At 66.3% G+C, this 53,513-nt stretch carries 69 protein-coding genes (1 of these 69 running past the window's edge); 36 read left to right on the forward strand and 33 right to left on the reverse strand.

Features of this window, described 5'->3' with window-relative positions:
• A partial coding sequence (locus tag MAY35_RS20010) for a hypothetical protein (RefSeq protein WP_238423041.1) occupies positions 1 to 306 on the reverse strand: 306 nt, incomplete at its 3' end.
• A gap of 316 nt (positions 307 to 622) precedes the next feature.
• On the opposite strand from MAY35_RS20010, the gene MAY35_RS20015 reads away from it, so the two are divergent.
• Together MAY35_RS20015 and MAY35_RS20020 are read left to right on the forward strand one after the other, a co-directional pair.
• The gene (locus MAY35_RS20015) at positions 623 to 946 is read left to right on the forward strand and encodes a hypothetical protein (protein WP_238423042.1); all 324 of its coding nucleotides are present in this window, start codon (positions 623 to 625) and stop codon (positions 944 to 946) included.
• Entirely contained in the window at positions 943 to 1,140 is a 198-nt protein-coding gene (locus tag MAY35_RS20020) for a hypothetical protein (RefSeq protein ID WP_238423043.1), read from the forward strand. Before MAY35_RS20015 ends, MAY35_RS20020 begins: the two co-directional genes overlap by 4 nt.
• Positions 1,141 to 1,253: 113 nt before the next feature.
• On the opposite strand, the gene ligD is transcribed toward MAY35_RS20020, so the two are convergent.
• The gene (gene ligD / locus MAY35_RS20025) at positions 1,254 to 2,207 is read right to left on the reverse strand and encodes a non-homologous end-joining DNA ligase (protein ID WP_238423044.1); all 954 of its coding nucleotides are present in this window, start codon (positions 2,205 to 2,207) and stop codon (positions 1,254 to 1,256) included.
• Positions 2,208 to 2,246: 39 nt separating this feature from the next.
• Here ligD and MAY35_RS20030 point away from each other — a divergent pair, with 39 nt between their 5' ends.
• A complete protein-coding gene (locus MAY35_RS20030; RefSeq protein ID WP_238423045.1) occupies positions 2,247 to 2,579 on the forward strand; it encodes a hypothetical protein in 333 nt (110 codons plus the stop codon).
• Between the two features lie 171 nt (positions 2,580 to 2,750).
• On the opposite strand, the gene MAY35_RS20035 is transcribed toward MAY35_RS20030, so the two are convergent.
• The 5 genes from MAY35_RS20035 to MAY35_RS20055 form a co-directional block, all read right to left on the reverse strand.
• Complete coding sequence (locus MAY35_RS20035; protein WP_238423046.1) at positions 2,751 to 3,158, reverse strand: hypothetical protein; 408 nt, start codon at positions 3,156 to 3,158, stop codon at positions 2,751 to 2,753.
• Positions 3,159 to 3,199: 41 nt separating this feature from the next.
• Complete coding sequence (locus MAY35_RS20040; RefSeq protein WP_374237987.1) at positions 3,200 to 4,270, reverse strand: DUF1524 domain-containing protein; 1,071 nt, start codon at positions 4,268 to 4,270, stop codon at positions 3,200 to 3,202.
• Positions 4,271 to 4,684: 414 nt separating this feature from the next.
• The gene (locus MAY35_RS20045) at positions 4,685 to 5,209 is read right to left on the reverse strand and encodes a hypothetical protein (protein ID WP_238423048.1); all 525 of its coding nucleotides are present in this window, start codon (positions 5,207 to 5,209) and stop codon (positions 4,685 to 4,687) included.
• 156 nt (positions 5,210 to 5,365) lie between these two features.
• Positions 5,366 to 5,710 (reverse strand): DUF4352 domain-containing protein, encoded by a 345-nt coding sequence (locus MAY35_RS20050; protein ID WP_238423049.1) that lies wholly within the window; start codon positions 5,708 to 5,710, stop codon positions 5,366 to 5,368.
• A gap of 518 nt (positions 5,711 to 6,228) precedes the next feature.
• Positions 6,229 to 6,858, reverse strand: a complete 630-nt coding sequence (locus tag MAY35_RS20055; RefSeq protein WP_238423050.1) for a DUF6308 family protein — start codon at positions 6,856 to 6,858, stop codon at positions 6,229 to 6,231.
• Positions 6,859 to 7,046: 188 nt separating this feature from the next.
• Between MAY35_RS20055 and MAY35_RS20060 the strand changes: the two genes are divergently transcribed.
• On the forward strand, positions 7,047 to 8,222 hold the full coding sequence (locus MAY35_RS20060) for a protein NO VEIN domain-containing protein (RefSeq protein WP_238423051.1): 1,176 nt from the start codon (positions 7,047 to 7,049) through the stop codon (positions 8,220 to 8,222).
• 180 nt (positions 8,223 to 8,402) lie between these two features.
• Here MAY35_RS20060 and MAY35_RS20065 read toward each other — a convergent pair whose 3' ends face one another.
• From MAY35_RS20065 to MAY35_RS20085, 5 genes are all read right to left on the reverse strand, one after another.
• Positions 8,403 to 9,071, reverse strand: a complete 669-nt coding sequence (locus tag MAY35_RS20065) for a helicase associated domain-containing protein (protein WP_238423052.1) — start codon at positions 9,069 to 9,071, stop codon at positions 8,403 to 8,405.
• A gap of 6 nt (positions 9,072 to 9,077) precedes the next feature.
• Positions 9,078 to 9,761, reverse strand: coding sequence for a helicase associated domain-containing protein (locus MAY35_RS20070; RefSeq protein WP_238423053.1), 684 nt, complete (start codon positions 9,759 to 9,761; stop codon positions 9,078 to 9,080).
• A 41-nt stretch (positions 9,762 to 9,802) separates the two neighbouring features.
• On the reverse strand, positions 9,803 to 10,948 hold the full coding sequence (locus MAY35_RS20075) for an SMP-30/gluconolactonase/LRE family protein (protein ID WP_308192477.1): 1,146 nt from the start codon (positions 10,946 to 10,948) through the stop codon (positions 9,803 to 9,805).
• An 81-nt stretch (positions 10,949 to 11,029) separates the two neighbouring features.
• Positions 11,030 to 11,389, reverse strand: a complete 360-nt coding sequence (locus tag MAY35_RS20080) for a hypothetical protein (RefSeq protein WP_238423054.1) — start codon at positions 11,387 to 11,389, stop codon at positions 11,030 to 11,032.
• Between the two features lie 730 nt (positions 11,390 to 12,119).
• Complete coding sequence (locus MAY35_RS20085; RefSeq protein ID WP_238423055.1) at positions 12,120 to 13,151, reverse strand: hypothetical protein; 1,032 nt, start codon at positions 13,149 to 13,151, stop codon at positions 12,120 to 12,122.
• Between the two features lie 292 nt (positions 13,152 to 13,443).
• On the opposite strand from MAY35_RS20085, the gene MAY35_RS20090 reads away from it, so the two are divergent.
• The 6 genes from MAY35_RS20090 to MAY35_RS20115 all read left to right on the forward strand — a co-directional run bounded on the left by MAY35_RS20090 (position 13,444) and on the right by MAY35_RS20115 (position 15,877).
• Positions 13,444 to 14,106 (forward strand): RusA family crossover junction endodeoxyribonuclease, encoded by a 663-nt coding sequence (locus MAY35_RS20090; RefSeq protein ID WP_238423056.1) that lies wholly within the window; start codon positions 13,444 to 13,446, stop codon positions 14,104 to 14,106.
• A 107-nt stretch (positions 14,107 to 14,213) separates the two neighbouring features.
• Entirely contained in the window at positions 14,214 to 14,489 is a 276-nt protein-coding gene (locus MAY35_RS20095; RefSeq protein WP_238423057.1) for a type II toxin-antitoxin system Phd/YefM family antitoxin, read from the forward strand.
• Entirely contained in the window at positions 14,486 to 14,776 is a 291-nt protein-coding gene (locus MAY35_RS20100; RefSeq protein WP_308192478.1) for a type II toxin-antitoxin system RelE/ParE family toxin, read from the forward strand. The genes MAY35_RS20095 and MAY35_RS20100 overlap by 4 nt, the downstream gene beginning before the upstream one ends.
• A 43-nt stretch (positions 14,777 to 14,819) precedes the next feature.
• Entirely contained in the window at positions 14,820 to 15,098 is a 279-nt protein-coding gene (locus MAY35_RS20105) for a hypothetical protein (RefSeq protein ID WP_238423058.1), read from the forward strand.
• Between the two features lie 130 nt (positions 15,099 to 15,228).
• The gene (locus tag MAY35_RS20110; RefSeq protein WP_238423059.1) at positions 15,229 to 15,375 is read left to right on the forward strand and encodes a hypothetical protein; all 147 of its coding nucleotides are present in this window, start codon (positions 15,229 to 15,231) and stop codon (positions 15,373 to 15,375) included.
• A 163-nt stretch (positions 15,376 to 15,538) separates the two neighbouring features.
• Positions 15,539 to 15,877 (forward strand): hypothetical protein, encoded by a 339-nt coding sequence (locus MAY35_RS20115; RefSeq protein ID WP_238423060.1) that lies wholly within the window; start codon positions 15,539 to 15,541, stop codon positions 15,875 to 15,877.
• 86 nt (positions 15,878 to 15,963) lie between these two features.
• On the opposite strand, the gene MAY35_RS20120 is transcribed toward MAY35_RS20115, so the two are convergent.
• Positions 15,964 to 16,716, reverse strand: a complete 753-nt coding sequence (locus tag MAY35_RS20120) for a hypothetical protein (protein ID WP_238423061.1) — start codon at positions 16,714 to 16,716, stop codon at positions 15,964 to 15,966.
• A gap of 421 nt (positions 16,717 to 17,137) precedes the next feature.
• Between MAY35_RS20120 and MAY35_RS20125 the strand changes: the two genes are divergently transcribed.
• The 5 genes from MAY35_RS20125 (at position 17,138) to MAY35_RS20145 (ending at position 20,565) form a co-directional block, all read left to right on the forward strand.
• On the forward strand, positions 17,138 to 17,368 hold the full coding sequence (locus MAY35_RS20125) for a hypothetical protein (RefSeq protein WP_238423062.1): 231 nt from the start codon (positions 17,138 to 17,140) through the stop codon (positions 17,366 to 17,368).
• 29 nt (positions 17,369 to 17,397) lie between these two features.
• A complete protein-coding gene (locus MAY35_RS20130; protein ID WP_238423063.1) occupies positions 17,398 to 17,676 on the forward strand; it encodes a hypothetical protein in 279 nt (92 codons plus the stop codon).
• A gap of 98 nt (positions 17,677 to 17,774) precedes the next feature.
• Positions 17,775 to 19,370: a ParB/Srx family N-terminal domain-containing protein gene (locus MAY35_RS20135; RefSeq protein WP_238423064.1), complete on the forward strand. Its 1,596-nt coding sequence runs from the start codon at positions 17,775 to 17,777 to the stop codon at positions 19,368 to 19,370.
• Between the two features lie 85 nt (positions 19,371 to 19,455).
• Positions 19,456 to 19,812, forward strand: coding sequence for a hypothetical protein (locus MAY35_RS20140; RefSeq protein WP_238423065.1), 357 nt, complete (start codon positions 19,456 to 19,458; stop codon positions 19,810 to 19,812).
• A gap of 381 nt (positions 19,813 to 20,193) precedes the next feature.
• Positions 20,194 to 20,565 (forward strand): hypothetical protein, encoded by a 372-nt coding sequence (locus MAY35_RS20145; RefSeq protein ID WP_238423066.1) that lies wholly within the window; start codon positions 20,194 to 20,196, stop codon positions 20,563 to 20,565.
• A 57-nt stretch (positions 20,566 to 20,622) separates the two neighbouring features.
• On the opposite strand, the gene MAY35_RS20150 is transcribed toward MAY35_RS20145, so the two are convergent.
• Positions 20,623 to 21,009, reverse strand: a complete 387-nt coding sequence (locus MAY35_RS20150; protein WP_238423067.1) for a hypothetical protein — start codon at positions 21,007 to 21,009, stop codon at positions 20,623 to 20,625.
• A gap of 312 nt (positions 21,010 to 21,321) precedes the next feature.
• On the opposite strand from MAY35_RS20150, the gene MAY35_RS20155 reads away from it, so the two are divergent.
• From MAY35_RS20155 to MAY35_RS20170, 4 genes are all read left to right on the forward strand, one after another.
• A complete protein-coding gene (locus MAY35_RS20155; RefSeq protein WP_238423068.1) occupies positions 21,322 to 22,263 on the forward strand; it encodes an ArdC-like ssDNA-binding domain-containing protein in 942 nt (313 codons plus the stop codon).
• Positions 22,264 to 22,666: 403 nt separating this feature from the next.
• Positions 22,667 to 22,924 carry a hypothetical protein gene (locus MAY35_RS20160; protein WP_238423069.1) on the forward strand — a complete coding sequence of 86 codons (258 nt, stop codon included), beginning with the start codon at positions 22,667 to 22,669 and terminating at the stop codon, positions 22,922 to 22,924.
• 76 nt (positions 22,925 to 23,000) lie between these two features.
• Entirely contained in the window at positions 23,001 to 24,116 is a 1,116-nt protein-coding gene (locus MAY35_RS20165; RefSeq protein WP_238423126.1) for a pentapeptide repeat-containing protein, read from the forward strand.
• 277 nt (positions 24,117 to 24,393) lie between these two features.
• Entirely contained in the window at positions 24,394 to 25,617 is a 1,224-nt protein-coding gene (locus MAY35_RS20170; protein ID WP_006896189.1) for an IS110 family transposase, read from the forward strand.
• Positions 25,618 to 25,655: 38 nt separating this feature from the next.
• Here the strand turns inward: MAY35_RS20170 and MAY35_RS20175 are convergent, their stop codons facing one another.
• Positions 25,656 to 28,697 (reverse strand): RND family transporter, encoded by a 3,042-nt coding sequence (locus tag MAY35_RS20175; protein ID WP_238423070.1) that lies wholly within the window; start codon positions 28,695 to 28,697, stop codon positions 25,656 to 25,658.
• Positions 28,698 to 28,783: 86 nt separating this feature from the next.
• Positions 28,784 to 29,410 carry a TetR/AcrR family transcriptional regulator gene (locus MAY35_RS20180; RefSeq protein ID WP_006896187.1) on the reverse strand — a complete coding sequence of 209 codons (627 nt, stop codon included), beginning with the start codon at positions 29,408 to 29,410 and terminating at the stop codon, positions 28,784 to 28,786.
• A 114-nt stretch (positions 29,411 to 29,524) separates the two neighbouring features.
• Between MAY35_RS20180 and MAY35_RS20185 the strand changes: the two genes are divergently transcribed.
• On the forward strand, positions 29,525 to 30,001 hold the full coding sequence (locus tag MAY35_RS20185; protein ID WP_006896186.1) for a PaaI family thioesterase: 477 nt from the start codon (positions 29,525 to 29,527) through the stop codon (positions 29,999 to 30,001).
• A gap of 402 nt (positions 30,002 to 30,403) precedes the next feature.
• Complete coding sequence (locus MAY35_RS20190; RefSeq protein ID WP_238423071.1) at positions 30,404 to 31,330, forward strand: DUF4192 family protein; 927 nt, start codon at positions 30,404 to 30,406, stop codon at positions 31,328 to 31,330.
• A gap of 22 nt (positions 31,331 to 31,352) precedes the next feature.
• On the opposite strand, the gene MAY35_RS20195 is transcribed toward MAY35_RS20190, so the two are convergent.
• Positions 31,353 to 31,514, reverse strand: a complete 162-nt coding sequence (locus MAY35_RS20195; RefSeq protein ID WP_238423072.1) for a hypothetical protein — start codon at positions 31,512 to 31,514, stop codon at positions 31,353 to 31,355.
• Between the two features lie 334 nt (positions 31,515 to 31,848).
• Here MAY35_RS20195 and MAY35_RS20200 point away from each other — a divergent pair, with 334 nt between their 5' ends.
• The 11 genes from MAY35_RS20200 (at position 31,849) to MAY35_RS20250 (ending at position 36,905) form a co-directional block, all read left to right on the forward strand.
• A complete protein-coding gene (locus MAY35_RS20200) occupies positions 31,849 to 31,998 on the forward strand; it encodes a hypothetical protein (RefSeq protein WP_238423073.1) in 150 nt (49 codons plus the stop codon).
• A gap of 27 nt (positions 31,999 to 32,025) precedes the next feature.
• The gene (locus MAY35_RS20205; RefSeq protein ID WP_238423074.1) at positions 32,026 to 32,460 is read left to right on the forward strand and encodes a hypothetical protein; all 435 of its coding nucleotides are present in this window, start codon (positions 32,026 to 32,028) and stop codon (positions 32,458 to 32,460) included.
• 51 nt (positions 32,461 to 32,511) lie between these two features.
• The gene (locus MAY35_RS20210) at positions 32,512 to 33,003 is read left to right on the forward strand and encodes a hypothetical protein (protein ID WP_238423075.1); all 492 of its coding nucleotides are present in this window, start codon (positions 32,512 to 32,514) and stop codon (positions 33,001 to 33,003) included.
• Between the two features lie 45 nt (positions 33,004 to 33,048).
• Complete coding sequence (locus MAY35_RS20215; protein WP_238423076.1) at positions 33,049 to 34,050, forward strand: DUF3560 domain-containing protein; 1,002 nt, start codon at positions 33,049 to 33,051, stop codon at positions 34,048 to 34,050.
• Between the two features lie 662 nt (positions 34,051 to 34,712).
• Positions 34,713 to 34,958: a glutaredoxin-like protein NrdH gene (nrdH, locus tag MAY35_RS20220; protein WP_238423077.1), complete on the forward strand. Its 246-nt coding sequence runs from the start codon at positions 34,713 to 34,715 to the stop codon at positions 34,956 to 34,958.
• A 19-nt stretch (positions 34,959 to 34,977) separates the two neighbouring features.
• A complete protein-coding gene (locus MAY35_RS20225; RefSeq protein ID WP_238423078.1) occupies positions 34,978 to 35,193 on the forward strand; it encodes a hypothetical protein in 216 nt (71 codons plus the stop codon).
• Between the two features lie 2 nt (positions 35,194 to 35,195).
• Positions 35,196 to 35,363 carry a hypothetical protein gene (locus tag MAY35_RS20230; RefSeq protein WP_197505617.1) on the forward strand — a complete coding sequence of 56 codons (168 nt, stop codon included), beginning with the start codon at positions 35,196 to 35,198 and terminating at the stop codon, positions 35,361 to 35,363.
• A 31-nt stretch (positions 35,364 to 35,394) separates the two neighbouring features.
• A complete protein-coding gene (locus tag MAY35_RS20235; RefSeq protein ID WP_238423079.1) occupies positions 35,395 to 36,081 on the forward strand; it encodes a hypothetical protein in 687 nt (228 codons plus the stop codon).
• 19 nt (positions 36,082 to 36,100) lie between these two features.
• On the forward strand, positions 36,101 to 36,295 hold the full coding sequence (locus MAY35_RS20240; RefSeq protein WP_238423080.1) for a hypothetical protein: 195 nt from the start codon (positions 36,101 to 36,103) through the stop codon (positions 36,293 to 36,295).
• A 52-nt stretch (positions 36,296 to 36,347) separates the two neighbouring features.
• On the forward strand, positions 36,348 to 36,653 hold the full coding sequence (locus MAY35_RS20245) for a hypothetical protein (RefSeq protein WP_238423081.1): 306 nt from the start codon (positions 36,348 to 36,350) through the stop codon (positions 36,651 to 36,653).
• An 18-nt stretch (positions 36,654 to 36,671) separates the two neighbouring features.
• Positions 36,672 to 36,905: a hypothetical protein gene (locus tag MAY35_RS20250; protein WP_238423082.1), complete on the forward strand. Its 234-nt coding sequence runs from the start codon at positions 36,672 to 36,674 to the stop codon at positions 36,903 to 36,905.
• On the opposite strand, the gene MAY35_RS20255 is transcribed toward MAY35_RS20250, so the two are convergent.
• From MAY35_RS20255 to MAY35_RS20290, 8 genes are all read right to left on the reverse strand, one after another.
• Positions 36,897 to 37,103, reverse strand: coding sequence for a hypothetical protein (locus MAY35_RS20255; protein WP_238423083.1), 207 nt, complete (start codon positions 37,101 to 37,103; stop codon positions 36,897 to 36,899). The two genes, MAY35_RS20250 and MAY35_RS20255, sit on opposite strands and share 9 nt — an antisense overlap.
• An 8-nt stretch (positions 37,104 to 37,111) precedes the next feature.
• Positions 37,112 to 37,423: a hypothetical protein gene (locus MAY35_RS20260; protein ID WP_238423084.1), complete on the reverse strand. Its 312-nt coding sequence runs from the start codon at positions 37,421 to 37,423 to the stop codon at positions 37,112 to 37,114.
• Between the two features lie 140 nt (positions 37,424 to 37,563).
• Positions 37,564 to 38,853, reverse strand: a complete 1,290-nt coding sequence (locus MAY35_RS20265) for a hypothetical protein (RefSeq protein WP_238423085.1) — start codon at positions 38,851 to 38,853, stop codon at positions 37,564 to 37,566.
• A gap of 66 nt (positions 38,854 to 38,919) precedes the next feature.
• On the reverse strand, positions 38,920 to 39,759 hold the full coding sequence (locus MAY35_RS20270; protein ID WP_238423086.1) for a hypothetical protein: 840 nt from the start codon (positions 39,757 to 39,759) through the stop codon (positions 38,920 to 38,922).
• Positions 39,746 to 40,174, reverse strand: a complete 429-nt coding sequence (locus MAY35_RS20275; protein ID WP_238423087.1) for a hypothetical protein — start codon at positions 40,172 to 40,174, stop codon at positions 39,746 to 39,748. Before MAY35_RS20275 ends, MAY35_RS20270 begins: the two co-directional genes overlap by 14 nt.
• The gene (locus MAY35_RS20280; protein ID WP_238423088.1) at positions 40,171 to 40,827 is read right to left on the reverse strand and encodes a hypothetical protein; all 657 of its coding nucleotides are present in this window, start codon (positions 40,825 to 40,827) and stop codon (positions 40,171 to 40,173) included. The genes MAY35_RS20275 and MAY35_RS20280 overlap by 4 nt, the downstream gene beginning before the upstream one ends.
• A complete protein-coding gene (locus tag MAY35_RS20285) occupies positions 40,824 to 41,693 on the reverse strand; it encodes a hypothetical protein (RefSeq protein WP_238423089.1) in 870 nt (289 codons plus the stop codon). Before MAY35_RS20285 ends, MAY35_RS20280 begins: the two co-directional genes overlap by 4 nt.
• Complete coding sequence (locus MAY35_RS20290) at positions 41,690 to 42,169, reverse strand: hypothetical protein (protein ID WP_238423090.1); 480 nt, start codon at positions 42,167 to 42,169, stop codon at positions 41,690 to 41,692. The genes MAY35_RS20285 and MAY35_RS20290 overlap by 4 nt, the downstream gene beginning before the upstream one ends.
• A 392-nt stretch (positions 42,170 to 42,561) precedes the next feature.
• Here MAY35_RS20290 and MAY35_RS20295 point away from each other — a divergent pair, with 392 nt between their 5' ends.
• Genes MAY35_RS20295 through MAY35_RS23390 form a run of 4 tightly spaced genes read left to right on the forward strand, consistent with a single transcriptional unit; the run spans position 42,562 to position 46,764 of the window.
• Positions 42,562 to 42,978: a hypothetical protein gene (locus MAY35_RS20295; protein ID WP_238423091.1), complete on the forward strand. Its 417-nt coding sequence runs from the start codon at positions 42,562 to 42,564 to the stop codon at positions 42,976 to 42,978.
• Positions 42,975 to 44,597, forward strand: a complete 1,623-nt coding sequence (locus MAY35_RS20300; RefSeq protein WP_238423092.1) for a relaxase/mobilization nuclease domain-containing protein — start codon at positions 42,975 to 42,977, stop codon at positions 44,595 to 44,597. Before MAY35_RS20295 ends, MAY35_RS20300 begins: the two co-directional genes overlap by 4 nt.
• Positions 44,594 to 45,994 (forward strand): hypothetical protein, encoded by a 1,401-nt coding sequence (locus MAY35_RS20305; protein ID WP_238423093.1) that lies wholly within the window; start codon positions 44,594 to 44,596, stop codon positions 45,992 to 45,994. Before MAY35_RS20300 ends, MAY35_RS20305 begins: the two co-directional genes overlap by 4 nt.
• A complete protein-coding gene (locus MAY35_RS23390; RefSeq protein ID WP_238423094.1) occupies positions 45,991 to 46,764 on the forward strand; it encodes a CPBP family intramembrane glutamic endopeptidase in 774 nt (257 codons plus the stop codon). Before MAY35_RS20305 ends, MAY35_RS23390 begins: the two co-directional genes overlap by 4 nt.
• A gap of 132 nt (positions 46,765 to 46,896) precedes the next feature.
• Here MAY35_RS23390 and MAY35_RS20315 read toward each other — a convergent pair whose 3' ends face one another.
• The 8 genes from MAY35_RS20315 to MAY35_RS20350 form a co-directional block, all read right to left on the reverse strand.
• Positions 46,897 to 47,190, reverse strand: coding sequence for a hypothetical protein (locus MAY35_RS20315; protein ID WP_238423095.1), 294 nt, complete (start codon positions 47,188 to 47,190; stop codon positions 46,897 to 46,899).
• Between the two features lie 70 nt (positions 47,191 to 47,260).
• Positions 47,261 to 47,563, reverse strand: coding sequence for a hypothetical protein (locus MAY35_RS20320; RefSeq protein WP_238423096.1), 303 nt, complete (start codon positions 47,561 to 47,563; stop codon positions 47,261 to 47,263).
• Positions 47,544 to 47,987, reverse strand: coding sequence for a transglycosylase SLT domain-containing protein (locus tag MAY35_RS20325; protein WP_238423097.1), 444 nt, complete (start codon positions 47,985 to 47,987; stop codon positions 47,544 to 47,546). The genes MAY35_RS20320 and MAY35_RS20325 overlap by 20 nt, the downstream gene beginning before the upstream one ends.
• Before the next feature lie 215 nt (positions 47,988 to 48,202).
• Positions 48,203 to 48,793: a DUF4913 domain-containing protein gene (locus tag MAY35_RS23395; protein WP_238423098.1), complete on the reverse strand. Its 591-nt coding sequence runs from the start codon at positions 48,791 to 48,793 to the stop codon at positions 48,203 to 48,205.
• Positions 48,790 to 50,568 carry a type IV secretory system conjugative DNA transfer family protein gene (locus MAY35_RS20335; RefSeq protein ID WP_238423099.1) on the reverse strand — a complete coding sequence of 593 codons (1,779 nt, stop codon included), beginning with the start codon at positions 50,566 to 50,568 and terminating at the stop codon, positions 48,790 to 48,792. Before MAY35_RS20335 ends, MAY35_RS23395 begins: the two co-directional genes overlap by 4 nt.
• Positions 50,565 to 51,260: a hypothetical protein gene (locus tag MAY35_RS20340; protein ID WP_238423100.1), complete on the reverse strand. Its 696-nt coding sequence runs from the start codon at positions 51,258 to 51,260 to the stop codon at positions 50,565 to 50,567. Before MAY35_RS20340 ends, MAY35_RS20335 begins: the two co-directional genes overlap by 4 nt.
• Before the next feature lie 2 nt (positions 51,261 to 51,262).
• Positions 51,263 to 52,918 (reverse strand): hypothetical protein, encoded by a 1,656-nt coding sequence (locus MAY35_RS20345; RefSeq protein WP_238423101.1) that lies wholly within the window; start codon positions 52,916 to 52,918, stop codon positions 51,263 to 51,265.
• Positions 52,919 to 52,924: 6 nt separating this feature from the next.
• Positions 52,925 to 53,513: the 3' portion of an SCO6880 family protein gene (locus MAY35_RS20350; RefSeq protein ID WP_238423102.1), read on the reverse strand. The gene runs 944 nt beyond the window's last position; 589 of the gene's 1,533 nt are visible here — the last part of the coding sequence; its start codon lies beyond the right edge, outside the window — the gene reads right to left on this strand; its stop codon occupies positions 52,925 to 52,927.

Below are 53,513 nucleotides of genomic sequence, written 5' to 3' on the forward strand. Positions count from 1 at the left end.
GTTCTGGCAGGGACCCACGCTGACGACCCGGGCCTGTTCGAACGACACGACAAACGACTGATAGCCCGTCGCGTACCCCAACTGGTGGGCGCTGGCCTTGACCCACGGCGACGGACTCGTGGTGTGGTTGCCGCTGTCGGTGATCGGAACAATCGACCCCACAGCAACATTCGCCGAACAGGACGCCCAATCGCTCCATCCCTTCGGATACGCCGCCGAGGCCTCTGCCGTCACCAGCCCCGATACCATCACCGCCCCGGCCAATGTCCCGAGCACTGCTCCAATACGACGATGTGCAAGCTTCATAGATAATCTCCCCGATCAGCGTTCGCGCAGTTGCGAACCCACTCACCCTACATCGCATAAGAATGTCAAACACTCTGCGCGATAGCGATTCTCGGAGATTCAGATAGTGGAACGACGCCGTTAGATGTGGGTGATGCACACCGCTGCGTACCGTCATTCAGTCGAATCGCCGGGGTCGGTGACCTGCCGGGCGACCGCTGAAGGAGGCGGGGGTGCGTACGGTCCCGAGCTTCCCGACTCGGTCACACCCCCGCCTGCGAAAACAGACTACACGCCCATCGAACATGCATTCGATCTGGCGGGTTAGACTGTGAGTATGTTCGATCGCTGGCCCGACACCCGAACACTGCGTGTGTTCGATCCGCCGCGGCCTGTGCTGATCGACATGGCGATCGCTGACCCGTCTTGCGGCAGGTCTTACGCGGCCGGTGAGGGAGTGTCGCTGCGAGTGCGCGCCTCCGGTGCGCGTATCGAACCGACCATGCCGGGGTTGCTCCTGGCTTGGTTGCAGATCTCAAATGGATTGTGGCGCGGCGTATGTCAGATGCCGGTCGAAAGCGCCAACCATGTCTCGTCGGCGACCATCACGATGTGGGTACCGCCCGAGGCCCTGCAACCGCGAGAGGACGCCGAGCAATGACTGAGAATAACGACGGGGTGGGACCCACCAATCGGGTCGCGCCGAAACGGAGCCGCGCCACCATGGGCGAGCTGACGTTGATCGTGCGGCCACCCGGTCGGCCGGCCGACGTTCGGGTCTACACCGACGACGAAGCGACCGAGGCCCAGACGTATGCCACCGAGGTCGGCGGCCAGGTCGAGCGCCTCCCGTAGCCCAACGACACGAGCTGCCTCCGCTGCGCTGCGCTGCCGCCCTCCCCGGTCGGGTCGGTTGCCACAGAATCTGGCGTGGTTGCGTTCCGTTTGGTGACAGTCGAGGTCGGGGGTCAGGCCGGTTCATCGCGTTCGGGCCAGATCACTTCATCGGGGGTCTTGTCGGTACGGAAGCCTTTCCATGAGGCATGTCGCAAACGGCGGGTGATCTCGCGGTACTCGATGGTGCCGACCAGGACCGGCAGCACCCACCGCACGTTGCTGATCCGCGTGGGGGAGTGTTCTGCGGTGAACGGATGATCCGGGTGGGTCGCCTCGGTGAGCTGGTCGGCGATGTCGCGGCGTTGCTGCTGGGTGAATCCGGTCCCCACCTCGCCGAGGTAGACCAACTCACCCGACGGCCGGTAGCCGCCCACCAGCAACGATCGCACCGACGTCGGGTCGCCGGTCCACCCGCAGACGATGACTTCCGCACTCAACCGCAGCGGGACCTTCACCCACGACGGCGACCGTTGGCCGCGAAGGTACTTCGACGCCGCCCGCTTGGCGACCACGCCCTCCAGGCCGAAGTTCCTCGCGAGCTCCAGCATCGGTTCAGCGGAGCTGTCAGGCCAGTACGGGGTGACCTGCACCGCCCCCGAACTGGTGACCGCGGTGTCGAGGAGCGACCGGCGTTCGAGGTAGGGCAGCGGTGCGACGTCGGTGCCGTCGAGCTCCAGGACGTCGAACAGGTAGAACGCCGCCGTCACATCGGTGAGCAGCCGGCGTCCCGGCCGCGGCGTGTGCATCCGGCGTTGCAGAAGCGAGAACGACGGCCGCCCAGCGGCGTCGAGGGCCACAATCTCCCCGTCAACCACTACGTCGCGGCCACCGGTCGCCGTGCGCAGAGCAGCTGTGATCTCGGGATACGTGGAGGTGATCGGGCTGAGGTTACGGCTCAACAGCAACACCTCGCCCCCGGATACTCGGGCGGTGCAGCGCTGACCGTCATATTTCATCTCCCACGACCAGCCCGAACCTGACGGAGCCCGACCCGGGGTCGCGAGCATCGGCGCCATCGAAGCCATGCATCCACTGTCCTCGGAGGTGGTCTCTATCGTGAGTTGATGACCGAACGCGTTCGCGTGGCCGCGGAACTATCCGCGTTCAACTACGCCGCACGATTCGGATACCCGGGCCGCACCCTCGGCGACTACCTCGCCGACTTCGGCGGCTGGGACGGCTACGTCGAGGACCCATTCGGCACCCGCCCGTGGATCTCGCTACGCGCGTTCGATGGTGCCGACCTGAGCCTGTTCCTCAAACTCATGTTCATCGTTCCCGAGGTCGCCGGCGTCGACTTCCGACCGCTCTCCGGTGACGCGATCATCCTCGCCGAATACACGCTCCCGGCGGGAACCGTGATCGCCCGCGACCATCCAGACCCCTACGACGACTGACGCCGTCAACCCGGGATCGGGTCGACGGCGTCAGTGTGAGAGGGGACGGTGCCGGTCAGTGCGCCTCTCGGCGAACGGCCGCACGCAGCGGCGGAAAGGGGTGAGGCCCGGGGCATTGAGCCCGCCACCGTCACACGAGTCAACGGCGACGATCCCTGCGCTATTCCGCAGTCAGCCTTTCGCTTCGTAACCTTCTACGCAACCGGTAACCCACAGGGTGATGTCGTCGTAGTCGTACAACTCAACTCTGACGTGCGACCGTGCTCCCATGTGCGGTATTTGCACTTCCTGCGTCATCCCGTTACAACGAGACGTTGTGTCAGGCATGCCCGGTGAGCCGGCGGGTATGTGGCGGTCGTTCTCTGCAGCCAGAGTGCCCGCGCGGTACCCGTCGTCATAGATCGACTGATCGCGGGGGTCGAGTTCGGAGGCTCCACCTTCGCCACCAGAGGCGTTTCCGGAACTCGTGCCATCGGTGCTGATTGCCAGCACTACCACCACGAGCAGCACGGCTGAGATGGCTCCGATGATTCCGAGGACTACGGCATTCTGCCGGCCGGGTGATCGATGTTCGTTCACGTCATATCTTCCTGGGAGCGTTGCGGGTCGGTGTGCCTACGTTATTCGCAGGCGACGCCGTCGCCGTCGCGGTCGAGTTTGCTGCTGTAGCCGGGCTGGCCGGCGTAGATCGGATCAGCGCCCGCAGCGCGGACTGCGGAGCAGTTGGCGTAGTACACCGAGGACGGGGCCGGGTCTTCGGCCGGCGGCGGGGTGTAGGTGGTGGTCGGCGGGGTGTAGGCCGGCTCGGGGATCGGTGTCGCGGTCGAGGTGCGGGTGTTCGGTACCTGTCGGGTCGATGTCGATGCGACGTCGGCGCCGCAATCGCCCAGAATTCGGGTGATGGCGTCCTTCTCGGCCTGGGTGACCCACAGCTTGTAGGCGGCTTTCACCTCGACCTGACGGGCGACGTAGGTGCAGCGGTAGGAGCGGTTCGGCGGCAGCCAGGTCGCGGCGTCACCGTCGCCCTTGGCCTGGTTGGTCGGGCCGTCGACTGCTTGCAGGTTGCGCGGATCGTTGGCGAAGTCAGCACGCTGTGCGGGGGAGAGCTGTTGTGCGCCTTTCTGCCACGCATCGGACAGGGCCACGACGTGGTCGATCTGCACCGCAGACGAGGTCTGCTGCCCACGCACGAACGAAATAGACCTGCCGGTGTACGGGTCGGCCAACGTCCCGGACTGCACGGAGCACCCGTTCGAGCCCGGCTTGACCACGATGCCGGTGAGGTCGCGGCGCAGGATGTCGTTGCGGGTGTCGCAGCCGTTGCGGCCGCCGTCGACGTTGACGTCATCGGTCCAGGCTTGCCCGAACAGCGCTCGGTCATAGCCGGTCTTGGGTGCCCGGCCCTTGACCGCGAGGGTGTTCAGTGTCGCCAGCGCCTCGTTCGCCGCGGGTCCGGAGGACACCGTGACCACCGGTGTTGCGGTCGGCAGCGTGATCTCGGCCTGAGCCGTCGAGGTGGTCGTCGGCAGCGTCGAGGTGTCGGCCGCCTTCTCCGCAGTGGTGTCGGTGGTCCCGCACGCACCCAGCGCCAGGACCAGCGCCACGGTGCTGCCACCCAGCAGCAGTCGCGTCGACATCGGGCGGCGCGAAGCGGGCTGCGCGGGGGAGAGGGAACGAGGGGAGCGGGGCATAGCCACGGGCGGTAGAGCCTTTCGAGAAGAGGCGACACGTCCAGGCGGTGAAGCGCCGAACTGTCAATGAGCGTCAGCTACCTATAGCAACCCACTCAGACAGAGTTTCCGCGTTACGCGGTCCTGTCCAGTTTTGCTTATGGTGCCGTCGGTCTGAGTCGAACTGACACTGCGCGGGTTTTGAATCCGTTGCCTCCGACGCCGTCGATCACATGCGTTCTCGGATGGTTCACTATCGGTCGGAACTCGGTTTCGATGCAGCAATTGGTCCGGCACCCGGGTTCACACGACGATTTGGGCCACCAGCGTAGTCGTCTCGGACCGAGATGAGTGTTCTTTGTCGGCGACGGCCCGGCCCCGAAGACAGTTCGTCTGATGAGGCCGGGCCGAAGCTACAACCGGTGCAGTGCAGTCTTACTCGGCGTTGCCAGAGCAGTTCGCGGAGGCGCCGGGACCCGAGGCGGTGCCCTCAGACAGGACCTTGTCGCCCTGGCGGATGATGCACTTGATGGTGCCGGTGCTGTCGAAACTGTTGCTCGCGGTCAGCGACACGACCTTGACGAACCCGGTGATCTCGACGTCCTTCTTCCACGGAATGGGGATGTCGTTGTCGGTGGAGGTGTTGAGGTCGCCGTTGGTGTAGATCGCCGAGCCTGTCGGGCCGTCGCCGGTGATCTCGTAGGTCACGTTGACGACGCGCTCGGACTCTTCTTCGATCGACTCCGCGGCGCCGCCGATGAGTGCGACGCAACCGCCTGCGAACACGAGGAATACGACTACGAGTGCAAGGAGCACCCACGGCCACTTCTTGCGCTTCTTCGGAGGCTGGGCCGGCGGGTAACCGGGGTACTGGCCCGGGTAGGGCTGGCCGGGCTGGCCCTGGAACGGCTGCTGGCCGTAGTTGGGCTGCTGGTCACCCGGGTTGTTGGGGTCGGTCACTCTTCACATTCCTTCGCTCACACAGGAAGGGGCGTGTCCGTGAACCAGCCGGAGCCGGGCATCTTCCCCCTAGACACGTTGCGTGTCACCGAAGGATTCATAGCAAAATCTCAGGCTGGTGTTACTAACCCTTGAACTTCGTTATCTGCCGGTGACCTAGCGCAGCGCCACCAGGGCTGGGCGACCCCCTGATGCTCGCAACGAAATGGTTGCGGGCACCGCACCTGTAGGCATGTCGTAAACGAGTCGCACGGTCACCGAGTTGCCGGGATTGATGTCGTTAAACCACCCGGCGTCGCCATCGCTGGCCATCGAGGTGGCGGACCCGTCGACGCGGAACACGCGGTTGTTGGCGTCACGAACATGCTGTTCAGACGCGTTGAAGTCGATGGAGTGGTTGGAGGTGTTGGTCACTGTGACCGTGATGATGGCGAAGGCACCCTGCGCTGTGTCGGTGAGGTATTCCCCGACCGACGGAACACCTGTTTCCACCGAACTCACGACGAAACGGCCGGCGGCGCCGTCGGAGATCGGCGTGTTCATCCGTCCTGGTGTGGGCGTGGTCGGTGTGGCCTGCGGCGGTGGTGATGACCGCGGGGTCGTTTCGGCTGAGTCGGCGCGAGCCGCGGGTGTACGGGAGGTCGTGGTCGAGTTGTTGTCTGAGGAGGACCCGGCCGTAATGAGAGCGACGCACCCGCCGAGCATGACCAGACCGATGACGAGTACGGCAAAACCAACGAGGAGCCATACCCACACAGGGGGGCCGGATCGTTGCGGTGGTCGGGGTGGTAGCGGCGGGTACGAAGGATGGGCCACGAGGTCACTTTCTCAGTCGATGCCTGCCGGGGAACGAATGAGCAGGCGATGCGGCCACAAGGTACCGCACGGCGCGACAGCAGCTAAACCGAATGCTGGCTTACGACACCGAAACTCACGTGCCCCGATACCTCCGCGTCGCAGAAGACGTGCCGACCCGGGGCCCGCAGAAGAGTTGGCCGGCTGCACACGGTCCAGTCCAGCTACGGTCTGCTGCTTCCTTGCATCCACGCGAGGGTGTCGAGTATGCGCAGCTCACTGATGTGATCAGGGAGGCCCGCGGCGTCTCTGGCAGCTCGGAGACGTTGCCGAAGCGGGGGACTTCCCTTCAGCGCCTGGTGGATGGGCACCAGATGCGCGCCGCCTCGGGTGCCGAGGACGTCGACCACGACGGTGTCCCAGATGGGGTAGAGACGAGGCCGTTTGCGGGCGATCAGTTTGGAGGCGATGGTGGCGCCGATGCCAGCGACTGTGCGCAACTGGGTGTCGAGGACCCACGCGGGCCAGGTGGGATCGAGAGGGTCTGGTTCATCGGCGAGGTCGCGATCGGGCCCCACCTCGGCGAGGTAGGTGGAAAATTCGTCACGGCGCTCGAGGAGGAGTGCTCGAGCGGCGGCGGGGCCGGCATCGACAGAAAGAAAGCCGATGGCCACGAGGTCATCGGCAGTGAAGACGCCGGAGTCAGACTCCCTAGTGCCGGTGGAGTCCCAGCTGTCGAAGACGGCGCCGGTATAAGCGGTGCCAGGGTAGGGGTCGCCAAAGTAGGTGCGCAGCACCGCTGCGGCCGGTTGCGGGTCGTCGATTGTGAGCGTCGTCGGGACAATGATCGTCATGATCCAAACCCTGCCACGTAGCACCCGATAGAACGGCGAGCCGAAGCGGTTGCGGGTCTGGGAGACTCGGCGGCATGGTGATCCAAATCCGACTGAGCGACCGAATCGATCACACACCCGAGCAGATCGCATCTGACTCATTGGGTCGATCATGGTGCGGTTTTGACCCGTCAGTCGGCGACCGGGAATTGTGGCAGCACAACCGCGGGCGGTGGGACCTCAACGAGGCGAGGATTGCCGAGGAGACGTACGCGACGTTCGTTCACGATGACCGGACGGTTGCGGCATACAAAATCAACGGCTACGAACGGGTCTCCGACCCCGGCCCCAAAGCCACCAAGATCGCGTTGATCGGTGAACCGCTCACCTCAGCTGACCCCCTCTACGACCTCCTCGTCGATCAACACGCGATCCACCGCGGCCGAAACGCCATCAACTACGTCGCGGATCCTGAAACCGAGGTGAGTTCGGAATCCGTTGCGGGGCATCGCGCATTCCTGCTCACCTGGAATCCCGATAACTGGGATTGGGCCGACTACCGCGATTGTGTTCTGACCACCCAGGAAGGACACACAGTCGATGGGCGGTGGTCGACCGGCGGCAGAAGGACCGGAATCCGGCGCGGGGACCGGGTGTTTCTGCTGCGTCAGGGGACGAGAGGGCGAGGTCTCATCGGAAGTGGCGAGGCGGTCGACTTCGCCGATCCTTCGGGAGTTGACGAGATCATTTACCCCGACGCGCACTGGGATAACACCGGCGCGACGGCCAACTACGTCGATGTCCTGTGGGACCGACTCGTCGAACCCGACGACATGTTGCCGACTGACCAACTCCAGGAGGAGTTTCCCGCACAGAACTGGACCCCGATGGCCAGCGGGACGGAGATCCAACCCGATGTGGTCGTTGACCTGCAGGCGAGCTGGTCAGAGCACGTCGGTCGCACCCGCCCAGCAGGCGGGGGACAGGGGAGGCTCGTCGACGCCGCCAGACGCAAAGCCATCGAGGACGCAGCCCAGGACTGGCTCATGGAGCACTACCGAGACGAGGGATGGGTGGTGCGCGACACCCGCTACGACGGGCCTTACGACGCTGTCGCCACCAAAGGCAGGCAAACGCTCTATCTCGAAGCGAAGGGCACGCAGAGCAACGGAGACGCGGTGTTCGTGACCCGTGGCGAGGTCGAGCACGCCCGACGACACCGCGGAAGCTGTGTCATCGGTATCTGGTCAGGAATGCGATTCACCAGCGACGGGATCGTAGACCAAGAGGCCGGCGAGGTGCTCATCCTGCCGTTCGACCCGGACACCGGCACTCTGACTGCGCTGCAATACCGTTGGGACCTGGGCGACAGTGATGTCGTCTGACTGACCGACCCAACTGTTCACGATCACGCAGAACGTCGATGACAGCGGACCTTGCGGCCGGCTGGTGTAGAGGATCTTCACCTCAGTGGACCGATTGCCCGGCCCGTAGGGGCAGGAGAGTAGTGCGCCGGCTCCCTCGGCAGCGTCTTGTGCTTCTCGCCCGGTCGTCCCGTGTCCCGGTCAGGAGCGGTGTTGCGTGTTCCATCGCCAGTCGGGGAACTCGGTTTCGATGCGGCGGATCCGCTCGGCCGGCAGGCGGCCTGTGCGGTAGTCGGCGCGACGGTTGGCGACCCATTGACCGATTGCGTATCCGTCGATCACATCGCGTCGACGGGCGTTGCTGGTGCCGTTCACCGCGACGTAGCGGTGCAGGTGGACGACACCGGTTTCGAATGCGGCGGCCGATGCCGCGGCCTGCGGCGACCACTGCCAGTCAGGGAACTCGCGCTCGAACACCTCGATCCGCTCAGCCGACAGCCGGCCTTTGCGATAATCGGCGCGACGATTCGTCACCCACTGTCCGAGGGAGAATTCGTCGATGACCTCGTGCTGACCCACGAGGCTCGTCCCACGGGTGGCGACGTAGCGGCGAAGATGCGCCAGCCCGACGCCGAACTGCGCGTCACGCACACTCCAGCGCCAGTCCGGGAACTCGGTCTCGAGCCGTTCGATCCGCTCGGCCGACAACCGGCCCAAGCGGTGGTCGGTGCGCCTGCTGGCCACCCAAACGTCGATCGGGAACCCGTCGATCCTCGCGCCGCGCGGGGGAGAGCTCGAACCGTGTGCGGCGACGTAACGGTGCAGATGCGCGACTCCGACCTCGAACCGTCGGTCCTCAACACCACCCATCACAGCTCACCGCCCGGGTCCAGGAGTCGAGCTGGTTCGGATGGTCCACTGCCAGTCCGGGAACTCGGTCTCGATTCGGCGGATCCGCTCGGCCAACAACCGGCCTGTGCGGTAGTCAGCGCGGCGGCTCTGCACCCAGGTGCCGATCGCGAATCCGTCAATCACATCGCGTCGACGGGCGTTGCTGGTGCCGTTCACCGCGACGTAGCGGTGCAGGTGCGCGATCCCGGTCTCGAACGCGACCGCGGATGCCGCGGCCTGCGGCGACCACTGCCAGTCAGGAAACTCGCGCTCGAACAACGCGACCCGCTCGCCCGACAGCCGGCCGGTGCGGTAGTCGGCACGACGGCTCTGCACCCAGGTACCGATCGCGAACCCGTCGACCACCTCGTCGTAGACCACGCGGCTGGTCCCATGGGTGGCGACGTAACGGCGAAGATGCGCCAACCCGACGTCGAACTGCGCGTCATGCACACTCCACCGCCAAGCCGGGAACTCGATCTCGATGCGGCGGATCCGCTCGGCCGACAGTCGACCCCGGCGGTACTCGGTGCGCCGGCTGTCGACCCAACTCCCGATCAGAAATCCGTCGATCGTCGCGCCCTGCGGTGGCGAGCTGGAACCCTGCGCCGCGACGTAGCGGCGCAGGTACGCGATCCCGGTCTCGAACCGTTCCTCATAGTTAGTCATCGCGGCTCACAAGCTTGCTCGATCAGCGCTCCGAATCAGCGTCACCGATCATCGGCCTCGTTGCGCCACAGTGTGTTTGCACGGGCGGTGCAGCTCACCAGATCATTCGAGTCTCTGTCGCTGAGGTCGATCGACAACAGCGAGTCCTGCCAGACGCTCGCCAGGTAGAGCGCGCCGTCGTGTTCGACTGCGCCGGTCGCGGTGTCGAACGACGGATGCACGCCGCGGACCTCATCAACCACACGGCCTTCGGGATCGACACATATCGCCCACACGATGGTCTCCGGATTGGGACGCAGGACGTCGGGCAGTCGCCAGATCGCCGAGCGGATGAATCCGGGCCAGTTCGCTGACCGGTCGAGTGCGGTGTTGCGGGGGTTGGTCATCGCGATCCACGATCGGCCGCCGACGAATCGGGACATGTTGTCGGGGAACCCGTGCATGTTCGACAGCAGCACCTCGACCTCGCCCTGCCGGGGCCCGGTCAGCCACAATCGCGACAGGCTGTAGTTGCCCGTTTCGGTGAACAGCAGCGATCGCCGATCTGGTGCGAGGGCAACCCCGTTAGGGAAGTAGAGGCCATCGAGGACCGTCGTCACGGTTCCGTCCGGATCGCGGCGAAAGAGCCGTCCCGACGGCCGGTGCTCCAGGAGCGCACCCATGTAGTGCTCGAAGTCGAACCGGTCAGTCGACTCGGTGAACCACACCGTGCCGTCCGGGCCGGCGGCGGCGTTCGAGCAGAACCGCAGCGTAACGCCGTCGACCTGGTCGACCAGTGTTTCGACCGCGCCCGTGGACTGATCCACCCGCAACAATCCCTTGTGCGCATCACACACCAGTAAGCGACCGTCGTCGCATACCTCCAGGCCTAGTGGCCGGCCACCGGTGTCTGCGATGGTGCTCCGTTCCCCGGTGGAGGGGGCGACTCGAACGATCGCACCACCGGTGACGCCGCAGACCAGCGACCCATCTAGGCTCACCACCACGTCTTCGGCGGTTCCCGCGCTGAGCGTGTGGAGTTCCGCCGTCCGAGGTAGCTCGGACAGGTGCAGATCACCGTTCGGCGGTGACAGATCACGCCTGGCGGGGGAGAGTCCCGGTTTCCGCTGGGGCACGACCACGAAGTGTAAACGGGAGCTCGTCCCGCCCATGTCCTGCCCGCGGTCGGCGTCGCAGCGGGCGATCATCTTGCAGAATCCGACACAGCGGAAAGCCGTCGACCCGCAAACGGGTCGACGGCTCTCCAGATCACGGTGGAGCCTCGCGGCTCAGAACTCGAAGTCGGATGTGTCCCAGCAGTAGTCAGAGTGGGTGGTGTAGTCCCACTGAGGCGTGCCGAGTCCGTCCTTCCTGTATGCGTACTGAAGGCACGCCCCTCGGTCCGCGGCGACGGCAGCGGTGGCTTTGAGAGTGTCGAATGCCTCGACGCCGCTGTTGTCGACGAACGGCAGCAGCTCGCCGGCCACGTAGTTCGCATCACGCCCGGCGACTGCGGCCGGGTCCTGAGTGTTGGCGTACATTTCGGCGGTCTTCGACTTGCTCCAGTAGACGGTGCAGATCGTCTCGCCGCAGTCCTCCCAGCGGTCCTCGGTGACGTACGGAACAGCAGACGCGGTCGGGCCGACCAAGACTCCGGCAGATACCGCAAGAGCGGCGCCCGCGGTAATGAACCCAATGCGAAGGCTCGCACGGGAATTTCGACGTGTAGACATGGCTATCTATCCTTCTTGTGGGAGTGTCGCCACGCCGAAGTAGCCGTAGAGAGGGCTACTTCGGCGGGCAGTTACCAGCGCCTCGGTGTGGCCGACTTCCGTGTAGTTCTGGCGGTGTTGGTGGCACCACCAGAACCGGAAGTGTGGTCGTTCCGGGACAGTTCGATCATGTCATCTGCCCGGATGAACGCGCCACATGTAGCTCGTTACATTGATGTAACCCGCTGCCACTTTTGTCCCACTGGCCCCAACGAGTCGGATTGTTAGGAACGCGAAAATGTCTGTCGCAGCGCCACAATCGATACAAACAGTGCCGTGGAGGAACGCCGGTAGATGGGGCGACCGGGCCGGAGGGCCGATAGCGGTCGCACGAAGTTGCCCGGGTATCTGCCGTTGCAAGATCTTGCTTGGTTTCGGGAAAATATGTGTGCCTGGTGTGGCTCTGAGGGCGAGGAGAGAGTAGCGTCCGTGATGTTCGACGGGTATCCGTCGGACGGCAAGTCCGCCTTGGCGGGATTGTTACCAGCACTCTGGTGGCTGCGCTTCGCACCCCAGACCCCCGAGAACCCCCGGTTGGTGGCCGGGGGTTTTCTTCTCTGCCGGACTGCCCTAGCTGCCGCTGGTTGGCAGTCGTTGAGCCCCGTCCTTACCACCCGCCTCGGTCTCCTCGCTTCGTTGAAGCTGCCCTGAGCTGGCGCATGAGAAGTGCACGTTGAGGCGAAGATTGCTTCCCCTTTAGCGCGGCGAAGTAATGTCCCAGGCCCGCGGAAGTTCCTCGCCAGGTCTCCGCAATTTCGGCGCAGTTCTGGGAGATCGGCCCTTGGAGTCGTTCTTGGACTCGAAGACTGGGCCCTGTCCCGCGGTGGAGGTCGTTGAAGTCGAGTCCGTTCCGAACTTCGATGACCTCTTCATCCGTCATCGCGGTTCCCGCGTACTGCCGTTCCATCGCGATCACGATGAAACCGAGCTGTTTGGCCATCCAGAAGGTGGTTTCGTGCGCCCGTCGGCAAACGAGAATCGGCACGATAGGCAGGTTCGGGTGGGCAGCCTGTAACTCGACGGCTTTGCTGAGCACTTGGAACAGTTCGGGCGATTGGGGGTAGATCCAGCCGCGGATGTTTTTGACCTCGAAGATCGCAGTGACAGGAGCCTGGGGAATGCCGGCTATCTGGGGGACGAGGAAGCCGGCGCTGTCGACGGGGCCGCTGAGCTGTACTCCGAGAACGGTGCTGACTTCGCCGAAGCCAGGAGCCAAAGGTTGCAGGGCCGAAGCAGCGAGGATGGCGGACCGAACTGCTTGCTCGCCGGCAGGTCCGATCAGTCCTTGAGGGTGGCGCACCGTGCCCTGCGCCCATCCTGTGTACTTCGCATATAAGGCTCTCTTGCGAGCAGCTGCACGGTCGATAGCGGTGGAGCGGTTCGTCCTGTTTGCGGGTTGAATTGTCTCAATCTGATGTCCGCCACGCGAAGGTGCTGTCACTCGTTGAATGAGGTTGTCTGATTTGAGTTCTCGTAGAGCCGTCGTGACGTGGTGGGGGTCGATGTTGCTGGCGTGGCCCACGTAGAAGTGTTCCGAGACCCGCGCCTCCAACTCGAGACGAACCACTGCGAGTTCCTGGTTCAGGGTGTCCATGATGAGAGTCCGGGCACGATCGACGTACTCGGGCTGTTCGGACACTGGTCGATCCTACATGGACAGGGTCCTACCTGCGGATATTACGTTTGGCCGCATCCCAGCCGCCATATATAGAAGTTGTTGTGGGTACGCGGTTCGATTGAGTGCCGGGGAGGGGGGGTAGTGGCCGCGCCGATGTCGGCCCACGAGCTGCCCCGCCGGCGGCGGGGGTTTCGCCGCGAGGTCACTGAGGGTGTAGGCCTGGCGGTAAGCGGGACTTGAGTCGTGAGGACAGGCAGACGTCGGGCGCTTAGGGTGCGACCCTGTACCGGACGTTGACGAAGAGGGGCGAGTGATGGCGGGGAAGTCGGTGTCGTACTCGCCGGACCAATTCCTAGTGGAGGAGTTCGTCGGGTCTGCCCAGATGCGGGTTTCAACGCAGGTGGATCCGCCCTCTTTGCAGGCTTCCGGAGCGGTCAAGAATGCGTATAAGGCCGCGTTGTCTAAAGCTGTTGCTGCGAACACCACACGGTTCTTCGATCACGACGTGAGCGTGACCATTACGTGGTTTGTTTCGGAGCGGCGTCGCTACCGAACGAGCTCGATTGCGGATCTCGACAACGTGCTGAAGCCGACGATAGATGCTTTGGTGGGGCCGGCGGGTGTGCTGTTCGACGATAATCAGGTGCAGTCGATTCAGGCGTCATGGCGTGTTGGGATGCGTCTGGGCGAGAGAGGATTTGACCTAAAATTAGAGGCGCTTCGGTTAGAGGATTTTGTTCCTCGTGGTGGCCGTTTTGTCGAGATCAGGCACGATCTGTGTTACTACGTTCCGGCTATGCCGGCTGAACACGCGCGCAGGCTTGTCGATGTGCTGGTGATGATGAATCGTGAGCGGGAGCGCTTCGAGGCCGAGGGGTGGGCAGAGGACGTTCTGTGGGGGCTGACGCCGTTGGCTCGACCGTTCCCAAGAGCGCGGCTGTCCAGATTTGAGCTGCTTCGTCCGGATCAGTTCTGATGTGGTCGCAACGATCTGGAGGCCCTTAGCTGCCAAGATGTCATAATATAGGTTATCGGCTAAATTTGTGGCTAGTTTCTGGCCACTCTAGCGGCTAGACTGGATGCATGACGACAGTGCCTCTCGGTGAAGCCAAGGACAAGCTCTCCGCGCTCGTCGACAGCGCCGAGAGCACGCACGACATCATCACGATCACCAAGCACGGCAAACCTGCCGCGGTGCTCATGTCGGCTGACGACCTCGAATCGCTGCACGAAACGATCTACTGGCTCTCACGTGCCGGTATCCGCGACGCCGTGGCGGTCGCCGACGCCGAGTACGCCGACGGCCAGACCATTTCGCTCGAGGATCTGCGCGCCGAACACGGCATGCCGCCCCGGTGAGCGGCAAACCCACGGACTTGGCCGACTCGTACCGAGTCGAGGTCGCATCCCCTGCACGTCGCGACCTACAACGCCTTCCGTCCCGGATCGTCCACGCCGTCATCGAGTTCATCTCCGGACCCCTCGCCGGCAACCCCCACCGCCTCAGCAAACCGCTGCGCGACGACCTCGAAGGCCTCCACAGCGCCCGCCGCGGCGACTACCGCATCCTGCTGCGCATCGACGACCCCAACCACACCATCGTCATCGTCAAGATCGACCACCGCGCCCACGCCTACCGCACCTAACCGGTTGCCCCGCAACTCATCCCTGACAACCATGAGGAGCATCGTGAACGACTCCGGCCGCACACTCGACCACTCCATCGACGCGCTCTACGACCCCATCAACGCCTTGCAACGCCAGGTCCTCGACATCGAACGCAGCTACCGCGACCTCGCACAACGCGACGACCTTGCCGTCGACACCCTCGGCGCGCCCACCACCCCCGCCGAAGCTATCGCCGGTATCACCGAAGCCCTGGGATCTCTCCGCCATGCGCTCCGCGCCGCCGAAGAACACCGCGACACCGCCAAACAGCATGCAGCACGCCTCTACATCGACCGCTGACGCCTGTCAGAGGCAACCGGCACAATCAGCGCAGATCCCCGCCCGCGAGCCGACAAACATCCAACGAGCACGATGAACCAGGTCGTAGACCTCGATGACATCGTGGCCATCGCAACGATCACCGCCCGGCGTGATCGGCCGACCCCTCTCGCCCGGCGAATCATCCCGCCTCAAAGCCGCATGGAATCAGGCCACTCCCCGCACCCTGGCCGCGATCGCCAACCAGCTCGATGCACAACTCGCAGCGGCTGACGCCGCACAGAACCAACCCCTCTGACCAAGATGCGGTGAAAGTAGTTCTGTCACAAGGCGTTTCATTGGGACACGCCGGGGGCCCGACCCCTCAACCCACGCTGCGCTCTACGGGGTTGACCGCCCACCCTCACCGTGTCCCCAGGGTGGGACGCGACAACCGGTCGCGCAATCGGAAGGAGTCACCAATGACCACTCGCACCACCGCCCGCACCCAGTTCCTCACCGACATCTACGTCTGCGCCCTCGAAGGCGGCATCGGCTACTGGTCGACCTGCATCGAATACCGCTGGAGCACAACCCAACGCGCCGTCATCGAAGACCTCGAAGACGCAGTACACGAGATCACCCTCGACACAATCGCCCGCGGAATCAACGCCGTCGCCGACGGCTCGGTAGCGGTCTCCGACTACCTACGGAACCTCATCCGAACGGCCAACCGCAGCAACGACGCCGGCGACGTCGACGCCATCGCCGCCGACGTCATCGCCCAAGCCGGCATCTACGGCGAGGTGATCTACGGATAACCCCGAGAGGGTCGGGCGACCACTTACGAGCTGGCGCCCGACCCTCGACTCGATAACGGGGGCAAAAGCCGTACGCAGCAGGCGAATCACGGTGTTGCAGTCGGCGACGGACTCGTCGTAGCAGAGGACGGACTGGGAGTCCCCGGGGTCGCGGCCGACGTGACCGTCACTGTCGTTGTTGTCTGCGGAGCTGGATCTGGGTCTTTCTCCGGCAGCTGTGAAAAATAGAGAGGGGCGATGAGGAGGACTACGGGCACAACGAGGAGCGCCAGGACAGTTTGCCCGGGTGCGGCCTGGACCAACTCGCGCAATTCTCGAAGCCGAGACACGGTCGCGTCCCCCGTGATCGACACGTCTGTTCCCCAAATGCGGTCTCTCGTCAGCTGCGGACTCGGTAACCCGTTGCAAAGCAGACTGATTGTGTACGCGCGGTTCGTGGTGAGCAGAATCGGCTTGATGTCGAGGCGAGTGTTGACCAACTCGAAATCGAGCTCACGACCGTCAGCCTCATCCGTAATGTTGATCGGCGGCACGCCCAGCTCCAACTGGATCGCAGCGCCAGCGTCAAAGTCGTCACTACGGATGTCCTTGGGCCCGGCATTCATGATCCGAATCGTCACCACGTAAGGGTCCAAAAGCCGCGCTCCAGCATAGTTGACCGTGATCTCTTTCGGAGAATGCGAACTGATGATCGCACGGGAGGTTAGGGAAATTCGTAACTGGTTGCGCCGCTTCTGATAACGAAAGTAGTACACACCAGCACCAAGACCTAGAACTGCAACGACCGTTCCTGCGATGGCGAAGAACGTCCTAAGGGCATCCATGTGACGGTTGTACACCGTTGACCACCGTCCAGCAGCCGAAGTCAGCGCTGCCGCGACACCAAGCCCTCCCGCGGCCGGCGTCGCTCCCGCACAGTCACCCCGACTGCCCCGTGCGTCCGGTGTGCCTGCGTCCGGTCGGCCAGCTCGCCTGGCCGCGATCGGTTGCGGTCTTGTCTGCCGGCTGCGCCGTCACCTGATCGGAGCGGCTACGCCGCACAGTAGGCCCTTCGGGCTGAGTTGGTTTGCGTTGCATCGCCGCATTCTCTTACCTCCACTCCCGTGCCGCAAGGGCCGTGAAAAACTAATCCGCCCTGCGGGTTTCAGGGCTTCGCCCCGGATGACTTTTTCACTGTGAACACCCCTGCGGCCCACTCGCTTCGGCGAAGAGATTGGCCGGTGCAAACGCAAACCGGCACTCACAACGGGAGGGGTCACCATGACCAGCGCCATCACCATTGCCTACCAGCTGTGCAACAGCTGCGCGGTCGCCGTCGCCTACGGAGACATGAGCGCGCTCGACACCGAGAGCGTCGCCGAGGTCGTGGCTTTCATGGCCGACCACGGTTACCTGACCCCCGCTGACGACATCGACCCGCCCGGCTACTGGCTCTGCGAATGCTGCGGCATCGACCAGCTCGGCGCAGGCCGCACCTTCACCCACGACTAGACCACTGACCAGCCGAAAGGACACAGAACATGAACGCCTGGATCGCCACCAAGGACCCCGCCAAGGTCGAAGCCTTCGCCGACCAGATCGCCCAGCACGAACCGAACCGGATCACCGAGGCCGACGGCGACCGCGAGTTCGCCGTATGGATGTACGGAGTTGACCGTGTGATCCGCAGGCGCACCAACGGATTCAGCCACCGCGACCTGCCCGATTTCGGCTGGAAAGACGCCTACAACAACGACCTGGACCCCGCCGTCGCCGCCGCCGACGCGATCGCCCACTGGGAAGAGTTCGGCGACCTCTAGAGGAGCTTCCGCGTCGCAATCCGGCACGCGGACAAGAGAAAACCCGGCCAGGGACTAGCTGGCCGGGGTCTCACCCACCACAGTAAGGGAGAAACCCCATGACGAGCAACACCACCACCGAGACCGTCACCGCGACGGGCGAGCTGCGCCACCTCAACCCGGCCGATCTGGTCATCGACACCAACATTCGCACCGAGGCCGAGGCCACCCTGACCGCCGAGTTCGTCGATTCGATCCGCGACGGCGTGCGCCAACCCATCCTCGCTGTCGAGGTCGACGGGCAGGTGCGGGTGCGCGACGGGCAGCGCCGGACCCTGGCCGCGCGTAAGAACGCCCCTCCCACCGTTCCGGTCTACGTGGTCCCGGTCGCGACCGACGCCGACGACAAGGCCCTGACGGTGGATCGAATCGTGGAGCAGCTGGCCAGTTTCGAGCGCGAAGGCCTCCGCAACCGTGACCGCGTGGCCGCGATCGAACAACTCTCGCTCGCCGGGATGTCGGCGACGAAGATCGCCAAGGCCACCCGCACGAAGAAGAAGGACGTCGACGCCACCCTCGCGCTGGCGAAGTCGGAGACGACCCTGGATTTGATCGAACGGGGCGCCACGCTGACGTTGGAGCAGTCCGCGACCGTCGCGGCCTACGACCACGACCCCGAAGCGCAGCAATGGCTCCTTGACGCCGCCGCATCCGGTGTGTTCGAGCATCAGGCCAAACTGTTGGCCGACAACGCCGACCAGCGGGCCGAGGTACTGGCCCAGGTCGCGATCTACACCGCCGACGGCATCGAGACCGTCACCCGCGAACCCGACTACCGGCACACCCGCGCCCGTCTGGAACGCCTCGTCACCGCCGACGGCACGCCCGCACAGGTCGACGACGTACCGGTCAGCCAGCGCCTCGCCTACGTGTGGGCCGACGTGACCGAATGGTGGACCGACGCCGAGGGCAACACCATCGACGAGGACCTGATCGACTGGGACCTCACAGAGGAGGACACCCCCGCCGACGCCCAGCCCGACGAGGGATTGCACGACCCGCGTGCCCTCACCCGCCACGAAAGCCGGTCGATCGAAACCACCTGGTACGTCAACGAGTTCCGTGACCTCGGGATGAGCTTCCGCACCTACAGCGGCAGCACGGCGACCAGCTCGACCACGACCACCCCCGCCGAGGAGGACCCCGCTGAGAAGGAGGCACGCAAGCAGGAACGCCGCCGGGTGCGGGTGCTCAACGCCGCCAGCCTCACCGCCCGCGAGGTGCGGATCGAGAAGCTGACCGCATGGCTGGCCCGCAAGACCCTCCCGAAGGGCAGCGCCCCGACGGTCGCGAAATTCATCGCGACCTCGATGCGCGCCCATCACGACATGTTCGGCGCGAACAGCAGCCAAGGCAACGCCGCCGAGATCGCGGCCACGATCCTCGGCGGCGACCCCGCCGAATTGATCGAGCAGGCCACCACCGCCGACCGCGCCCAGATCATCGGACTCGGCATCGCCCTGGCATCGCGGGAAGCGCACATGTGGAAAGACGCATGGCGCAACGTCGGTGACCGCCACTACCTCGGCGGCAGCCAGGTCAGCGCCCGCGCTGGCTACCTGCACTTCCTCGTCGAGGTGACCGGCTACACCCTCTCCGACGTCGAGCAGGTCATCGCCGGTGACAAACAGGCAGCCGACGTGCCACTCGACTAGACCAGCTGTGCGGTGGGCCGCGAACCTTCACGGTCGCGGCCCACCGCCCCGGCCACGCTCACACCCGCCACCTCGAGGAAACATCGTGACCATCACCGGCGAACTGTTCCCCCGCTGCGCCCTCCCCGGCTGCGCCAACCCCACCGATACCCAAGGCCACCCCTGCGGACAGTGCCGCCGCGACTTCGGACCCATGCTGCGCCACAACCCCGACGGCCAGCCGATGGCCGCCGACGCCCAAACCGCCCGCGACCACGACGTCGCCCTGGCCTACCGCGCCCAGGAACAACTACGCATCGACGCCGCCGAACAACGCATCGCGCTCCAGGCCGGCGAACAGGAGAAGCCCGGACAGACCTGCTGGCTGTGCGAGGAACGCCGAAAGTGCGCCCTCATCAACGGGCAGTGGGAATGCCGAACCTGCCGACAGATTCCCGGCTGACCGACCAGCCCGAGGGGCACAGCGGAGCGACCTGACGGCCGCACAGCGTTGTCCCGGCCCGGTGGCTCCGCTGCGCTCCACCCCCGACCCGGGGAGATTCGACTTGGGTGGGTGGTCACCTATTGCGCGCGCACGTCGACCAAGTGTGACCGACCGGGGGCCCGAACTGTCAACCCACACCAGGCGGCTACCGCCCGTTCTCCGCTACGCTCCGCCCGTGCGCTCCAACCACTTTCGATAACCCGCACTCGCTGCGCTCGCAACCGAAAGTGGCTTCCGGCGCGCCTGCCTCTACGGGGTTGACAGCCCACCCTCGTCCGGTCAGCACAGGTCTCTCGACGTCCGCCACACCGGCCCGGACCACAACGAAGGGACTTCCTCATGGACTACATCGCTCACACCGTCGACACCGCCGCCGCCGTCGGCAGCCCCGCCGATCTGCTCTGGGCCGCCGCCGACCTCGTCGCCACCAACCCCGAGACCGCCGACCCCATCCACGACGCCGGCCTGCACCTCATCGCCGCCGGCCGAACCACGGCCCGCCGGGCCGGGGCAGCCCGCGAGCTCGCCACGATGATCGCCGAGAGCCGCCACCCCGACCTGGCAGCCACCATCACCGGCGACGACACCGACTGGGCCGCCTGGCAGCGGGTACTCACCGAGCCCTGGCCCATCCTCGCCGATGCGGCCGCCTTCGCCGCCAAGCTCGGCGGACTCGAAGGCCAGATCACCCCGGGACGCTGGATCGCCTGACCGGGCAGCGGGCCGGGGTCGCCACACCACGGCGGCCCCGGCTCGGCGTCTGTGCCGTCACGAGTGATCGGTGTCGGCGCGCCTGCGAATGCGGCGCCGACCACGATCGGCCGCACGGAACACCCGCAACGGCTTGCGAACGCTCTCCACAAGATCGAAGGTGGTCCCGGTGCGTTCGGCCATGTGCCAGTCGATGTTCCACTCGCTGTCGAGGACCATCATGCGGCCCACCGCTCGGTCTTCGTCGCCGGACTGATAGGCGTCCTCGCACACCTGACACAGCGCCCACCAACTACCCAGAGTGTGGCCCTTGCCGTACTTGCGGAACCTCGTCTCGTCCGGGTCCATCGTGTGGAGCCACACCGGTCTCTCGCGCCCGCAGAACGAGCACAACGGATACTCGTCGTCGTCGACGTCGAGCGATTCGTCAGCTGGGCTACCCACAACCGTCACGGTAACCGGCGCGAGCGCCGACGGTGCTGCCTCTGGCGGCTGCGCCGCCACCTGATCGGAAGCGGCTACGCCGCACCCCAACCGGATCGGGGTTGCTTTGCTGACCCCCACCATTGTCTTACCTCTGGTCGGCACGGCGGCAAGGGCCGCGAAAAACTAATCCGCCCTACGGGTTTGCAGGGCTGCGCCCCGGATGACTTTTTCACTGTGAACACCCTTGCCCCGACCTCCCGCCGGCGAAGACATGGCAGGTGTCACGCAAAGCACCGGCCCGCCGAGGCCGACACCAGAGAGGCATCCACCATGGCCCGTACCGCCACCATCAGCCGCGAACAGCGAGCCGCCGCACGCCGCGAACTCGCCGCCGAGCTGCACGCGACCATCACCGACAAGGTCGCCGCACTCACCGGTACCGACGAGTGGGCCGCGTTCCTCGACTACGCCACCAAGTTCCACGCCTACAGCCTCAACAACCTGCTACTGATCATCGCCCAGCGCCCCGACGCCTCCCAGGTCGCCGGGTACAACAAATGGCTCGAACTCGGACGCCACGTCCGCAAGGGAGAAAAGGCGATCCGGATCCGCGGATTCAGTTCCCGCAAGATCACCGACACCGACGCCGAGACCGGCGACGAAACCGAACGCAAGATCGCCACCTACCCGATCCTGTCCGTGTTCGACATCGCCCAGACCGACCCCATCACCGAGGTCACCGACTGGATGCGTAAGAAGAACCCCAAGGCCCGAGTCTGGGTCGACCTCGCCCGCCCCGCCCACACCCTCATCGGTGACGATCCCGCCGACATCTACAGCCGCACCGTCGACTACATCACCGCCCAGGGCTGGACCGTCAGCCGCGAACAGATCCCCGAGACCGGCACCAACGGGTACACCACCACCGACGGAACCCGCCGTATCGTCATCGCCGCCGACCTCACCGACGCCCAGGCCGCCAAGACCGTGCTGCACGAGACCGCCCACGCCCTCATGCACGCCGACATCGACACCGCCGACTACATCGCCCACCGCGGCCGCTGCGAAGTCGAAGCCGAATCCGTCGCCTACGTCGCCGCCGGAATGCTCGGAGTCGACACCAGCGACTTCAGCATCGGCTACATCGCCGGATGGGCCGAAGGCAACACCGAGGTTATCGCCGACACCGCCACACGCGTCCTGACCACCGCCCGACAGATCGCCGCAGCACTCGACCCCGACACCCTCACCGACACCGAAGACGCCGCCTAACCCGAACACCGGGGCCGCCCGCTCGGCGGCCCCAGCCGGGAGGCACAGCGGACCGGCCTGACGGCCGCACAGCACCATCCGGTGGTGGCCGGCGACTCCGCTACGCTCCGCACCGGCCACCACCGGGAATCAAAAACCTACTCAGGTGGGTGGTCACCACAGCAGCGCGCACGTCGACCAAGTGTGACCGACCGGGGGCCCGAGCCGCCAACCCACACCAGGCGGCTATCGCCCGTTCTCCGCTGCGCTCCGCCCGTGCGCTCCAACCACTTTCACTCGCTACGCTCGTGAGACGAAAGTGGCTTCCGGCGCGCCTGCCTCTTCGGGGTTGACAGCCCACCCTCGTCCGGTCAGCAGGTCTCTCGACGTTCGCAACCCTGCGAACCCAATCGAAGGAGTCACCATGGCTTGGACCATCACCAACATCAACGTCACCCCGGCGGCCCGCGAGATCGTCCGAGCCACCAACATCCTTGACAGCGCCAGCACCGACAACCCGCCGGCACTCATCGACATCGCCAACATGCTCGACCTCAAAATGTCCGACTGGGCTCTCGGACTCGCCGAACTCCTCACCAACGGCCACGCCATCATCGTCGCCGACGACGACAACCGCGAATGCCTCATCCTCACCACCACACCCATCTACGGCACGGCCTAACGGCCGCGCCCGACCAGGCCCAGCAGGGCCTGGTCCGACTACTCTTCGATCGAACGAAGGAGTGCAAGGAGTGCCCATGAGGAAAACACAGTGGATCGCCGCCGTCGCCGGCGCCGGCGGCGGCGCCGCCGTCATCTACGCGATCCCTCCGGTGCTCTACTCCTGCCTCGCGGACGATGAAAACTGGGGCGAGTTCTTCAAAGCCGCGGCCCCAGCCTACGGCGCGACGACGGCCGGCCTCCTCGCTGTCGCCGCCGCCTCCCTCGCACTCCACAACGGCCGGCAAGACCGAAAAGCCCGCCAGATCGTCGACGACCGCGGACACAACGCTGAATCGATCCGAGAACTCCGCTCGCGCTACACCACAGCCGTCGAACAGCTTGCAGACACTCGAACCACCATCAGCCAAGCGGGCGTCTATGCGATAGCGGCCATCGCTGACGACTGGCTGCGCATCAACCTCCCCGACACGCTCCAAATCAACACCAAGGCCGAAGCGCAGACCTGCATCAACGTCCTAACCGCGTACCTTCGCCAGCAACATCCCAATTTCGACCACGACGACATCGAATACCGCCACGAAGGACAAGTAGATCAAGTAATCCGCGACACAATTCTACGAACCATCGTGGAACACTTACGCCCCGGCCACGACGGGCAATCGTGGACAGAGCTGACCTTCGATCTTAACGGCGCAACGTTGCACAATGTGAACTTCGAGGACTGTGTCTTTAAGGGAGCGGCGAACTTCGGCGCGTCGAGGTTCTACGGCAGAAGGACGGCGTTCTCGAATGTGCGTTTCAATGGAGCTGCGATCTTCGCGCAGGCCCAATTCTTCGGGAACAACACCGAATTCGCTTTTGCGCAGTTCTGCACAGGCGCAAACTTTGAGGGTGCCAAGTTCCGTAGCGCCGACAAAACTCTCTTCGACTTCGCCGTGTTCGGGGCAATAACATCATTCGCGGACGCAGCGTTTTACAGCAACGAGACCCACTTTGGCGACGCTGACTTCGGCAGCCCCGTAACTTTTAAGAATGCGATATTTGGTGGGGAGTTGGTCTCGTTCGAATCGCCGGTCAATTGGAAGAATGTAATCTTTGACTGGAATGATGACGTCCAGTGGAAACCGCCCAACGTAGTCCCGAAATTGTGGCCGCCCCAGGTCGCCAAGATCGACCCAGCCAAAGAGTAGAGCTACCGCGACACCAAGCCCTCCCGGACCCGCGTCGCTCCCGCACAATCACCTTTACGTTGGAGTACGTCCGGGGCGGTCGCCTCGGACGTTCGTCCGCGGTTCGGGGCGTGGCTCGACAATCACCTGTTGTCGCTGGTGGCTTGGCGTGGAAGGTCACCCCGGACCGTGACGGGTCGTTTCGGCCGCTGATTGAGATGTGTTCGCGAACTTGTCGCTGTGTAAAGGTGTGCCGGCGAAACCACCCTGACGAGCCAACCGCACACGGAAGGACAGTATGGACGAAAAGATCTGGGTAGGAATTGATGTCGGTCGGCATGCGCATCACGCCGCCGCGGTCGATGAGGCGGGAACGGTGCTGTGGTCTCGGCGGCTTCCCAACGATCAACCGGCGATCGAAGCGCTCATGGACCGGGTCGCCGACATGAAATTCGTGGTGTGGGCGATCGACATGACCGCACCGGAATCGGCGCTGCTGAGGGGTGTGCTGGCTGCGCGGCGCCAGCAGATCCGCTACGTGCCCGGCCGGGTCGTGCACAGCATGACCGGTGCGTTCGCGGGTGAGGGCAAGACCGATGCCCGCGATGCGGTCGTGATCGCCCAGACAGCCCGCCTACGTGGCGATCTCGCCACCGTCTCGGCGCCCGACGACGTCGCGATCGAACTCGACCTGCTGACCGGACATCGCAACGACCTCGTCGCTGAACGTACGCGAGGCATCAACCGCCTGCGCGGCCTGCTGACCCGCATCTTCCCTGCACTAGAACGGTGTTTCGACTACTCGACACTGACCGGTCTAACGTTCCTCACCCGCTTCGCCACGCCATCTGCGATCGCTGCGGTCTCTGACGACGAGATCTACGACCACCTGCGCAGTCACGGCGTCCGCCGACCCACGATCCCGAAGATGATCGACAAAGCCCGTGCCGCGGCGGCCGCGCAGACCGTCACCCTGCCTGGCGAGGCGACCACAGCCCTACTGGTGCAACACGCGGCCACCTCGTTGGTCATGCTGACCCGTCAGATCGCCGACCTGGATAAGCAGATCACCGAGGTGTTCCGCCGCCACCGTCACGCACGGATTCTCGAATCCGTGCCAGGCATCGGCACCCGAAGCGGCGCTGAGCTCGTCGCGATCACCGGCGGCGACCTCACTTCGTTCGGCTCGCCCGCCAGACTCGCCGCCTACGCCGGTCTTGCTCCGGTACCGCACGACTCCGGTAACCGCCGGGGAGCCTTGCGTAGACCCCAGCGTTACCACAGAGGACTTCGCAAGGTGTTCTACATGGCCGCACTCAACAGCTCGCAACGCGACGGCCCGTCCCGCGAGTTCTACCAGCGCAAACGACGCGAGAAGCGTTCCCACGTCCACGCTCTCATCGCTCTCGCTAGACGTCTGGTTGACGTGGTCTGGGCACTGATCCGCGACGGTAGGGTGTGGTTGCCGCGGCCGACCGTCGAGCGGGTGTCAGTCGATGAGGTGGGCGCGATGGCTGGATGACTGGCGGGGCCGGTCAGATCTCGGCACGTGCGTGCGTACTAGCGGGACACTGGATGCGTGTCGGTTCGGGTACTCGGCCACCAGCTTGCTCTGCCGACAAGTGTGGCGATGGTCGGCACAACGATGGTGCGGACGATGAAGGTGTCGAGCAGCAGGCCGATGCCGATGATGAGTCCGACCTGGGTCATGATCGAGATGGATCCGGCCATGAGTCCGAACATGCTGGCAGCGAAGATGAGGCCGGCCGAGGTGATGACTGATCCGGTGTTGGTGACGGTTCTCAGGACGCCGATGCGGATGTTGTTTTGGGATTCTTCGCGTAGGCGAGAGATAAGAAGCATGTTGTAGTCGGCGCCGACCGCGACGAGGACTATGAAGGCCAGTAGTGGTACGGGCCAGGCGATATCGGTTTTGAGGATGTGTTGAAAGATCAGGACACCGATACCCAGTGCCGCGGTGTAGTTGAGTATGACGGTGCCCAGAAGGTATAGCGGCGCGATGAGTGCTCGGAGTAGGAGTATCAGGATCAGGCCGACGATGGTGAGGGTGGCCAACGCTAGGAGTCGGAAGTCTTCGGTGAGTAGACGTTGCAGATCGGCGTTGATGGCGGGGAACCCGGCTATCGCGATGTTGGAGTCCTGCAGGGTTGTGTTCGGTCTGGCGGCGAGTGCGACATCGGTGATTGTGTCGGCCAGTTGCATGGCCTCGGTGCTGTAGGGGTCGAAGCTGGTTTGTATTGCGTAGCGCACGGTATGGCCGTCGGGCGAGACGAACTGGCGAGCGACGTCGACGAAACGGCGGTCTGCGTTGGCCTGAGGTGGGAGGTAGAAGCCGGTTGCTGAGTTTGTTCCGGCGGTCTCGCGGGCGGAGGTTTGTAGTTGTGTGGCTAGCGCGGCCATCCCGGCGAGTTGTTGAAGGTTGCTGTCGATCAGCGCGGATACACCGGCGGCGAGTTGGCGTGATCCCGCCGCGAGTTGACTGATACCTGTTTGCAGTTGGGTGAGCTTGCCGGGAAGGTCTTGGCTGCTGATGCTTCCCAGCGTGGAGCCCAGTGAGTTGACGGTGGAAGTGAGTTGGTCGGTGACTGTTGAGATCGGTGTATCCAGCTGCGCGAGTTGTGTTGACAGCGTGGCGATCTGGTCGAGGGTCCCGTTGCTCAGTAGGGCGTCGAGATTGCGGGTCTGCGCGCGCAGAGCTGCGCACTGCGGGACTTGGGTGCACCAGGGCGCATTATCGAGGATGGGCAGGATCGAGGTCACTGTTGCCAGGGCTGCAGATGTTTGGCGGGTGAGCGCGGCCAGCTGTGGGGCATTCTGAGAAGCGCGATCGAGCGCTGGTGCAGATGCGGCGAGTTGGCGGAGTATCGGCTGGTACTGCTGAATTTGCTGCCCTGCTGTGCTTGCCTTATCGAGGATGCCGGCCAGGGGGGCCAAGTTGGTGCGTACCTGGGTGTCGAGCTGAGTAAGCCCGTCGGCGAGTTGGAATGCGCCGGTACGGAGCTGTTCGAGGTCACCTCGGCGGTTCTGGCCATCGTCGACCGCACCCGCCAGCCGGTCCCCGATCTGACCGTTCTGCCAGGACAGCTCGGCTTGCTCGAGCTTGTCCCCGGTGGGACGGGTAACACCGATGACTCGAGTCACTCCGGGGATCTGGGATACACGTGAGGCCATTTGCTCAAGATCGGCCAGCCCGCTGGCAGTACGGAGATCGATCGGTGCATCTACAACGAGGAACTCAGTGATAGTGACGTCTTGAGGGAAATGACGGTCGAGCAACGCGTAGCCTTCGTTGCTGTCGGTTGTCGCGGGCTGCCCCTCACGATCGTCGAAGGTGATCTGGATGCCCATCGCGAAGACGCTAAGCACGATTAGCCCGACCAGGGTTAGTGCCAGCAGAGGCACAGGACGCCGCACGACGAGCACGGCGACGCGATTCCAGTACTTTCGGGTCAGATCTCGTCTGGGTGCGCCCCAGCCGAATCGCGCCGCCCACAGCAACACCGGTGGTAGCAGGGTGACCGTGGCGAGGAATCCGATGAGGATGGCGATCGCGCATGCCGGACCCAAGGTGGAGAACACGCTCAGCTGACCAAACACCATCGCCAAAAAGGCCAGCGCCACCGTGGCAGCTGAAGCCAGGATGACCCGTCCGATAGTTGCTGTCGCGTCCACGAGCGCAACCTCAGTGGTAGCGTCCTGGCGTAGCCGTTCGTGATAGCGACTGATGAAAAAGACTGAGTAGTCGACCCCGGCTCCGAGCAGGATGACGGTCATGAACGCGACGGTGAACTGCGATACCGGCATACCGAGTTCGCCGAGTGCGGACAAGACCCCGCGGCCCACGCCGAGGCTGACACCGATCACCAACAACGGCACCAGCGCGGTGAACAGCGATCGGTAAACGATCAACAGAATGATCGCGATAAGCGCCACCGTCGCCACAGTGATCACGACTAAATCGCTTTCAGCACTGACGATCTGGTCACTGAAAGTGGCCGTCGGCCCGGTGACATGGACAGTGGTGTCCGTACCGTCAAACACGCGCTGCGCGGTTTGGCGCACGGTCTCCACAGCATGCGTGGCCGTTGGCCCTCCCAAAGTTCCGGTGACCCCGACAGGCAAGTACCAGGCTTGCCCGTCCTCACTCAAGGCCTGGCCGGCCGTCGTCGGATCGGAGAGCAAATCCCGCACTGACTGCACATCGTCGAAATTTTCGCGCAACTGCAGAACGAGCATGTCGTAGCGTTCCCGCGCCACGTCGGTGAACCCGTTCGGGTTCTCCATGGTCACGAAAACAGTGGTCTTGGCGCCCTTCTCACCGAACGCACCACCCATCTGATCGAGTGCTTGAAACGATGGAACCCCAGCAGGGATCGGATCAACAGACTGCTGCCGCACCACCGTCTCCAGCTGGGGAAACAGTATCGCCAAGACGATACCCACAGCCACCCACGCCCCGATGACGAGGAATCTGTGCGCCAAGGTGAACCGTGCCAACCGCCCCAATGTCGTGCTGTACTCGCTGCGTTCCGCCAACCGGCGCGCCGCCAAGCGCCCACCACTTGGACGTTGGACCACCATACGCAGCACCTCACCCTCGACCCAGCCCGTCTACGAAACCGACGGTATCGTTACGGTACTAGCAGTACCGTAGATGGGGAAGGAGGTCAGGAGGTTTGGTGTCGCCGGTGGGCCATGAGGAAATCGTCGACAAGCTGTTCGAGATCGCCAACGGTCATCGACCGAATGCCCGTGAGCTTGGCAAAGACAAGGGGGCCCGCCAGTTGAGTGACTGCCATGGTCAAATCGAGGTCGCCGAGCTCCGCCGTGGCCACGTCACTCGTCAAAACTCGATCGAATGGTTCTCGATACTGCTCGACGACTCGACGACGCAGTGGCGCGAGCGCGTTCTGATCCCCGTCGGATTGCCCGGATTGCCGGGGCTGCTCGGGAAGCATTGCCAACCATGCCAGCGTCGTCAACTGCAGCGGTGCCTGCTCAATAAGCTCAGCCTGCCGCTGCATCAGCTTCAGCAGGTCATCACGGATCGACGTCGTCGTCTCGGGGGTCTCGGCCTGAGGCAACAATCGCTCGAAGGCAGCCGCCACCAGATCTGTGGAGCTCTCGAAGTGACGATACAAGGTGGTGCGAGCAACACGAGACAGTCGAGTGACCGCCTCCACGGTAACGGCTTCGACCCCGCCACTGTTCAGCAAGGTCACCGCAGCATCCAACAAACGCTGACGCGACCGAACCCGCCTCGGGTCAACATCGTCGGAATCGATGGTTTCCACCTGGCCACTCCCTATATAGCCAAAATCACGAACCCCTGACTGCACAACAATACCGTCGGTAACAGAGCGAAACTGCCAGTGGCGGTACCGATTGAAGGCTCAGAAAGGTCACTTATGAGGGGCGACAAACCACTACCAGCACACGCACCATGGTGCATGGGATGCGGCGAAGACAACCCCAATGGCCTGCACCTCGAGGTACACCTGCACGGCGACCACGTCTACGCCGACCTGCAATTCGACGAGCGCCACTCAGGAGCCCCGGGACTCGCCCACGGCGGAGCCATCTCAGCGGCATGCGATGACATCATGGGTTTCACCCTGTGGATCGCCGAGACACCCGCAGTCACCCGAACCCTCACCGTGGAGTATCGACGCCCGGTCCCACTGCACACCCCCGTGCACATCACCGCCTCCCTCGTCGACGAAACCGACCGCGCGCTCTTCATCGAAGCCAACGGTACTGTCGGCGACACAACCTATTTCGCCGCAGAAGCGGTCTTCGTAAAGGTCGACTTGAGTCATTTTCTTCGTCACGGAGACTGGGGCGCCACAGCAGACCTCATCACCAGATTCTTTCAGGCCGACTAGCGACCGCCAGGCACGCCACCAAGCAGAAGAGTCGCCCCGCATCCACCAGCTGGCCCATCCTTGCGCACCCGCATTGAGATCCCCGACTGCCTCGTGCGTCCGGTGTGGTCGCGTCGAGCCTCACTGCTGGCTGTACGGCAGTACGGCACGAGACTGCCGGCTACGCCGTCACCTGATCGGAAGCGGCTACGCCGCGCTGTGAAAAGCGTGGTCCCGGATCGCTTTGCACCTCCGAGCCTATGGCCTCCAGCCCCCGCCACCAAGGCGCGAAATTCTTTTCGCCGCAGGCGGTTGCAGGGCGCAAGCGCCCCGAAAACAATGTCGCTTCCCTCCTTGGTGTCGGTGACCTCCGGCCAGAGTCCTCCGGTAGCAAAGCGATCCCGCACACTCAAAGGAGCGACCATGCACCGCACACTCACCACCGACGCCCTCATCGCTGCGATCCCCGGCCTGATCGGATTCGTCCCCGCCGAGTCGATCGTCGTCATCGGCGCCGAGCTGGCTGTCACCGCCCGCCACGATGTTGCCGAGACCGCCGAGGTTGCCGAGATCATCGCGGAAGCCTTGCGCCTAAACAACATCCCCTCCGCCTCCGTCGTCGCGATCTCCGAGAACATCGCGGTTGCAGACGACGCGGTTGCCACGATGGGCGACACCCTCGTTCGCCACGGCATCGAGACCGACCACCGCATCCTCATCCCCCGCTGTGACCAACCCGCCGTCTACCACGACCTGATCGCCGGGGAGTTCGGCGTCAGCGGCGACTACCGCGACAGCTTCGCCAGCGCCGCGCGAGTGGCCGCAGGGGCACCCATCGTCGCGACCCGCGACGCCGTGCGCGACACCCTGGCCACCACCGACCCCATCACCACCCACGGCGTCGAGCTGCAACCCGACCTTGCCGCCAAGGCCGTCGTGTCGGCCATGGTGCACTGGCCCACCGAGGTCCCGCGTGAGTTGTCCGCCCAGGTCGCCGCCATGATCGGCCACCACCCGGTCTACCGAGACGCATTTCTGCGCACCGCCGCCTACAACCCGCGCTCCGCCGCCGCAGTGTTCACCGAACTCTCCCGCCCGCTCCGAGGCCGGGACCGTGCGAACGTGCTCACCCTCGCCGCCGCCTGCCACTACATCAGCGGGAACGGCGCCATGGCCGGAATCATCTTCGACCACATCGCCGAAACCGACGCCCTGCCCAGCCTCGCGAAGCTGCTCAACCAGTCGCTACAGGCAGGGACGCACCCCCACCGCCTGGCCGGCATGATCCCCGCCGCCGAGACCGTCGACGAACTGTTCGGCGGACACTTCCCCACCCCCAACGACGTGTAGCGCGGTGGGTCGGAGGCTCAGGTCAGAGAATCTGAGCCTCCACCCCCGGCGGCATCGCCTCCCGCCACCACAGATCGGTGCGCGGCGCGTCAGGACCCGACACCGCCCGGCCCTCGGCCACCGCTTCCACCTCAGACACCAGCGGCACCCACAGATCAGCCAACGCGCGCTCCACCTCAGACATACCCACCACGGTAACGGCCACCACAGCGGAACGGCCATGCCGAACAGCCCTGTTGCGCCGAGCTGGCGCCCGGCGACCTACGCGGACCGGCCTTCGGCCGGACTCGGTACCTGTGTCCGGCTGCGCCGGACACGACGGGGGTTTGTTGCCCCCTTCCAGTCTCGTACCTCTGGTCGGCCCGGCGACAAGGGCCGCGAAAAACTAATCCGCCCTACGGGTTTGCAGGGCTGCGCCCCGGATGACTTTTTCGCTGTGAACACCCTTGCACCGACCTCCCGCCGGCGACGAGATGGCAGGTGTCAAACAAACCACCCGGCCGCAGGAGGAACCCACGATGGCACGCCCGACCCGCAACGGCACCCAGCGCGACGTCTTCACCAACACCAGCCGCGCACACCAGAACCGCCACACCATCCGCGCCGCCAAGCGCCAGGCCAACCGCCAGGACCGCGCCGCCGCCCGCCGCGCCCTCCACACCCACTGACCGACCCGAAACCCGAAGGAGCACACCATGACCACCAGCCGCGCCGCACTGACCACCATCCCCGCAACCCTCAGCGACGGCACCACTGCCCACGTCGTCGGCCGCGTCGACGCCTTCCCCGGGCACCCCGACCCCGGCACCCCGGTCGAACCGCTCACCACCGGCACCGGCGAGCCGGTCACCGACCACGACGGCCCGCTGTTCGCGCTCGTGTCGGTGACGTGGGCAACCGAGCTGACCACCATCCACGCCGACACCGGCACCTCGCGCACCGAGTATGTGCCCGGCCTGCTCGGCAGCCCATCCGGTACCAGCTGGTACCTCGCCCCCGTCACCCCAGGCCAGCACGGTTTCACCCTCACCGGCCGCCACGCCGCCGGACACCGCACCGCGACCCTACCCGCCCTGGACAGCATCGACGCTCCCCGACAGGTGAAAGTCCACGACCACCCGCTGCGGTGAGCGCCCGCAGCTCCACAACCCGCACACCCACCACCGGGAAGGACCCGACCCATGACCGCCACCCTCACCACAGACACCTACAGCCCCGCCGTCGTGCCCGCCGACTACGCCGCCACCCGAGCCGGCTTCCTCTGGACCGCCGCGAACCTCGCCGCCGACACCCGCCGCCGCAGCGGTCACCGCATGCTCCTCGACGTCGACCTCCTCGCCTGGACCCTCGACACCCTTACCGAGCACCACCCCCGCCGCGAACGAACGATCGTTGCGACCTACCCCGCCGTGTGCGCCGCTGCACGACGAGCCGCCGCAGCCACCAACCGCCACCTCACCCCGGCACTGCACGGCCCCGCCGGCGCCTGGATGAGCTGGCAGCAGACCGTCATCGCCCACGCCCGCGCCGACCACCGCCACCCCGGACCGCAGCTGTGGGAGATCTTCGCCCGCGCCGCCACCGCCGCCAGCCAACCCGGCGACATCACCGAGGGACTAGTCCCCGGCCGCTGGCCCGACATCGACCGCCACCGCGCCAACCACGCCCACTAACCAACCCTCGTCACCCATCCACCACACAGCCCGGGAAGGCACACCATGACCACGATCGACATCACCCACACCGCCGCTGACGGCACCCTCGCCGACGGCATGATCCGAGGAGACGGCACCTACGAAATACTGCGCGCGAACGGGTTTCGCTGGTTTCGTTTGCTCGGCATGATGGGGATCCAGTCCAGCCGTGACCGCCAGCCCAACGAGCACAAGATCACCCGCGCCGCCCGCGCCCTCGAAGAGGCCGGCCACACCGTCACCGTCGAGATCGACCGCACCCACCGCGACCCCGCCCAGGCCGAAGCCGACCGCGCCGACCGCCAAGCCGACCGGGTGGCCGCACTCGAGAACAAGGCCGACCGTCGCGCCGCCGAGGCCGAGGCCGCATGGAACGCCGAGCATCGGGCCGCCGCAGCACTCCCCCCAGGCGGCGAGCCGGTCAAGGTCGGACATCACAGCGAAGGCCGGCACCGCCGCGCGATCGACCGCGCGCACAACGCCCTCGGTAAAGCCGTGGCCGCCGACCGAGACGCTGACCACGCCGCTAACCGCGCCGAATCCGCCGCCCGGACGACTGAACTCCGCTACAGCCCGGTGACCGTGGCGAACCGGATCCAGAAACTCGAAGCAGAGCAGCGCGCCGATCAACGCGCCCGCGACGGACACACCCGAACCCTGTTCACCGACGCCCGAGGGATGAAGCACACCGAGAAGACCACCGCCGCGACCGGCGAGTACCGCGAACGCATCATCGCCCGCATGGCCGAACGCGCCGCGAACATCACCTACTGGCAGGGCATCCGCACCGCCCAGATCGCCGACAGCAAGACCGGCGACTACAGCCCCGACACCATCACCGCCGGTGACCTGGTCAAGATCCGTCACCACGGTTGGACGCCCGTGCTGCGCACCAACAAGAAGACCGTCAGCGTCGAAACGCCGGCACCGTTCGGCGGCCGCATGATCCGCCACACCGTGCCCTACCCCGAGATCCAGGGCCACCGCCCCCAGAGCGAGACCGCCGACACCGCCGAAGCGGTCTGACCGCCGAGCCCGGACCCACCCCGCGCAGGCGGGGCGGGTCCGGTGCTTCGGGCATCGAACCCGAAGCACCGCAGGCGCTGCGCGCCACGCCCGGCACCCAGCGTGCCCACCCTCGCGAGCGGCACACCCGACATTGTCGAAGGCGGACAGCAAACTCACTCTTTGTTACCGTGACCGGGCGGTCCTACCGGGCGTTGCCACACAACCTCACGACGACCGCACCTCACAGGACGGAAAGGGTGGGGGTGTGAACCCCCCCGATGTGCACACCCCTACCCTCTCCCCTCTCCTGGAACGCATTTCAGACGCACGCGCTGACTGACGGCCCGGCGAGTATCGGCGCTCACCGCCCGGGGCTTTGCCTGGCCTGCCGAATTGTCATGGCGCCCAACCGGACCGCGTCAAATCCATTTCGGCAACAACTCGCCACGCGCTCTGCCTCGCTCCCGCTCGGCGCCGCTTATATCGCGGCGACTTCTTCCCTGCACTCCATTGACACCCCCCGGCCGGGCGTATGGGCGGCAGATATCAGGAAAAGCACCACCACCAGACACCCTGAAAACGAACTGTGAGCAGCGTAAATGCTTGCGCGACAATAGAATACGCGGTACAATCGACGTACAGACCAGCACTCGCGACGACACCAGAGAAGGGCCGACACCATGAGCGAGAACACCACGATCACCGTCTACACCAAGCCCGCGTGCGTGCAGTGCAACGCCACCTACAAAGCCCTCGACAAGCAGGGGCTCGACTACCGGGTGGTCGACATCAGCACCGACGAGGCCGCGCGTGACTACGTGATGAGCCTGGGCTACCTGCAAGCCCCCGTCGTTGTCGCCGGCGACACCCACTGGTCGGGGTTTCGTCCCGATCACATCAAAGCGCTCAGCACACAGGCCGCCTGAGGCGAGGAGGAGATCGACGATGACCACCACACTGCACCACCTCGAAGTGGCCGAGGCCGAGCTGTACGACGAAGCCCGCGCCTGGATCGCTGACTGCACCGACCAACTCCCCGCCGACTGCACCGACCTGACCGACCCCGAGGTCCGGGCCCTGATCGCCGGCAACTACACCGGCGGTTGGGATGCATTCGTCGACACCCTCACCCATCCCCACTACCCCCACCGGACACGATGACGATGGCAACCACCGACTACGCAGCACGCGCCGTGACCTACTGGGCCAAATCTGAACTGGCCTACGCAGACGGCGATCCCCACACCGGCGACGAGCTCGCCGAACAGGCCGCCCAATGCGAACAGTGGGCACACGAAGACCTCACCGGCGTCCGCAGCGACGTCGCCTAACCCGCCGCCGATACAAACAAGGAGACAGCAGGTGATCGTCATGGCCGAGAATCCCGACGTCGCACACCGCGACTTGCCGCAGCCGCCGGCCACCGCGATCGAACCGCTGCCCGAACTGGAAACCGTTGCCAGCGGTGATGACCTCACCCTCACCGGAGCCGCCGGTGAAGACACCGCCGAGTTCGACAACACCCTCGCCCTAGAGCTGGACATGCTCACCGCGTTGTTGTGGGCACCGCCGGCCCGGGCCCGCCAGGTCGTCGAGGCGCTGATCGGGTCCCGCGCCGACCGCGACGCCGGCACCCTCAGCACCGTGCTTGCCGCCGGTAGCGTGATCTTCCTCAGCGCCGTGCATCAGGACGTGTTTGACACCGTGGTGACGTTGCTCGACGAAGGCAGCCCCGCCACACCCGTTCTGGTCAATGCGCGTTTTGCCGATCGAGGACTGACCACCCGCACTCGCAGCGTCATGCTCGAAATCGCCTCCCCGCGACACGGCCGCCCCGTCGCCGACAGTGCCGATCTGCCCTATCTGGCCGCTGCCCTCGTCGACGGCTGGTACCGCCGCGGCTACCGCGCACTACTAGCCCGTATGACCCAAGTGACCGCCGAGCGCCCCACCGCTGAACTCGCCGGCCACTGGGCCGCCCTCACCGGCCACCAGCAGACCGCCGAAACCCGGTGGCTGGCCATCCGCGACACCCTCGCCCGCATCTGAGCCGATTGGACCGCCCGCCATGACCGACGACGATCCCGACGTCCAGGACCGCGAGATCCAGGACCTCGCCGCCACTATGCGCGAGCACGGCCGTAGCTGGGCCGACATCGCCCACGACCTCGCGCTGCCCGAGGCCACGGTCAAACTCGCCGTCGCGCAAGCCCATCAGCGCGCCGCAGACCTCGCCGCCCGCGACCAAATCGCCCTGTTCTGAACCATGCAGCGCCTGCGCCACGACCTCTCGGACCCCGGGGAAGGATGAAGCCATGAACGTCACCGTCCACGACCACGACCGTGGCCACTACGAGTGCGAGAAGGGCACGTTCACTGATTTCCCGCTGACCATGGAAGCCGATGAGGCGCCGCCGCGGTTGGCCGCGTTTTCCCGGTGGCGCGTCGACGGCGGACGCATTCGTCGCCGCACCGTCAACGGCGTCACCTACGCCGACATCACCCACCAGAATCGGGTGTGGACCTACCGACTGTCCCCGGCCTACACATGGACTCCCTCTCCATCGGGCGGGTTCTCCCAGTGGCCGCACTCTTTCGACGTCGGGGAACTCCCCGACTGACGGGGTAATGATGTGGCGATGACTGAGTCACGATGGATCGGCCGTTGGCCGGAGTTGTTCTCGGGTCTCACCGACCGCCAGGTCCGTGGAGTGGTGCAGGCGATCGACAACAACGTCCTCGAGGGCTGGGACCCGCAACGTGACGACATCGAATTTCTGACTCGCTCGGCGCGCGGTGAGTTCACCGAGAATGAGGAAGTCGCCGAAGTCCTCGCGCTAATCGCCCACCGCCGGGTGCGCGGGTCAGATTAGGACGAGGCCCGCGAACAGCAGGGCGGCGCCGCCAGCGAGATAGGCGGTGAGTGTCCGGATCTGGGTGGACACATTGATGCTCGCGTTGCGGTGCAACGCTTCACATCCGACCCACACGGCGATGAGGACGAGTGCGACAACGCCCACTCGTCCTTGTGTCGGGCTCAGTCCGAGCCAGGCGAAGAGTTCTGTGGCCATCCCAACCCTCAGTTGCGGCTACGGCTGCGGCCGGCGGTGTTCGCTGATGCGCCGAAGCCCAGGAGCATGAGCCCGGGTAGTAGGCAGAACGTGGTGGCGACGCCGACGAGGAGGGCGCGCTGGACCAGTGGTGTCCAGGTGCGGCCCGGGTCGTAGTAGGGCGAGCGGCCGGGGTAGGGGTTGGGTATCCAGCGTGCCGGTCGGGGTGGGTCGGTGAGGTAGCCGATGAGCAGGGCCAGCAGCCCGAAGAAGACGCCCACGACGAGCAGGCAGAGGATCGCGATGACGCCAGTGTCCATGATGTGGTCCTGCTTCCTCATGCTCGAAAGGTCTCCGCGCCTCTGCGGGTTGGCTGTTTGTGGTTGGTCCGTGCCTATCACGTCCCGCTGACACTTGCACTGGCTTGCCGGGTGGGAGGCCGCACCCCTCGTGACGGCCTCCCACCCGCTCACCGGATCGGTTACCGCCCGGCGGGTGCGGGGGCGTGGGGCCAACTCACGGTCAGCCCGGGGACGGCTTTGCTCAGTTGGTCGGTGACGTCCTTGGTGACCTCACGGACTGCCTTTTGCGCCTGCGGTGCGGCTGCGCCCAGGACTGCATAGGGGGCCTGAGCTTGTTCGCCGGACCACCCCGCCCGGATCGTCTGACCGGCCACGTCGACCGAGGCCGACACGTCACCGCGGACGTTGACCTGATAGTCCACGGCCGGCAACCCGGCGCGTGCTGCCTCGGGTGCGGGCAAGTGCACCTCGAACTGGTTCGGTCCGGTCGGTGCCTGCTGCGGAGCGGTGCGCGGCCGGGGTTCGGGCTGGCCGGGGAGCCGCGGCCGGGCCGGGTTCGCGCCCGGGTCCCCGGCGCCGAGAGCGTGCGCCAGGAAACCGCCGAGGGTGCCGCCGGCGATGCCGCCGACGACTGCGGCCGGGATTCCCAGAGCGGCAGCACCGATCGCCGCACCCGCGCCAGCGCCGATGAGCGCGCCAGTCCCGGTGTGGGCACCGGGGAAGGGCACAACGAACGTCGAGCCGATGATCGCGCCGGTGACACCACCGATCAGGGCGCCCCCGACTCCGCCGGTGACCGCGGCGGGAACGCCGAGGGCGAGCGCACCGGCGGTGCCGCCGCCCATCACGCCGATGATCGTCGCCGCGGCTTGGCGCGACGCCTCATCTTCGGGGACACCCACGCTGATCAAGCCCTGAGCGATCTTCGCTTCGCCGTAGGCCGACCAGGCGTTGATCGAGTTGATTTGTTCCTGGGTGATACCGGGGACCTGCTTCTTGACGTCGGTGACGGGCACCACGTAGTTGCCCACCCGCATCATCTCGGGCGGGGGTGCGATCGGCTTCACCGGCGGCGTCGGCTTCGGCGCGGTGTAGGCGCGCGGTGGTGCCGGGGTGTACGGCCGCTCATAGGTCGGTTCGTTGTAGGTCTGCGGTTCGACGTAGGGCTGGTACGGCGCTTCCTGCGGTGGCGGCGGGATGAACCCGCGGCCCGGCGGGGTGGCCGGCGCGGGCGGAGGTGTGGTAACTCCGCCTTGGTCGTCAGGAGTCGGGGTGTCGGTGACCCCACCCTGACTCGGCGGGGCCGGTGTCACTCCGCCTTGGTCGGGAGTGGCCAGCGCGGGCGCGGCGGACAGTCCGAGCCCTGCGGTCACCGCGGCCGCGAGCACGGCGGCGGTGAGGTGGTGGTGGCGGCGCGAGTGTTCGGGGTTGGCGCGGTGGCGGGCGGTGGGGCTGTGAGTAGACGGCATGACTGGCTCACGGTCCTTTCGGTTGTGTTGGTGGGCTGCTGAGGTGGCAGTCCAGGTGATTCGTTGTTAGGTGATCGCCTCGATAGAGACGATCCAGCTCTTTCCGTCGGCGGTCGTGGTTTGCACACGCTTGCGGAAGACGGTCGGGGCACCTCCTCCCGGTGCGGTCTCGGTGAGTTCGACGGTGTAGAGGCCTTTGCCTTCGTCGGTGATCGACAGACAGTGGCGGGTTCCGGGTATGCGTTTGTCGATGAAGGGCTGCATCTGTTGCGCGCTGCCCATCCGGGCCGCGGGTGTGCCCAACGCTCGCGCGGCCACGGCGTCGCGACGCACGTAGTAGGCGTAGTCAAATGCTTTGACTACGCCGACGCCGGAGGATTGGTCGCCGCGGTCGCGGCCGGTGGTGACGTTGCCGCGCACCGTCGAGGGGCAGTCGGCATCGGCTGCGGCCGCACCGTTGGTCGGCTGCTGCGCCGTCGACGTCAGTGCCTGCACGGGATCGCGTGGCGCGGGCTGGTCGGTGCCGGGCAGGACCAGCACGAGACCAGTACCGATCACCACGGCCGCGGCGACGACCGCGCCCAGGAGGATCGCACCACGCCGCAATGCGCGTGACCGCCCGCGATCGGGGCCCCGGTCGGCATCGCGTACCGCGGTGGGTCGGGTCGCCGGTGGAGTCGCCGCAGGAACGGTGCCGAAGTGGGGAGGCACGAAGTCGTCGACCTCGTCGAGGTGCGCACCAGGCTCGTCGAGGTGCGCATGAGGTAGGTGACCGTTGTCCACCGCCGGTGCTGCCTCTGTCGGTGCCGGGTCGGTCGCAACCGGTTGGTCAGGCTCGGGGTCGGGCCACTGGTCGGGGTTCCACGGTTCGGGCGCCGGTGGTGGCGCGGTCTTAGTGCGTTTCATGGCGAGGTCCTTCCGTGATGGGTTTTACGAGTCCGGCTTTGGTGGCGATCGCGGCCTGCATCCAGTCGCTCAGTTGTGGGTAGGTGCGGCGTTCGGTCCACCACGCGTCGCGGGCACCCGCCCAGATATGGGGTTGGCAGGTGAAGGACCGCCGACGCCGGGGCGGTCCGGCGGTGGTGCCGTCGCGGCGACCGGGAGGGATGCGCGCCGGTGCGCTCGCGAGCTGCCCGCCGTGGAGCGCGCGGGTGGTGTCGACGGCTTCGGCGATCGCGGTTTCGAGCCAGTCGGTCCACGCCGGGTGCTCGTCGAGCTGGTCGGCCCAGGCGTGTTTCGCGGCGTTCCAGATGTCGTCGGTACAGGAGAACGACTGCCGTTCCCTCGTCCACTCGCTGCGCTCAGGGTGGTGCTCGCTCATGTGGGCTCCTTGCGGTCGTGGGCGATGGTCTCGCCCATCCTCGCAACGAGTCCGAGGACAACAACCCCCACCAGTGCGACCGCGGCGATGGCGGGAATGCATTGCTGCACGGGCGCGTCACTGACGATGATTCGGGCGGTGACGAGCAGGCCGGCAAGTAGTGCCGCGATGCGGAAGAACACCATCGGCATGGGCAGCACGAGGGTCATGACCCAGGCGAGTGCGCCGGCTACGAGTGTGGCGGCTACCGCCAGCCACACCGCTGCGCCGACGTCGACCGTGTCGGCGGTGGGTGCGCCCGGTTCCCGGACGTAGAAGTCGCCGACCGCGCCGACAATCCAGACCGCCACCGTCGTGACCAACCATGCGCCAAGGCCGGCGATCACAGCGCTCACGGCGACGCCACCGATGTAGCGGTACATGGTCGCCGAGACCTCGCGCAGCCGCGGTGTGCGGGTGGAGCTGCGGTCGTCGAGGAACGGTTGCGCCCGGGCGATAGGGGTGGGTTCGTGCGGACTGGTGGTGTCGCTACTGCTGAACGGTCGGGTCGGCTCGATCTGTTCGCCGGTGTAGGGGTCGCGGTGCGGGTCGCGGTTGTAGGGGTCTTGGTTGTAGCCGTAGAACCGGCCGTCGCGGTCGTGCGGGCTGGTCATCGGTCCTCCCCTTGCGTGTGGTGCACAGTCACGCGCACACCGCCGGCATCGGTCGCCGGTGCGAGGTGGTGCGGCCACAGCTCGTCGAGCGCGGCGGCGTCGAGCGCGGTGTGCTCGAGGAGGGCTGCCGTGATTGCGTCGAGCTCGTTGCGGTGGGCGTCGAGGATGTCGCGGGCGCGGGCGATCGCGGCGACCAGGAGACCATCGCTGGATAAGTCCGCATCGACCCCCTTGGGGTGGTGGTCGAGTGCGAGCAGCGTCAAGGCCCGACCCCGGGCGTCGACGAGATCCAGTTCGGTGCCGGCGGTGGACAGTTCGCGGTGGGCGTCGACGTCGGCGGTGTAGGGCGCCACCGATATGACCAGTCGGAGCCATTGCCGGTCGCCGTAGCTGAGGTCGGGGACGATGGTCTCGGTGACGCCGCCGGTGGAGTTGCTACGGGTACGGATGTCGACGGAGTGGACGGTGGCGCCGAGAGCGAGAGCGGCCACGGTGTGGGCGGCCTCGTGGCGCGCACGGCGCTGCCACTCGCTCGACCAAGCGCCGCCTGCAACGGCGACGGCGACTCCGGTGTCGACAGGCACAGGGAAGCACCGGGACGCACCCGCAAAGCACCGGGACGCACCCGGGACCACAGACAGGACGCGCAGTCCGACACTCACGGCGAGAAGGACAGTGCCGACCGCCGCGACGAGTCGGACGAACACCTCACGGTCCTGCACGTAGTCCCACAGCGCACCGCCGAGACCGGCATTCCATATCGACAGCAGCACCACGCCGAGGAGCACGCGGCCCGCGAGTGCGGAGACCTCTGATGTCGTGATCGTGCGCACCGCCTCTGCGGCGGCGGCCCTGACGCGATTCATGCGGTGCGGTCCAGCGGTGCGTCGGCGGGCGGCGTGGGTGCGGGTGTGGTGTCGGTGGGTGCCGACGGTTGGTCGTCTGTTGATGCTTTGTCGTCCTCGGTGGCGGTCGATGCGGAGTGTCGCGCGCGGGCGGCGGTCAGAGCGGCGTCGGGGCGCAGGCCGATGCTGGCCAGCACCGAGGGTTTCGCGCCGGCTGCCTTGGCCGCCTCGAACGCGGCGAGCACGGCGTCCTCGTCGGCCCACTGCTGCTGCGCGAGCGCTTGCATCCGGTCGAAGGTGTCGCGTAGCGAGTTCGCGTCGGTCCACCACGACCGGGCGGTGAGCGCCTTGGCCTGGCGGTCGCGGTCGCGGCAGGTCGCCTCGTAGGTGGCGACCACCCCGGACAGTTCGGCGATGCGTGTCTCGACGCTGTCGGACAGAAGTTCGCGGCGGTAGGCGTCCAGTGCCTCCTGCGCCGCGGTTGTCTTGGAAGCCATCTGCTGGCCACTCCCCTCTGCTCGGTGTGTCGGAGCGGGTGGCAACCCGCTACATTGTTTCTAATGTATCTAATGGTTCTAAATCAAGCACCTCGGGCGGCGCGGCGAGCCGGGGTAGGCGTCGCGACCCACGGCCTGACCGTCCGTTGTCCCCAGCGCTTGCGACAGAACTCCCGCCCTTCCGTAGGAGGACTACCTACCGGAATTCGCGGGAGCAAGATATTCCAAAACCGGCCGGTTTTGGCTTGCGCTGGCCGCGGGCGGTGGCGACACTCGGTGGTGTCGCGTCCGGTTGCGGCGGGCGCGGGTGGTGTCCGGTCGGGCGGCGACGCCCGGACATGGGAGGGGTGAGGGCGGTGGCGGGAGCGGCTGCGCGAGGGCATCGTCCGCACGTGCCCAGTGGGCGCAGGCAGCCGCGCAAGGTCTACTTCGACGGAGAGGAACGCGCGGTGATCGAGGTGGCCGCGGGAATGATGGGGCTGCGCTTCGGCGCCTACGTCGCCTCGGCCGCAGTGCGTGATGCGCGGTCGTTGGTCGCGCGCAGCTCCGTCGCCGGAGACGACACCGCCCCGGATGGCGCGAGCGCCCCGGTCGGGCTGAGTGTGTCCGAGGCCCAGGAACTCCTTGACGATGTGCGTCACTTGCGGCGGCTGTTGGGCAATGTGGCCGGCAATCTCAACGACGTGGCGCGCCACGCCAACTCGACCGGTGAGCTGGCCCCGGAGTCGGCGGCGGTACTCGACTATGTGCGCCGCACCAACGACAAGCTCGACACCGAACTGATGGGTTTGCTGCGGAGGTTGCGGTGATCGACAAGATTGGTCGCGGCTGGGACGCGCCGCATCTGATCAGTTATCTGATGGGGCCGGGCCGGGCCAATGAGCACACCAACCCGACGGTCATCGCCGCGTGGCACAACGACCCCGGCGCGTTGCAGCCGGGCAAGATCGGTGCCGGCGACTTCGATTTCGACCCGGCCGGGCTGGCCGCGCTGCGCGAGCATGTGCAGGCTCCGGCGGCCGCGGCAGGGTTGCCGACCCGGCAGCCCGCCGAGGGCGAACCGTTCTACACCAAGCACGGCTACGTGTGGCACGCGTCGATCGCGATTTCGGCCGAGGACGTCGCCGCGCATGGGCCGCTGTCACACGAGACGTGGGCGCAGATCGCCCGCGATGTCATGGACCGGACCGGCATCGCCGGAGTCGACGACCCCGGCGGGTGCCGGTGGGTGGCGGTGCATCACGGACTGTCGGAGGCAGGGAACGATCACATCCACATCGCCGCGGTCCTGGTCCGCCAGGACACTGGCCGGCGGCTGCACCCGCGTAACGACTTCCACGCCGTGCGCTCGGTGATGCGGGAGTGGGAGGACCGCCTCGGGCTGACAACGACAGCGCAGAACGACCGCAGCGCCGCTCGGGAGGCGACCCGAGGTGAGCATGAGAAGACCCAACGCCGCCGCGAGTCGGGCATGCCCGCAGCCACCCGCACCGATCCGGCCGAGACGATCCGCGGGCAGCTACGCCAGGCCGTCGCCGACACCGCAGCGGTCGCCGGTGACGGTGAAGCCTTCCTGGCCGGGCTGCGCGAGCGTGGGTTGCTGGTGCATCTGCACCACGACCGTGACGGCGCGATCGACGGGTACGCGGTGGCACTGCGCGGCGATGTCAGTGCCGAGACCGAAGCACCGATCTTCTACGGCGGCTCCAAACTCTCGCGCGACTTGTCGTGGCCGAAGCTGTCCGCCGAGTGGCAGCGACACGGCGGGACGGTCGCCGAGCGGCCCGCGAAGGTCACCATCGACCTGACCGCGGGCGCGTTCGACCGCGCCCGCGCGGCAGTGCAGCGCGCGCACACCGCGCTCGCCCACGCCGAGCACCCGGCCCATGGCCGCGACATCGCTGTGGCCGCGCACCGCATGATCACCGCCTACTCCCGTGTCACCGACGGCACCGCACCCCCGGCGCACGCCCCGCGCACGCAGGCGGTGTGGTCCTCGCACCGCAGCGCCACCGCCGCGCGCACTACTCGGCCCTCCCCCGCCTCGGTGCCGGTGAACCCGGCCGCCGATGCGCTCAACGCCGCCGCCCGGGATCTGCTGGCGTTGCGGGTCGTCACCGAGAAGGGCTCAGCGAGCGCGGCCAGCGTCGAACTCGCAGTCGCACTGGCACAGCTGATGGTTGAGGTAGCGGCCTGGCATCAGCAACGCGGCGAGCTCCACGCCGCGACCGCAGCCCGCACCACCGGCGCCCGACTGACCCCCGTGTCTCGGCCTGCCGCTCCCGCGGCCGCCGCACCCCAACCCACACCGCAACGCACCACCACTGCGGTGCGGCCACGCACCGAGCGTGGCCACCCAGAGCCGCCGCGGCCCCGCCGTCTGCCGTCGGCCGGCGATCAGTCACCGAAGAAGGGACCACGGCTATGAGTACAGAGCGCTCCACGTTCGATGAGTTGGGCCGCCAGAGCGACGTTCCCTCCCTCGGGTTGCCCCGTGAACAACTGCTCACCTACGCGATGTTCGCGCGGACAGCCGCCGGTGCGCTGCGGAGCGCGCGCGAACGCCACGGCCGGGCCGCATGGAACGACGCCGACGAAGCTGCCCGCATCCACCTCGCCGCCGACGCCGCCGCGATCGACGAGCTGACGCCCATCCAGGCCCAGGAGTGGAACCAGCGCGTGGCCGAGGGCAACGTGGGCATCGACCGTGTCGGCGATTCGGGGATGGTGATGGCCTACGCCGGTCTCGGTGACGGCGCCGAGGTTGTGCAAGCCACCCTGGGTGACCGCACGGTCACGGTCGCGGCGGGCAGCCCTGCCACCGCGGCGCACATCCGGGAGTGGTTGGCTGCCAATCCGAGCCACGATGCACTCTCGGATCTTCGCCAAACCGCCCGCGACATCGCCGCCGACCGCACCGAGGACGTGCCCGCGGCCGCGGCCGGCGAGGACGCGGGAGCACAGCAGCCTGAGGAGGACCGCGCGGCCATCAGCATCGACGAGCTCACCGCGCCGACTCTTCGCGAACGCCTCGGAGACCGTGTCCCGCAGAGTGTGTTCGACGACGCCCGATGGGCCACCGCGGAACGTCAGTTCCGTGATCTGGTGCGCGAGGGCGTTGACCCCGCACTGCTCGCCGATGCAGCTGCCGGCCTCACGTTCGATCGCAAAGTGCGTAGCCCGGCTGGTCTGGTCGCCTGGCAGCTACGCAAGGCCGCCCAGGGGCATACCGCCCCCACCGACGAGGATCAGGCCCGCCGCGAAGCCGCCACCGAATGGCTCGCCGCTGCCGAGGACACGCCCACCGATAGGGCACGCGCCAGCCGACTCGTCGGGCAGATCGACACCGAGTTTGATCGGGCGCTGGCTGAGAAGTACCCGGGCATTCTCACCCCGGCGGCCGATTCTGAGGACCGCTGGCACGACCACGCTGCCCGCGCGGCCACTCATACCGATCTGGCCGACACTCACGACGACACAGCGGTGCGCGAAGAGGAAGCAGTGGCACACGCGGCTCAGCGGGTCACCGACGCAGAGCTTGCGGTGGTGGGAGGCCCGGTCGCCGACGAGCAGGTTGATCCCGCCGTTGAACGTGGTGATGCAGACACGCACGAAGCCATGGCGGCCGACGAGCGCGACCTGGCCGCCGACGCTGAGGGCGACCGCGCCGAACAAGCCGCCAGCCAGAAAGCGGCGGCGGCGCCTTTGACCCGGGGCGCCGGACCCACGGCGGCGAACCGGTCACGCGGCCGCGCCAGCGCACCCCGCGCGGCCTCGGCTGCGCGCACCAACACACAGACACGCACCCGCGGTCGAACTCAGTGACCGATGCGGTGACCGCCGCGACCGACGATCACCGCCCCGCCCTGGGCGGGTTCGGTGTCCTCGCGCGCTGGGTGTGGGTATCGCCCGTCGCGATCTTCGCCGGTCTGGGCTTGAAAGCATCGGTGCAGGAGTCGATGTCGTACGGTCTGCTCGGCGCGATGGTCGTACTGTTCGCACTGGTGGGCGTCGCGTTCATCATTGATGGGCGCACGGTGCTGTCTCAAACCCGTGACAATCTGTCGTTGATCGGGGTCGGCCCGGTGCTGGGCGACAAGAGCTGGGTGTGGTCCCGGGGACGCCTGATCGGCGCCACCGTCGTGGCCGCCGGTGGTGTGGCCGCCGCCGTGCTGGCGTGGGTCACCGCCCAACTCATGGCGTCGCTGTTCCCGCGGGCCGAAGGTCTCATCGACGACCGCTACGACATCTATGCCGGTCACTCGACGCCCTTTGTGTGGTTGGTGCAGATGGTCGAGAACGGCCTGTCCGAAGAACTCGTGTTCCGTTCCCCCGTCCTGGCTGCCTACCTGCTGCTGCGCGTCAGCGCCCTCGCCCACAGTCGCCTCGCGTGGATGCTGTGGGCAGTCGGATCGGTCGGCTGGACAACAGTGTTTGCCCTGTCCCACAGCGACTACGGGATGTGGAACGTGGCGCCCGCCTTCGTCATGGGACTTGTCTTCGTCGGCGTCACAGTCCTCACCCGCACCGTGTGGACCGCGGTCATCGCCCACACCACCTACAACACCTGGGCAGTGCTCGGCAGCCCCATCTGAGCGCTCCCAAGTTGGGGTGAGCAGGCAGAGACGCAACGACGAGTGAGGGGTGGGTCGGACAATGCCGACCCACCCCTCACTCGTTCGTTGTTGCTCTGCGTCTGTTCGCGTAGATCGACGCGGTTCTGGACGTTACGCGGACCAGGGGCTGATGGCCCACCATTGGCCGCTACCGCTGCGGTAGCAGGTACCGAACCGTGGCCCGAACTTCTTGGCGCCGAAGCTGGTGAGCCGGTTGGCGGTGGGCGCACATTGCGCGGCGCTGCCGTGCGGGCCGACCGCGAACGCGCGATGTCCGTCGACAACGCCGATCGGACTCACCGCGGCCGCCGCCGGCCCCGCGGTGGCGACCCCTGCACCGGTTGCGACCGCGCCCGCAATCAGGACGCCAGCGACAGTGCGGCGCACCCGCTCTCGTGGAGACATGGTCATGATGTTGTTCCTCTCTTCACACTGTGGCTCCTCTTGTCAGACCACGAGGTCACCGCGGGCGCGACTACTGGTAGGTCCGTCCGGACCCGTCAGGTAGCAGCTGTTCGCAGTAGCTGTAGGCGCCGCCGAATCCGTCCGGCGCGACTATCACGTGTCCGACCGGGCCCGGACCCACCCGGCACTCCGTGCTGCGCTGTTCGCTGTCGACCGTCACGAGGGGGCGTTCTGCGTCGTCGGAGACTGCGGTGAGCACGCCTGCGGTGACGAGTGCTGCGGCGCTCACCATCCCGACCGTCGCCACGGTGATGCGGCGGGCATACGAGTCGCCGGCGTTGGTGTGCTCGAACCTATTCCGGTGCCGCGGCATGGGCGATCTCCCTCGCGTACCTATCGACCCCAGGGAATGCGTGACCGACGACGTTCATCCCGCCCATCCACACTTTGCTGATCGTCTCGTCCGTCACGGCGATGCTGCGGCCGCGCAGCTGCGCGGCGTGATCGCAGTCCACGGCCACGACGATCGCCGCGGCATCGGCTGGATTGGTGGGGTCGGTGGCCCCCGTCCGGGCCCGGTAGCGTTCGAGTGTGTTCGGCAGGATCTGGGCTGGCCCTATCGCTCCGGCCGGGCTGGTCACGTCAGCGCGGAATCCTGATTCGTACTGAAACTGGGCTGCGACGAGGTCTTTGGAAACCTCGGGGCAACCGTGGGCGTCGATCGCGGCGGCGATCGCCGCTTTGTAGGCGGCGGGTGCAGCTACCCACGCCCGCGACGTCGACACGTCGTCGGTCACGCACCCGGTGAGGGTGACCCCTGTGCAGATGGCCGCGACCACCGCCAGGGCTGTTGAACGGACCGTCATGAGGTGATTCATCTGTTGCTCCCGTCGTGGAGTGGGTAAAGCAGGGGTGCGGTGGCCGGGGCCCCGAGCTGGGGAGGTCGGGGTCCCGGCCACCACGTCGTTGCTCCCCAGGTGGTGCGTTGGGAGTGTCCTGAGGGGCAACGGGTTTAGGGGGTCGGGAGGTTGAGGACCGCCGCCGGCGGGTTGGTCGTTCCGGTCGGCAGGTAGCCGTGATGGTCGGGGTCGTGGAAGGGGACGTGCTTGGGAATGCAGCGGTGAAACGGCCCCTCTTCGCTGGTGAGGATGGCCAGGTGGTGGTCGAAGTGCTCGCGCAAATAGATCAGGACGGCGCCAGGACCTTCCTGGGCGGCTTCCAGTTGGAGGGCGCGCAGTCCCCAGAGGCGGGTAATGGCTTCGGGGTGTAGATCCCATCGCGCGCACCATCGGACGCCGGGTCCGGCAGGTTTGGTTTTCACCCGACGCTCGCACCACGCGCTGACGTTGTCGCGCACCCATTCCCGCAGTACCGCCATGTCGGGTTCGGCTCCGTGCGGCTCGGTGTCCTCACTGGCACTGTCGCTGTCCTCGGCGGTGGTGTCGGTCGCCGCGCTGACGGTGTCGAGGGTGTCGGCTGCGGTGGAGCTCCACTCGTCTTCGAGTGCGGTGAGCGCGTCGCCGTGCCGGGTGACGTTGTCGGTGAGCGCGTCCAGGCGTTGTCGGAGAGCTTCGACCTCGCTGGCCAGGTCCACGCCGCTCACGCCCTCGTGGTGTGTGCGGCGGCCGGGGCAGGTTCGTCGAGGTCGCGGAGGTGGCGTCCGAGAGCGTTGTCTTCCAGCGCTGCCACCGCACTGCGCCGCACCTGTGCCGTCGCGGTTTTCGCGTAGGTCTTGATGTCGGCGGCCTCGGTGTCTTCGCGATACCACGGCATCAAGTCCATGAGGATCGGACGCGACCCTTGCCGGATGAGTAGTGCGTTGTTGCGGTCAAGGGCGGCAACCTCTTCCAGCGGCATGATCGGTTCGCGGACGAGGCTGCGGGAGCGGCTGCGGGAGCCGGAGCTGTAGGTGTAGCTGTCTTTCCACACCTCGTGGGTGCCGATGAGGTCCGAGACCATCCTGGCGTCGTCGCGGTCTTGCAGGCCGGCGCCGATGATGCGGCACGTCGAGGCCCCCCACATCGCGCCCATCTTCTCCCGCCCCCACACGCCCATGCCCTGCTGGTAGGACTGCAAGATGACGTCGACGATGACGGCTTGGCTGCCGGCGAACGAGGCCAGCGCCGGCAGGTTTTCGATCCGGCAGATGTTGGCGGCTTCGTCGAGGACCATGGTCAGCGGCGGGTCGAGCCGTCCGCCGTGGGCGGATGCGGCGAGGTTGGACAGCTTGAACACCTGGTCGACGATCGCTGCGGTGACCGGATCGGCGTTGTCCTGGTCGTCGCGGGTCATCAGGTACAGAGTGGGGCTGTGTCCGGGGCGGGCGGTGAACAACGTCCACAGGTCTAGTTCCTCGATCGGCTCGGCCGGTGGCTCATCCCAGCTGTCGGGCGGGGTGATCCAGCGCAAGGCGTCTTCGTCTTGCAGGCACTCCAACGCTGCCGAGGCCCCGCCGACGACGCCGGACAGGGTTTCCGGCACGAGCTCCAATTGGCTTTCCAGGCTTAGCGCGATCCGTTGGTGCCCGTGCTTGGCGAGTAGGTCGACAGGTTCGTGGGATTGGGTGTCGACCCAGGTGATGACCTCGCGCATGGTGTTTCCCGACACTGCGGCCGCCAGGATCATCCGCGCCAGCAACTGCTTTGAGGATGAGTTGAAGAATCCGGAGTTGCCCGATTCGCTGTTGTTCTTGCCGGTCGCGGCCATGAAGTGGGTCGCGATGCGGCGGGCGTCGGAGTACTTGCGGACGTCGCCGAGGATGTTCCACCACCACGTCTGTTCGACGAACGCGATCTGGGCGGGGTCGTAGGTGTAGACCGGGCCAAGCAGCCCGCGCAGGTGGGCGGTCAGGATCCACACGTCGGGTTTGTTCGAGGTCGCCACCACCGAACCCAGTGCGGACAAGATGCGCGGAATGGCTTGGGAGCTGGTCTTGTTCGAGCGTGGACCCATGATGATGAGGGTGAAGTCTTCGAGCGTTTTGAAGATCAGGTTCTTGCCGACGCGGCCGATGCACATGGCCACATCGCGCACGTCCATCGAGGCGAGTGTGGTTCGGCCGTCGTCGCTGTCGGTGTCGATGCCTCGCAGTTCTGCGCCCTTGGCTAACGCGCCTTTGCCGGTCACATCGCCCAGGTGCGTGGTGTTGCGTAGGGCGCGCATCGCCGCGGTCTGGCCCCACCACCGTCGCGTGGCGACGATCGCGGTGGCCACCACTGCTGTGATGCCGACGGCGACGGCGATCACGACCCATCGCGGCACGCCGAGGGTCGAGGCCACCGCCATCGCCAAGCAGGTCGCCACGATCAGGACCACCACCGCCCCAGCGATACGCAACTGAGTCTCGGTGGTGCCGTTGGCGGCTTTGCCGGTGCTCATGCCGCGTCCTCCTCGGCGTAGGTCAGAGTGGGATCGCTCAGCGCCACATGGCGCAACCGGGCGATGATCAACCCGGCCACCGGTGACTGGTCGTCGTGGACACAGACTGTCGGTGCCTGATGGCCGGCCAGCGCCGGTACCCGGACACGGGGCGTGAGCCCCGGTGGCCCGGTGATCAGGTGGCGGGCGTACTCGAGGTGACGGGCGGCCAGCGCGGCGGCCTGGGCGACGAGTTCGGCCTCGGGGGCGGTGGGTCCGGCGACACTGGCGACGTCGAGGGCGAAGTCGTTCTCCCCTGCCCCGGCCAGCAGCTCCACGATCGTGGGCACAGCCCCGGCGTCGAGGAGGTGAGTCAGGGTGACGATCGGCCAATTCACCAGGCTTGCCGCGTGCAGCGCCCCGGCGAGCAAGGTGGTGGCCTCGGGGGTGACCAGGCGCAGGTTCGCGGGCAGGTCGCGAGTCAGGTGGTCGGCGGTGACCGCGGCGAGACGTTCGTCCCAGCACTGTTCGATCAGCGGCCACCACGTGCGCGGTGCCGTGATGTCACTGCGCGCGGAGAGGACCGTCACCTGCCCGGGTGCGTGGGCGCCGAGCACGGCGTGCACGCTGGCCCGGCTGCGGCACACCATGATCTGGGTAGCGCCGTCGGTATCGGCGGATTCGGTGCGGCGCACCGCATCATAGGGCGACATGGCTAAACCCCTTCCCAGGCGTTGTCGGTGTCGTAGAGCTTGATTTCTTCTTCCAGCAGCACCACCCGCACCGGAAGACCCATGCGCGCACCGGATTTGATGAGGTACTTGCCGCGGCCAGGGTGCAGCTGCCCGGGAACCCACGTCGGCGGAGCCGACCACTGGGTGACCAGTCGGCGTTCGCGGCTGGTGAACGGAGTGATCTCGTGCAGCCGTTTCATCTCGGCGTCGTCGAGGCCACCGAGGATCTTCACACCGTTGCGGGCGGCCATGCCGCGCGCCTTGGCGCGGTCCTCGATGGTCGGCAAGGCGTCGAGGTCGGTCACCGAGTGCGTGGACTGAGCAGTCACCATGCCGCGGTGACGGTTGAGTCGGGTCGCACGGTCTTCCTTCTCCACCAACCCGGGTGCCGCGCGCAATGCCCGCCACACCTCGTCACGCGGCTGGTAGATGTTGCGGCGCAGCCCACTGGCCTGCTGCGCTTCCACCACCGAGGTTGCCCACGTCGAGGCGCACAGCATCGCCGAGGCGACGACGTCGTCGGACTCGTCCTCGATCGCCGACAACGACAGCGACAACGCCGGCATGTCCTTGGTGACTTTGAAACTCGATGGGCGGTCGAACATCCCGCGGATCGGCCCGTCATCGCTGCACAGCAGCGCTACGGCGTTGCGGAACTCCCGGACCTCGCGCTGATAGGCCAGATCCCCGGACCCGGTGTCGCCCTGGAGCGGGACCGCCATGATTTTGCGCAGCGGGTCGCTGCCGTGGTCGATTGCTTCGAGGACTGCGGGAATGATCGGTTCGTCGTCGCCGGCGGCGTCATCAGCGATCGCCACCGCAGCCCCCAGGAGCAGGCGTTCGGTCGCCGTCAGCTGCTTGCCCTCACCAACAATGGTGATCAGCGACTCCAACAGGGCCAGGCGCCGCGAGTTGGCAAGGGCCATCAGCTGCTGTTTCTCACCGCCGGTCGAGGCGGTGATGACCGCGACCAGTGGCCCTCGGTCGAGCGGGTTGAGCGATTCATGGCCGCGGCCCAGACGAACCACCTCGCCGCCCATCGCCCGAACCATGCGGGTGTACTCATCTTTGAGGTCACCCGGGACGATCATCATGAATCCGAACCCGACCAGGCCCATGCCGAGCCGTTTGAGGCCGGTCGACTTGCCCACTCCGGGCTGGCCTTGCATCCAGATACCGGTGTTGGTGACCAGGCCGTCTTTGAGCCACTGCGCCGGGTCGAGTCCGATCGGCTCAGCGGTGTGTAGGTGGTTGCCGAAAGGCACGCCGCGTACCCGCGCGCCGGCCGGGGCAGGGAACGGGTAGAAACCGGGCAGCTCGGCGGTCGTGGACTGATACAGGGTGCCCGCTTCCACGTTGGGAGACCAGCCGCCGAACGGACGGCGGCGTCCCTTGGCCGGCGGCGGCGCTCCGAGTGCGGCGTTGAGCATGTCGAAGGGCATGTGCATGGGCACGTTGTCGATCGAGACCGCTTCCTCGTCGCTGTCGTCGTGCTCTGCCGGGGTGGCGCCGAAACCCATCTTCTGCAAGATGCGTTGGCCCATCGTGGCGCGCTCGCCTGCGCCGAACACCGCCTCGTCGTCGCTGTGCACGTCGCGATCGGGTTCGCTGATCGTGAGCACCGAGTGGTTACCCATGTGTTTCTATGCCCCCCAACGATCTTTGGCCATCCGCGACAGTGCGCTGGTCGGTTCGATGCCCACGCCCAGCGACGCGGCGAAGGTTGCTTCCATCGCCCGTCGTGCGCGGCGCCACTTCGTTTTCGATTCACCCTGGCGGCGTTCGACATCCGCGCACGCTTCGGAGAGGGTGTCTTCGTTGCGCACGGTGGTGGTGACGTAGAAGGTGAACAGTCCTAGACCCGCGCCGAGCGATTCCTGCTGCGCCATGCGCCGGGCCGCGGCCCGGTCGTCGTGCTCGCGTTGGGTTTCGTCCTTCTTCGTCTTCTGTGCCCAGATGCGCCGAAACACACCAGCGCTGACTTCCTTTTCGACCTGCCGGGACGCCTCGACCGCCGAGTAGGGGCGGTAGACCATCGAGAATCGGCGGTGGTAGCGGCCCGGTGAGACCATCGGCAACATGCCGCGGAAGCGGCGCAGTCCGCCGAGGGATTCGCTGTAGACCCACGACACCGAGTAGCCCGAGTCGTGGGCGTAGGTATCCACGCTGGCCTCTGTCCGCAGGGGTGCCGCGCCGCGCCACTCCTGCTCCTCGGCGGCCTCGTCGAGGTCT

Origin of the sequence: Gordonia sp. 'Campus', assembly GCF_022206305.1 — a bacterium.
Lineage (GTDB): Bacteria > Actinomycetota > Actinomycetes > Mycobacteriales > Mycobacteriaceae > Gordonia.

What these genes read in the sequence shown, in the direction of transcription:
- MAY35_RS20015 (WP_238423042.1), top strand. Translation starts at nt 623, where the DNA reads ATGTTCGATCGCTGGCCCGACACCCGAACACTGCGTGTGTTCGATCCG.
- MAY35_RS20020 (WP_238423043.1), top strand. Translation starts at nt 943, where the DNA reads ATGACTGAGAATAACGACGGGGTGGGACCCACCAATCGGGTCGCGCCG.
- ligD (WP_238423044.1), bottom strand. Translation starts at nt 2,207, where the DNA reads ATGGCTTCGATGGCGCCGATGCTCGCGACCCCGGGTCGGGCTCCGTCA.
- MAY35_RS20030 (WP_238423045.1), top strand. Translation starts at nt 2,247, where the DNA reads ATGACCGAACGCGTTCGCGTGGCCGCGGAACTATCCGCGTTCAACTAC.
- MAY35_RS20040 (WP_374237987.1), bottom strand. Translation starts at nt 4,270, where the DNA reads ATGCCCCGCTCCCCTCGTTCCCTCTCCCCCGCGCAGCCCGCTTCGCGC.
- MAY35_RS20055 (WP_238423050.1), bottom strand. Translation starts at nt 6,858, where the DNA reads ATGACGATCATTGTCCCGACGACGCTCACAATCGACGACCCGCAACCG.
- MAY35_RS20065 (WP_238423052.1), bottom strand. Translation starts at nt 9,071, where the DNA reads ATGGGTGGTGTTGAGGACCGACGGTTCGAGGTCGGAGTCGCGCATCTG.
- MAY35_RS20070 (WP_238423053.1), bottom strand. Translation starts at nt 9,761, where the DNA reads ATGACTAACTATGAGGAACGGTTCGAGACCGGGATCGCGTACCTGCGC.
- MAY35_RS20075 (WP_308192477.1), bottom strand. Translation starts at nt 10,948, where the DNA reads ATGATCGCCCGCTGCGACGCCGACCGCGGGCAGGACATGGGCGGGACG.
- MAY35_RS20090 (WP_238423056.1), top strand. Translation starts at nt 13,444, where the DNA reads ATGGCGGGGAAGTCGGTGTCGTACTCGCCGGACCAATTCCTAGTGGAG.
- MAY35_RS20095 (WP_238423057.1), top strand. Translation starts at nt 14,214, where the DNA reads ATGACGACAGTGCCTCTCGGTGAAGCCAAGGACAAGCTCTCCGCGCTC.
- MAY35_RS20115 (WP_238423060.1), top strand. Translation starts at nt 15,539, where the DNA reads ATGACCACTCGCACCACCGCCCGCACCCAGTTCCTCACCGACATCTAC.
- MAY35_RS20125 (WP_238423062.1), top strand. Translation starts at nt 17,138, where the DNA reads ATGACCAGCGCCATCACCATTGCCTACCAGCTGTGCAACAGCTGCGCG.
- MAY35_RS20130 (WP_238423063.1), top strand. Translation starts at nt 17,398, where the DNA reads ATGAACGCCTGGATCGCCACCAAGGACCCCGCCAAGGTCGAAGCCTTC.
- MAY35_RS20135 (WP_238423064.1), top strand. Translation starts at nt 17,775, where the DNA reads ATGACGAGCAACACCACCACCGAGACCGTCACCGCGACGGGCGAGCTG.
- MAY35_RS20145 (WP_238423066.1), top strand. Translation starts at nt 20,194, where the DNA reads ATGGACTACATCGCTCACACCGTCGACACCGCCGCCGCCGTCGGCAGC.
- MAY35_RS20155 (WP_238423068.1), top strand. Translation starts at nt 21,322, where the DNA reads ATGGCCCGTACCGCCACCATCAGCCGCGAACAGCGAGCCGCCGCACGC.
- MAY35_RS20160 (WP_238423069.1), top strand. Translation starts at nt 22,667, where the DNA reads ATGGCTTGGACCATCACCAACATCAACGTCACCCCGGCGGCCCGCGAG.
- MAY35_RS20165 (WP_238423126.1), top strand. Translation starts at nt 23,001, where the DNA reads ATGAGGAAAACACAGTGGATCGCCGCCGTCGCCGGCGCCGGCGGCGGC.
- MAY35_RS20170 (WP_006896189.1), top strand. Translation starts at nt 24,394, where the DNA reads ATGGACGAAAAGATCTGGGTAGGAATTGATGTCGGTCGGCATGCGCAT.
- MAY35_RS20175 (WP_238423070.1), bottom strand. Translation starts at nt 28,697, where the DNA reads ATGGTGGTCCAACGTCCAAGTGGTGGGCGCTTGGCGGCGCGCCGGTTG.
- MAY35_RS20185 (WP_006896186.1), top strand. Translation starts at nt 29,525, where the DNA reads ATGAGGGGCGACAAACCACTACCAGCACACGCACCATGGTGCATGGGA.
- MAY35_RS20190 (WP_238423071.1), top strand. Translation starts at nt 30,404, where the DNA reads ATGCACCGCACACTCACCACCGACGCCCTCATCGCTGCGATCCCCGGC.
- MAY35_RS20195 (WP_238423072.1), bottom strand. Translation starts at nt 31,514, where the DNA reads ATGTCTGAGGTGGAGCGCGCGTTGGCTGATCTGTGGGTGCCGCTGGTG.
- MAY35_RS20200 (WP_238423073.1), top strand. Translation starts at nt 31,849, where the DNA reads ATGGCACGCCCGACCCGCAACGGCACCCAGCGCGACGTCTTCACCAAC.
- MAY35_RS20205 (WP_238423074.1), top strand. Translation starts at nt 32,026, where the DNA reads ATGACCACCAGCCGCGCCGCACTGACCACCATCCCCGCAACCCTCAGC.
- MAY35_RS20210 (WP_238423075.1), top strand. Translation starts at nt 32,512, where the DNA reads ATGACCGCCACCCTCACCACAGACACCTACAGCCCCGCCGTCGTGCCC.
- MAY35_RS20215 (WP_238423076.1), top strand. Translation starts at nt 33,049, where the DNA reads ATGACCACGATCGACATCACCCACACCGCCGCTGACGGCACCCTCGCC.
- nrdH (WP_238423077.1), top strand. Translation starts at nt 34,713, where the DNA reads ATGAGCGAGAACACCACGATCACCGTCTACACCAAGCCCGCGTGCGTG.
- MAY35_RS20225 (WP_238423078.1), top strand. Translation starts at nt 34,978, where the DNA reads ATGACCACCACACTGCACCACCTCGAAGTGGCCGAGGCCGAGCTGTAC.
- MAY35_RS20230 (WP_197505617.1), top strand. Translation starts at nt 35,196, where the DNA reads ATGGCAACCACCGACTACGCAGCACGCGCCGTGACCTACTGGGCCAAA.
- MAY35_RS20240 (WP_238423080.1), top strand. Translation starts at nt 36,101, where the DNA reads ATGACCGACGACGATCCCGACGTCCAGGACCGCGAGATCCAGGACCTC.
- MAY35_RS20245 (WP_238423081.1), top strand. Translation starts at nt 36,348, where the DNA reads ATGAACGTCACCGTCCACGACCACGACCGTGGCCACTACGAGTGCGAG.
- MAY35_RS20250 (WP_238423082.1), top strand. Translation starts at nt 36,672, where the DNA reads ATGACTGAGTCACGATGGATCGGCCGTTGGCCGGAGTTGTTCTCGGGT.
- MAY35_RS20255 (WP_238423083.1), bottom strand. Translation starts at nt 37,103, where the DNA reads ATGGCCACAGAACTCTTCGCCTGGCTCGGACTGAGCCCGACACAAGGA.
- MAY35_RS20260 (WP_238423084.1), bottom strand. Translation starts at nt 37,423, where the DNA reads ATGAGGAAGCAGGACCACATCATGGACACTGGCGTCATCGCGATCCTC.
- MAY35_RS20265 (WP_238423085.1), bottom strand. Translation starts at nt 38,853, where the DNA reads ATGCCGTCTACTCACAGCCCCACCGCCCGCCACCGCGCCAACCCCGAA.
- MAY35_RS20270 (WP_238423086.1), bottom strand. Translation starts at nt 39,759, where the DNA reads ATGAAACGCACTAAGACCGCGCCACCACCGGCGCCCGAACCGTGGAAC.
- MAY35_RS20275 (WP_238423087.1), bottom strand. Translation starts at nt 40,174, where the DNA reads ATGAGCGAGCACCACCCTGAGCGCAGCGAGTGGACGAGGGAACGGCAG.
- MAY35_RS20280 (WP_238423088.1), bottom strand. Translation starts at nt 40,827, where the DNA reads ATGACCAGCCCGCACGACCGCGACGGCCGGTTCTACGGCTACAACCAA.
- MAY35_RS20285 (WP_238423089.1), bottom strand. Translation starts at nt 41,693, where the DNA reads ATGAATCGCGTCAGGGCCGCCGCCGCAGAGGCGGTGCGCACGATCACG.
- MAY35_RS20290 (WP_238423090.1), bottom strand. Translation starts at nt 42,169, where the DNA reads ATGGCTTCCAAGACAACCGCGGCGCAGGAGGCACTGGACGCCTACCGC.
- MAY35_RS20305 (WP_238423093.1), top strand. Translation starts at nt 44,594, where the DNA reads ATGAGTACAGAGCGCTCCACGTTCGATGAGTTGGGCCGCCAGAGCGAC.
- MAY35_RS20315 (WP_238423095.1), bottom strand. Translation starts at nt 47,190, where the DNA reads ATGTCTCCACGAGAGCGGGTGCGCCGCACTGTCGCTGGCGTCCTGATT.
- MAY35_RS20320 (WP_238423096.1), bottom strand. Translation starts at nt 47,563, where the DNA reads ATGCCGCGGCACCGGAATAGGTTCGAGCACACCAACGCCGGCGACTCG.
- MAY35_RS20335 (WP_238423099.1), bottom strand. Translation starts at nt 50,568, where the DNA reads ATGAGCACCGGCAAAGCCGCCAACGGCACCACCGAGACTCAGTTGCGT.
- MAY35_RS20340 (WP_238423100.1), bottom strand. Translation starts at nt 51,260, where the DNA reads ATGTCGCCCTATGATGCGGTGCGCCGCACCGAATCCGCCGATACCGAC.
- MAY35_RS20345 (WP_238423101.1), bottom strand. Translation starts at nt 52,918, where the DNA reads ATGGGTAACCACTCGGTGCTCACGATCAGCGAACCCGATCGCGACGTG.